The organism is Streptococcus sp. HMSC034B03, from assembly GCF_001838575.1.
Taxonomy (GTDB): Bacteria; Bacillota; Bacilli; order Lactobacillales; family Streptococcaceae; genus Streptococcus; species Streptococcus anginosus.
Genome location: NZ_KV837628.1, coordinates 1 through 57,671 on the forward strand (window position 1 = coordinate 1; position 57,671 = coordinate 57,671).

The window sequence follows — 57,671 nt, forward strand, 5'->3', positions numbered from 1 at the left end:
CTAAATGTGTCTACTTTTATAAGTATAATGCACATGGAAATACTTGGGTAGAAAAAACATTTACAAAATATAGAGATATTGATAATGATGTCTATGATGAAGCAAGAAGATTTATTAGTAATATTTTCAAAAAAAATTAATACTACCTCAAAATAAACGTTAATAGTATCTATAGATTGATAATCTGTAAGCATTTAGTTTAGATAATAATATCAAAAAGCACTCTAACAATACTGCTAGAGTGCTTTTTGAATATCCAAATTTCTAATTTTATTTCACAAAAAATGTAGTCAAAAATGTAGTCATTTAGTTGATTTTCAATGCAATATACTGAAATTCAAAAAATCAATAATCGCATAAAATCAAGGTTTTAAGCGTCAACTGACGTGTAATGACCTATTATTTAACTTCTGTAAACACAACGTGCTTGCGAAGTTTTGGTGAGTATTTTTTCAATTGAAGACGGTCTGGAGTGTTACGTTTGTTTTTAGAAGTAAGGTACAAGCGTTCACCAGATGCTTTGTGTTCAAGTGTGATATTTACGCGCATGATAGCTCCCTTCTATTATTCTGCTGCTGCAGCTTTGGCGATTTTACGTCCTTTGTAGTATCCTTTGAGGGATACACGGTGAGAACGTGAGTAATCTCCAGTAGTTTCGTCAAAATGTACAGATGGAGCTGTAATTTTGTAGTGAGTGCGGCGTTTGTTTTTCTTCGCTTTTGAAGTGCGACGTGCAGGTACTGCCATTTTCTTTATTCTCCTTTTAATATAAGTTCGATTCAATCTCTTTGATTTTCATCAACTGTAATAGTATATCAAAAAAATTTTGTAAAGTAAAGTTACTTGACAGATTTTCTTTTATTTTTTGGAAAATGGCAGAGCATGATAGCTTTTTAGAGAAAATATACCGAAACAGTCCTCAAAATCTGTTACTTGTGGTAAAATAATTATATTATATGAATGAAGAGGAAAGCTATGAAATTACAAAAACCGAAAGGGACTCAGGATATTCTTCCTCAAGAGTCTGTTAAATGGCAATATGTAGAAGAATTTGCTCGAAAAACATTTAAAAAATATCATTACGCAGAAATTCGTACCCCACTATTTGAGCATTATGAAGTGATTAGTCGTTCTGTTGGAGATACGACTGACATTGTAACCAAAGAAATGTATGATTTTTATGACAAAGGCGACCGTCATATCACATTACGCCCAGAAGGAACAGCACCAGTTGTGCGTTCTTATGTGGAAAATAAACTCTTTGCCCCAGAAGTCCAAAAGCCGGTGAAACTTTATTATATGGGTTCTATGTTTCGTTATGAGCGTCCGCAGGCAGGGCGTTTGCGTGAGTTTCATCAGATTGGTGTAGAGTGTTTTGGCTCCAATAATCCTGCGACTGATGTAGAGACGATTGCCATGGCAGCTCAATTTTTCAATGAAATTGGTATTCAAGGTGTAACGTTGCAGTTGAATAGTTTGGGGAATGCGGAGAGTCGCGCCGCTTATCGTCAAGCATTGATTGATTATTTGACGCCGTTGAAAGACAGTCTTTCTAAAGATAGTCAGCGTCGTCTGGAAGAAAATCCTCTCCGTGTGCTAGACAGTAAGGAAAAAGAAGATAAACTCGCTGTTGAAAATGCACCCTCTATCCTGGATTATCTAGATGAGGAAAGCCAAACTCATTTTCAAGCTGTGCGTTCGATGTTGGAAGCACTGGGAATTCCTTATGTTATCAATACCAATATGGTCCGCGGATTGGATTATTACAATCACACGATTTTTGAATTTACTGCAGATGTAGCCGGTAATGAACTGACTATTTGTGCAGGCGGTCGTTATGATAGCCTTGTTGCTTATTTTGGTGGACCAGAGACGGCTGGATTTGGCTTTGGGATGGGCGTAGAACGTCTGCTCCTCGTTCTGGAAAAGCAAGGTGTAGTCTTGCCGCTAGAGGATAGTTTGGACGTTTATATTGCGGTTCTGGGAGACGGTGCTAATAACAAAGCTTTGAAAATTGTACAAGCGCTTCGCAAGCAAGGCTTTACAGCTGAACGTGATTATTTAAATCGTAAGTTAAAAGCGCAATTCAAGTCAGCAGACGCTTTTTCTGCTAAAGTGTTGATAACTCTTGGCGAAAGTGAAATTGAAAGCAATCAAGTTACCATCAAAAACAATCAAACTCGTGAAGAATTGACAGTCAGTTTAAATCAGATTCAAAAAGATTTTCAAACAATTTTTGAACAACTGGGGTTTTAATTTAAAAAGGGAGAAAGCCAGTCGAATGGCTTTTTTCTCTCATAACATAGTAGAATGTTGAAGTAGAAGTGGAGAGAACAATGAAAAAAATAATCATTCCGTCTGTAATTCAGTTTCTAATTGTTTTTTTGATTATAGGAGGAATTGCCTATTTTGTAAGAGGGGATTTCTTTTTTCGGTTTTTAGCACCGATTTTTGGCTTGGCAGCAGGGCTATTGCGCTTAGCATCAAGTTATGTGGTCAAGGTTTTGCATCCTGAATTATATGACAAAGAAGGTAAGAGGTGAGTCGTCATCTTCTTTTGTAAAAATATTACGTTAAGATGTGAAGATTTTGAAAAGCATGTCTTCTTTTTCATCGCTTTTGTGGTAAAATAGTAAAAGAATTAAAAGTTTGGAGAATAAAAATGAAACGTTCAATGTATGCCGGGCGTGTTCGTAGTGAGCATGTTGGTCAAAAAATCACTTTGAAAGGTTGGGTGTCCCGTCGTCGTGACTTGGGAGGACTGATTTTCATTGATTTGCGTGACCGTGAAGGCATAATGCAGCTAGTTATCAATCCTGAAAATGTAGCCAAAGAAGTCATGGAAACCGCTGAAAGTTTGCGAAGCGAATATGTGATCGAAGTGACTGGAAAAGTAGAATCCCGTACGCAAGCGAATGATAAATTGGCAACGGGAGCTGTTGAATTACACGTGGAGCATTTGACAGTTCTCAATACGGCCAAAACGACTCCATTTGAAATCAAAGACGGTATTGAAGCGAATGATGATACCCGTCTCCGTTACCGTTATTTAGACCTTCGTCGTCCTGAAATGTTGGCAAATTTGAAATTACGAGCTAAAGTAACACATTCAATTCGTAATTACTTAGATGAGCTTGAATTTATTGATGTGGAAACGCCGTTTCTTACTAAGTCAACTCCAGAAGGGGCGCGTGATTATTTGGTACCAAGTCGAGTGAACCAAGGTCATTTCTATGCTCTGCCACAAAGTCCTCAAATTACCAAGCAACTGTTGATGAATGCTGGATTTGATCGGTATTATCAAATTGTAAAATGCTTTCGTGATGAGGATTTACGTGGAGACCGTCAACCAGAGTTTACACAGGTTGACTTAGAAACTTCTTTCCTATCTGATCAAGAAATCCAGGATATTACAGAAGGCTTGATTGCTCGAGTGATGAAAGAAACGAAGGGGATTGAGGTTACACTGCCATTCCCACGAATGAAATATGATGATGCAATGGCTCTGTATGGAAGTGATAAGCCAGATACACGTTTTGAGATGCTATTGCAAGACTTGACAGAACTTGTCAAGGGAATTGACTTTAAAGTTTTCTCAGAAGCACCAGCCGTTAAAGCTATTGTTGTGAAAAATGCAGCTGACAGCTATTCGCGAAAAGATATAGATAAGTTGACAGAGCAAGCAAAACAGTATGGAGCAAAAGGACTTGCTTGGGTGAAAGTGACATCAGGTGAATTAAATGGCCCAGTTGCTAAGTTTCTGAAAGACTTGACAAGTGACTTGACAGATGCTTTACAGCTTGAAGACAATGATTTGGTTCTTTTTGTAGCGGATACACTGGAAGTTGCCAATGCAGCCTTGGGTGCTTTGCGTATACGTTTTGCAAAAGAGTTGGGCTTGATTGATGAATCGAAATTTAATTACCTTTGGGTTGTGGATTGGCCAATGTTTGAATGGTCGGAAGAAGAAGGTCGCTATATGAGTGCGCACCATCCATTCACTCTTCCACAAGCAGACACAGCTCATGAATTAGAAGGTGATTTGAGCAAGGTTCGTGCTATTGCTTATGATATTGTCTTGAATGGTTATGAATTGGGTGGTGGAAGTCTTCGTATTAACCACAAAGATTTGCAAGAACGAATGTTTAAAGCCCTTGGTTTTTCTGAAGAAGAAGCTACTGATCAATTTGGTTTCTTGCTAGAAGCAATGGATTATGGTTTTCCACCGCATGGTGGACTGGCAATTGGGCTAGATCGTTTTGTCATGTTGCTGGCTGGTGAGGAAAATATCCGCGAAGTGATTGCTTTCCCTAAAAACAACAAAGCAAGTGATCCAATGACTCAGGCACCAAGCATAGTTGACGCTAAACAACTTGAAGAATTAAGTTTACAAGTAGAAACTCATGAAGAAAAGTAAGATTTACAAACGATTGCGTTATTATTTGCGCCGTCTAGCCTATGATTTTAAGTTGATACGAGTTCTTAAGAGTATTTCTCGTGAGAAGTACGATGAAAAGATTTCTGCTTCGCTCATTTATGGTTTTCTATCTGCGGTTGCAGTAAATCTTTTCTTTCAACCGGGGCATGTTTATTCAAGCGGTGCGACTGGATTAGCACAAATTTTAGCTGCTTTAAGTACGCGTTTTCTAGGATTTACTATTCCGGTTTCTGTGACTTTCTACCTCATCAATATCCCGCTGATGATTTTGGCTTGGTATCAAATTGGGCACAAATTTACGGTATTTACTTTTATAACCGTTTCCATGAGCTCGCTGTTTATCCAGTTTGTTCCTGAAGTGACCTTAACAAATGACCCGATTATCAATGCCTTGTTTGGTGGGGTCATCATGGGAATAGGAATCGGCTTTGCTTTGCGTTCCAATATTTCTAGTGGTGGGACGGATATTGTCAGCTTGACGATTCGGAAGAAAACCGGCAGAAATGTGGGAAATATTTCCTTTATGGTCAATGGCATGATTATGATTATTGCCGGTGTGACTTTCGGCTGGAAATATGCACTATATTCGATGATTACGATTTTTGTGTCAAGCCGTGTGACAGATGCAGTCTTTACTAAGCAAAAGAAGATGCAGGCGATGATTATTACCAGTCATCCCGAAGAAGTTATTGATAAAATTCATAACAAATTGCATCGTGGTGCAACGATTATCAATGGTGCAGAAGGTACCTATAATCATGAGAAAAAAGCAGTTTTGATTACAGTTATTACGCGTGCTGAATTTAATGAATTCAAGCATATCATGCGAAAAGTAGACCCGCATGCTTTTGTATCGGTAGCGGATAATGTTCACATTCTTGGACGTTTCGTAGAAGAATAAAACATCAGATTGGTTCGTTTAGCCAATCTGATTGTTTTTTTGTTATGAGATTTTAAATCTGTCTCGTGACTTTCGGTACGAAACAAATAAAATAGATGTTACGATTATTTAAGTACGAGAACTTGTTTTGCAGGGACAGTATAGGAATCTCTGTTAGTATTGAGAGGAACGTCAAGGCTGATCTCTGGGTAGTTGATAAAAATAGCTTGTTTATCCTGATTTGGATAGCTAAATGCTTCGTTTCCAAAGTTAATGAGGATTGTGATTTGATCTTCTTTTTCTTTAATTTTATATTCGACCACAGAATCACTTAGCCATTCGACAGAACAGTAATCTTTAATTTCTGTTCTTGTTTCCAAACTGAGGAGCAGATTTGCTTTTCTGAATTGGATCAACTGGCGAATAAAATCTACGTCTTTCTCATATTCAATTGAGCGTAGCCAATCAAGACGGTTGATGGCGTCTTGAGCATTATAAGTATTATCCATGAGGTTTTTACTACGGAAAAACTCTTGCCCGCTATGGAGGAATGGTACCCCTTGAGCTAACAAAGTAATATGCAAAGCGAGTCGTGCATCTGCTAACCGCTCATTTAGAGAGATATCTGGCTTTTTAATTGCAAAATAATCAAAAGCCGTTGCATCGTCATGGCATTCCACGTAGTTGATAGCTTGCTGGGGTGCGATAAAATGTGCTGTTTCCGTTAATCCAACATTAGCTGTCAATACATTTTCTATCGTATCTATTGGTTTGGAATCTTGGATTTGACTGCCTTCTAAAATCGTTTCTTTGATTGTATTGCGGAAGTGGTCGCTGAAAAAACCATAGCTTGGTAACTGAGCGGCGTTGAATTGATGTGCAAGTCGATTGCTATCGAGTCCCGTATTCATACGCCACCCTTCTCCATACAAATAAACATTTGGATAAAGCGACTTCAATTCCTCTGCAATCTGCTTCATGGTTTCTATATCTAGAATGCCCATGAGGTCAAAGCGGAATCCGTCAAATCCATAGATTGTCAACCACTGTTTGAGGGAATGCTTAATATAGCTACGAACCATTGCTCGTTCACTGGCTACATCGTTTCCACAAAACGTACCATTTGTCAAATTTCCGTTGTGATTGTAGCGGAAGAAATAGCCTGGGACGATTTTTTCAAAAGCATAGGTTTTGGGATTGTAGACATGATTGTAAACGACGTCCATGATAACACTGATGTCAGCTTGATGATAAGCAGCGATTGCTTCTTGCAATTCAACGATTCTTGTATAAGGATCATGTGGATTTGTTGCAAAGCTGCCGTCAGGAAGATTGTATTGCATAGGGTCGTAGCCCCAGTTATACACGAGTTCTGGATGGTTTTCATCAACACTGCCAAAATCATACACTGGCATGAGTTGGATATGAGTAATGCCCAGTTGTTTGACATAATCCATTCCCAAAGTGTGTTCTTGCAAATCAGGAGACTCTGTTAGGGACTTGAATTTCCCAGGGTAAGAAAACTCAGCTTCTTTTTGCATGGAAAAATCTCGCACACTCATCTCGTAGATAACAGCTTTTGTTATTGGAATTTGTGTTGCTGCTCGGTGAATTGGGCGAGTAATTTTCTCTGGATTGACAACATAACTAACACCAGAATTGCTTTCAGAAGATAGGGCATAAGGGTCGTGGACTTCCACCCAATGACCATTCACTTTGTGTAGATAGTAATAAGCAGCCCCATCAAAATCTCCAGAGACCTCTGTTTGCCAAACGCCCTTTTCACCAAGTGTCATCGGATAAACTTGATTTTGTAAATGGAGCAAAACTTGCTCGGAAATAGGAGCCCAGAGTTTAAAAGTCGTTACTTTAGGAGTGTAATGAGCTCCTAAGTCATCGCCATCATAAGCAAAGGTCTGGTCAAAAATCGGTTTTCTCACAATATGGCGAAATTGCAAAAAGGTTTTATTGCGATCTTGGTCGTAAATCCAATAATGACTGGTTAAATCTAACGGCTCAAGAGGAGCAAGACTGTATTGCACGAAGTCATCTTGTTCTTCCAGAGTTCTTATCTGTAAGGTTTGTGTGCTATCAACCGTTTCGATTGTAAATTGTAATTGTTCAGTATAAAATTGTTTTTCTAACTCGATCGTGATGAGACTTTGGTCATCTAAGTAGGCTTGGAATGTTCGGAAAGCCATAAACTTCCTTTCTTTATCGTTCGATAATGCGATGTGGAATCAATTGGCGATAGCAAATTTGTCGATTTTCTTTGGTATCATTGATAATTTGTAGAATAGTCTTGAACGAAACCCGCCCTAGCTCTAATGTGTTAATATCTACATAAGCTATTAAATCAAGTTTGGGTTTAATAGAGTCAAAGGCTAGAGTGGGAACAGATAATTGATTTTCATTTAAATAATTACAAACTCCCTCTGCCAGCATACTGTCTGTTGTGATAATAGCATCAATTTTTGTATCATGACTGAGAAGGCGCTTGGTAAATTGATATCCTTTATCTTCCAAAAATTCATTTGCAAAGGCTGTATTTTGAGGGTCAAGCTCTAAATGGTAATCTTCTAGCGCTTTTTGGTATCCTTTATAGCGGTCTTGCGTTACAAATAGTCTTTTGCTACCACCGATAAAAGCAATATTTCGGCAGCCTTTTTTGATGAAATATTCTGTTGCATCATATCCCGCTTGGATATTGTCATTATCCACCAAAGGAATAAAGGGAGAAAGAGATTTTCCCAAAATTAAGAAAGGAAATTGTTCTTCACTGACCATTTTCACTAGTGGATCATTTTCTTGAGAGTAAAGAAAGATGAGTCCGTCTACTCGTTTGCCAAGAACCATTTGGGAAATAGCTTCCATGCGTTCCTTTTCATTTTTTCCAGTCGCAATTTGAATAGCATAGTGATGCTCGGAAGCCACCTGAGCAATCCCGCGAAAGACTGAAGGGAAAAATGGGTTTTGATAGAAAGCATCGGAATCATCAGGTAAAACAACACCAATGACTTGTGTGTAACTGCTAACAAGACTACGTGCATTGAGATTAGGGTGATAATTCAGCTCTTTCATAGCCTTGCGGACTCTTTTTTTCGTTTCATCGCTAATGCTGGATTTGTTTTGAATCACACGGGTAACGGTGGAAGGAGAAACTCCTGCTAACTTAGCAACTTCTTTGATAGTAACTCGCATAAAAACCTCCTACTTTTTCATTTTTTCATCACGGAAATGTGTCCGATAGAAAATAATGACGAGATAAAGAACAAACAGAATGTTTTGAATGGTAATCATAGTGGTCATGGCTTGACCGAACAATAACCCTGCCGCGACAGCAATCAATGTTGGCAAACCTAAACAATTCAAAGCAAAATGATAGCATTCTTTGACGGTTTTAAAAGAAAAAAGACGAGATTTTTTCGTTAAGTAAAGGAAAAAAGTGGCACCTAGAAGGACAATAAAGAAGTTTAATGCCAATAGAAATCCTGAAATCAGAATCAAAAATAGACTGACGGTAACACGATTTTGTTGAAACCAATCTTGTGAAATGGCGGCACTGAGCGACTTTTTATTTTTTAGAGCAGCTTGATTGATATGCTGATATTGAATGTTTGCCAGTTTTTTTCCTTTTTTGCTGATAATCAGTTGTTTGGATCCAAAAGCAAGTGTTAGTTTTTCTCCTAAGGTAGACTGTTCTTTCCCCAGAAGGACAGTTCCTGCTTTGTTATTGTGAGTTGATTGCTGACCAGCATAGCTGAATTGATGATTTTCTATTTTAGCATTCTCTGTGATATCGTCCATTACTTCCTTTGTAACAGGGTCAAAAACACCATCTACAAAAGTAGTGAGTGGATAAGTCTTGAGAGACGCGTTTTGCACAGCAACTGGTATCATGGATAAGGAAATTAAAAAGATGCTTGTAAAAATCAATTGAAACCAGGTCAGTAATTTTCGGTTGGCAAAAGGTTTTTTAAAACCGTAAATACTAGAAAAATAATTAAATGGATAAGGTAGCATAAGACACTCTTTCTAAAAATTTATAATCAGGTAATGGCTAATAAAGCAAAGTTTATTAGCTATCATACAATTATAAATAAAAGAGGGTGGGACAAGATTATCCCTTGTCGCCACCACTTGTTAAACCAGATACAAAGTTCTTTTGTAGGAAGAAGAATAAGATACAGATTGGCAAAGCAATCAAGATAGCACCTGCTGAGAAGTAAGCAATCTTCAAATTCTTCACATCACTAACAAAGGTTTGTAAACCAACAGCAACTGTATAGAATTCTTTTTCACGAAGTAAGAAACTAGATAAGATGTAGTCTCCGAATGGTCCCATGAAAGCCCAGAGAGCTTGTACAGCAATCATTGGACGAACGAGTGGCAGTACAATTTGCCAGAAGCGTCTGAAGTGACCAGCACCGTCCAATTTAGCGGACTCATCAAGCGAGATAGGCACAGTATCAAAGTACCCTTTCATGAGCCAAGCGTTCATTGGGATACCACCGCCGACATAAAGGAAGATGAGGAACCAACTGTGGTTGAGCGCATTTAACATCAAAGCCATAACGAAGAAAGCGGTCAGGGCAGCCATTGTTGGCACCATTTGAATGATTAAGAAGAAGACCAGACTTTGTTTTCTAGCTAGGAAATTATAACGACTATAAGCGTAACCAGCTAGTACAACTATACTTGTTTGGATAATCATTGTCAAGATAGCAATGATTAAAGTGTTAAAGTACCAAGTCCCATAAAGAGTTTCAGTAAAAAGATTGCTAAAGTTTTCTAGGCTAAAATTAATATCTGTATCTAGCTTAAACGCAAGGACATTCCCTGTCTTGAAAGCAGACATAATCGTAATCAAGAGAGGATAGATAATGATAATAGATAAAGCCACTAGATAGAAATAAGTTAAAAAGTGGTTTAAACGGCGTTTAAATTTAATAGAATTATTCATCTTACACATCCTCCATATCAAATGCATGTAGTTTCTTGAACGCAATCATGGAGATTGAAATCACAATAAGAGAAATGATAAGTGTTACCGCAGCAGCCATTGAGTATTGAGGAGCTGCACCTGTCGTTAAACGATAAATCCATGAAATGAGGATGTCAGTCGAACCTGCACCACCACCAACTGTACCAGGACCGCCATCATTAAAGAGGTACATGATAGAGAAGTTGTTGAAGTTGAAAGTATACTGACTGATGAGTGTAGGAGCAGCAACTGCTAAAATCATTGGGAAGGTGATATTGCGGAATTTTTGCCATGCATTTGCACCATCAATGTAAGCTGCTTCGTAAAGATCGTTTGGAATGGATTGCAAGATACCAAGTGTCAATACATAAATGTAAGGGAAACCAAGCCAACCTTGCATCATAATTAGAGCAATTTTAGTCCAGGTCGGATCTGTTTTCCAAGGAATCAGATGTCCATTTAAGAATGGCAATACTTTACCAAGAAGCGGAATAACTTGGGTATTAATCGCACCGATACTATCGTTGAACATGTTACTGAAAGTTAAGATAGTGATGAATGCTGGGACAGCCCAAGGCAGTAGGAAGATAACGCCGAAAATGCGTTTTCCTTTAATAAATGGTTGGTTTGCAATAATAGCGGTAAAAATACCAATAACGATTTGGACAGTTGAGGCAGCCAGTGCCCAGATAATAGTCCAACCAAGAACGGCTCCAAAAGCAGAACGGAAAGTGCTAAGTCGCCAAATATTAGTGAAGTTTGTCACGCCAACCCAATCCAAGAGCTTGGTTGGAGGCAAATGTTGGAAATCATAATTTGTAAAGGCGATTAAAAGAGTGACCAATACAGGGAAAATGATAGCAAAAGTCATTGCAATATATGAAGGAATAATCAATAGGTAAGGAAAACCATTAGCGTAAATTCCTTTTAACATATCTTTGAAAGTCGTAGGAACTGGATAATCATTATTCCAACGTTTCGCAATAGTATAAGCATCTTTTAGATTGAGAGCATAAAAGATGAAATAAACAATGACAAGAATAAAGTGGAATGCACCACGAATCAACATGAAAAGAGAGTTATCGCGTCCAGGCACCTCACCGAGAGTAATTAAGTTTCCTAACTCAGGAGCAGCAATGGCGAAAAAGTAAATCAAAAATAAAATGGTAACTCCTAAAAAGATAGCCCCTTTTGCTTTTTGTTTATTATAAATTTGCCCAAGTCCTGGGATGAGGGAGAGCAGCAATGCTTTACGTGGCTGTTGTTGTGTAGTCATCAGAGCCTCCTTTGTCTAAAATATAGAACTCGACTGGTGCTGCCAATCGAGTTCTATCCTACCTCAATCTGTTTTATTTTTTACCAAATTTTTGATTGATAGTATCTTTAATCAATTTAACGGCATCATTTGCAGCAGTTTTAGCATCTTTTTTACCACTTACAGCATCAAAGAGCATACTTGCTGCTGGATCCCATACAGTACTCATTTCAGAGATATTTGGCATAGGTTGAGCAGATTGGAACTGTTTAACAACAGCTGAAGTCAATTCATCATTTTTACCTTCAGCATATTTACGAGCTTCTGTATTAGCAGGTACTTCGTTTGTAGCATCATAGAAAGCTTTTTGTTGATCTGTTGATGTCAAGAAGTTGACAAATTTTTGAGCTGTTTTGGCATTTTTAGATCCTGCAGGGATGACCCAAGCTTTACCACCACCAAAGGTTTGATAGTTTTTACCATTTGGAAGTGTAGGAATAGTGGCAACACCATAGTTCACTTTAGCTTCTTTAAATGATGCAGCTTTCCAAGGGCCTTCAATGATAGCAGCTGTTTTACCTGATTGGAATTGAGTTTGAATTAAGTTTGCGGCACCTTTAGTATCTTGCATTCCTTTTGGCCATTTTTCGTACCAAGATTTAGCGTATTCAATACCTTTAATAGAACCGTCATTTGCAAGACCGATGTCTTTAGGATCGGTACCGTTCTTACCAAATACGTAACCACCGTTACCAGCTAACAGACCGTAAGCATAATAGAAGTTTGTCCAGTCCGCGAGGAAAGCAGTTGTTTTGCCATTTTCGTTAGCAAAAGCATATTTGCTGTCTTTTGCCAGTTCTTCTAATTCAGCAAATGTAGTTGGAGCTTTAGAAACAAGGTCTTTATTGTAGTACATTACTAATGTTTCGATAACAGCAGGTGCGCCATAAGTCTTACCTTTTGTAGTTACGAGTGCTTTTGTTGTGTCATCAGTCATTGAACCTTTGTCAAGTTTCACTTCTGAAAGTTGGCCGTCCGAACCGAGACTACCTACGCGATCATATGGAGACATCATAACGTCTGGAGCTTTGCCAGATTGGTTGTCAAGTGAAAGATTTTCAAGACCTTTAAGTTGGTCGCCAGTTTTAATAGTAACTTTTGTTCCACTTTCTTTTTCAAAAGCAGCAGCAGCTTTCTTCATGTAGCCTTCGTATTGTTTTTCTACGTAAACAGTGAGGTTTTTACCATCACCAGAAGAAGCTGATTTATTATTTTTGTTACCGCAAGCTACTAGTAACAAACTAGCTAATCCTACAGTTCCAAGAACTGCAACACTTTTCAACATTTTATGTTTCATGATTTATTCCTCCTAAAGAATAAAATAATAAGATAACAATTTAAAATAGTTTACGCAAACGTTTTCTTAAACTATACTTAAGTATACCACAAATAGAAAACGGTTGCAACACTTTTTTAAAAAATCTTGAAAATTTTTTATTTTCCACTCCAAAAATCTTGATAAAATATAGAAGAAAATGATTCAATTGTCCGAAATATTTTAAAAATTTACAAAAAAACTAGAAAAATGGTTGCACACATGTCGGAATTAAGTTATAATCAAATCAACGCAAACGTTTTCGTTAAATGAATGCAAAATTTAACAGAAAAATTTATTGAGGTGATAAGATGAAAGAGCGTCAAAGTGGTGTTCTCATGCATATTTCTTCTCTTCCAGGGAAATACGGAATCGGCTCATTTGGAAAAAGTGCTTACGATTTTGTGGATTTTTTGGTAAGAACAAAGCAACGTTACTGGCAAATTTTGCCTTTAGGCACGACCAGTTATGGAGATTCTCCTTACCAATCATTCTCTGCATTTGCGGGAAATACACATTTTATTGATTTTGATCGACTGGTTGAAGAAGGACTGCTTGTAAAAAGTGATCTTGAAGGATTAGACTTTGGTCAAGATCCAAGAAAAGTAGATTATGCGAAAGTGTTTAACAATCGCAGGCCTGTTTTGGAAAAAGCTGTGAAACGTTTCTTAGAACGTGGAGACTTAGCAGCCTATGAAAAATTTGTAGCAGATAATGCGTCTTGGCTTGAAGTATTTGTTGAATACATGGCGATTAAAGAGCATTTCGACTTGAAAGCTTGGACTGAATGGCCAGATGCAGCGGTACGTCATCGTGAAGCGTCTAGCTTGGCAACTTATCGCGAAAAGCTAGCTGATCGATTGACCTATCATCGTGTTACGCAATATCTCTTCTTCAAACAATGGTTAGAATTGAAAAATTATGCTAACGAACATCATATTGAAATCGTTGGCGATATGCCAATCTATGTGGCAGCTGATAGCTGTGATGTTTGGGCGCAACCGCATTTCTTTAAAACAGATGAATTAGGACAGCCTACATGTGTAGCAGGATGTCCGCCAGATGAATTCTCTGCGACCGGTCAACTTTGGGGAAACCCAATTTATGACTGGAAGGCAATGGATGAAGATGGGTATAGCTGGTGGATTGAACGCTTACGTGAGAGTTTCAAAATCTACGATGTGGTTCGTATCGATCATTTTCGTGGTTTTGAATCTTATTGGGAAATCCCTGCTGGATCCGATACAGCCGCTCCTGGTAAATGGGTGAAAGGTCCTGATTATGCTTTGTTTAAAGCTGTGAAGGAAGAATTGGGTGAACTAAACATCATCGCCGAGGACTTAGGCTTTATGACCGACGAAGTGATTGCTTTGCGGGAAAAAACAGGCTTCCCTGGTATGAAAGTCACTCAATTCGCCTTTAATCCAGAGTCTGAAAGTATTGATAGTCCACATCTTGCGCCTAACAATTCTGTCATGTACACAGGTACGCATGATAATAACACGGTACTTGGTTGGTATCGCGATGAAATTGATGATGCCACACGTGAATATATGGCTCAATATACTAATCGTAAAGAATATGAAACAGTTCCTCATGCAATGTTACGAACTATCTTTGCTTCTGTCAGCTTTATGGCAATTGCAACCATGCAAGATTTATTAGAGTTAGACAGTTCAGCTCGTATGAACTATCCATCAACTATCGGTGGCAATTGGTCATGGCGTATGACAGCAGATGAATTGGACCCCGTGATTGAAGCAGAGTTATACAGCTTGACGAAAACATATCGTCGTTTAAATAAAAAATTATTAAAGAAAGAGAATGAATTGTAACGCTCTTTTCTAGGTAGGAGAAAAAATGTCAAATTTACAAGAATTTATCCAACAAACTTATCAAAAAGAAATTGCTGAATGCAGCAATGAAGAATTGTATATTGCCCTTTTAAACTATACAAAATTGGCTAGTGCACAAAAGCCAGTTAATACTGGTAAAAAGAAATTGTATTACATTTCAGCAGAATTTTTGATTGGAAAACTGTTGTCAAACAACCTCATCAACCTTGGCCTTTATGATGATGTCAAAAAAGAATTAGCAGACGCTGGTAAAGACTTGATTGAAGTGGAAGAAGTCGAATTAGAACCTTCACTTGGTAATGGTGGTTTAGGACGTCTGGCTGCTTGCTTCCTTGATTCAATTGCAACACTTGGTTTGAATGGAGACGGTGTAGGTCTGAACTACCACTTTGGTCTTTTCCAGCAAGTTTTGAAAAACAATGAGCAAACCACAGTGCCAAACTTCTGGCTAACAGAGCAAAATTGGTTGGTAAAATCAAGCCGTAGCTATCAAGTACCATTTGCTGATTTCACTTTAACATCAACACTTTACGATATTGATGTGCCTGGTTATAAAACAGCTACTAAAAACCGTCTTCGTCTGTTCGACCTTGACTCGGTTGATGCAAGTATCATTGAAGATGGGATTGACTTTGATAAGACAGATATTGCTCGTAATTTGACTCTATTCCTTTATCCAGATGATAGCAATAAGCAAGGTGAATTGCTCCGTATCTTCCAACAATACTTTATGGTGTCAAATGGTGCACAATTGATTATTGATGAAGCGATTGAAAAAGGTAGCAATCTTCATGACTTGGCTGACTATGCTGTTATCCAAATCAACGATACACACCCATCTATGGTCATTCCAGAGATGATTCGTCTTTTGACAGAACGTGGTATTTCTCTTGATGAAGCAATCAATATCGTTAAGAATATGACGGCTTATACAAACCATACCATTCTTGCTGAAGCGCTTGAAAAATGGCCGCTTGAATTCTTGGAAGAAGTTGTTCCACACTTGGTTCCAATTATCAAAGAATTGGATAAGCGCGTGAAGGCTGAATACGCAGATCCAGCTGTTCAAATTATTGATGAACATGATCGTGTACACATGGCTCACATGGACATTCACTATGGATATAGTGTCAATGGGGTTGCTGCTCTTCATACAGAAATTTTGAAAAACTCAGAACTCAAGGCCTTTTACGACATTTATCCAGAAAAATTCAACAATAAAACAAACGGAATCACCTTCCGTCGCTGGCTCATGCACGCAAATCCACGTTTGTCAAATTATATTGATAGCTTGATTGGTCGCGATTGGCACCATGATGCTTCAAAATTAGAAGACTTACTTGAATTTTCTGGTAAGGCTGATGTGAAAGCTGAACTTGAAAAAATCAAAGCTCACAACAAACGGAAATTAGCTCGTCACTTGAAAGAGCACCAAGGTGTTGAAATCAATCCTGAATCGATCTTTGATATCCAAATCAAACGCCTTCACGAGTACAAACGCCAACAAATGAATGCTCTTTATGTCATTCACAAATATTTGGATATCAAGGCTGGAAACATTCCTGCGCGTCCAATTACAGTCTTCTTTGGTGGGAAAGCTGCTCCAGCATACACGATTGCGCAAGATATTATTCATTTAATCCTTTGCTTGTCAGAAGTAATTGCTAACGACCCAGAAGTTTCTCCATACTTGCAAGTCGTCATGGTTGAAAACTACAATGTAACAGCAGCTAGCTTCTTAATTGCAGCCGGTGACATTTCTGAGCAAATCTCCCTTGCTTCTAAAGAAGCTTCAGGTACTGGTAACATGAAATTCATGCTAAATGGTGCTTTAACGCTTGGTACTTCAGACGGTGCAAATGTTGAAATTCATGAATTAGTCGGTGATGACAACATTTATATCTTCGGTGAAGATTCTGAAACAGTTATTGATTTGTATGCCAAAGAAGCTTATAAGTCAAGTGAATTCTATGCTCGTAAAGCAATCAAACCGCTGGTTGATTTCATTGTCAGTGATGCTGTTCTTGCAGTTGGTAAGAAAGAGCGCTTGGAACGACTTTACAATGAATTGATCAATAAAGACTGGTTCATGACGCTTCTTGACTTGGAAGATTATATCGAAACAAAAGAACGCATGTTTGCGGATTATGAAGACCGTGACGTCTGGCTTGAAAAAGTTCTTGTCAATATTGCAAAAGCAGGCTTCTTCTCTGCTGACCGTACGATTGCTCAATATAACGATGAAATTTGGCATTTGAACTAGTTCAATAGCGAATGGGCCCCTTGATTGATAGTTGAGGGGCTTTTGTTTGAAAAAAATAATTGACACTAGTGAAACTTTTGTTGCCATTTTTGACTGCTTACGTTATAATAAATAAAACTGAAAACTTTTTCACAACGAGGAGGATTATTGTGAAAAAACGACCAATTTATCTATATGTCTTGCTGACACTATCAGCCATTCTATCATCTTTTACATTTGTAGGTACCTTTTTTGGCAGTGAAAAAATAACGAATACAAGTTCTTATAAAGGATTGTCTGAAACGGTTGTGAAGCAAATCGTGGAAGTAACTGAAAGAAGTCTTGTCTTTCTTCATAATATTCCGCATAAAATATTAGTTATCCTTTCCATTCTACTGTTGATTACTGCCATTGTGTTTATCGTCAAGAAAAATATTCTATACGCTAATTTTGCCTATATTGCTTATGTGCTATTAGGAATTATTGGGACAATTTACAATTATATCGGTGGTATGCCACTCAACAATCTTTATAAAGATCAAACGATGCGTGCCACAGCAATCTCATCGACAAGAGTTTTGACCATTATTTATTTTGCATTTAATATTCTTTTCCTTGTTATTGTCTTTTTCAAGATGAAACGGCAGCAACAAGACTTAGCAAAAGAAGAATTACAATAGTTGACAAAACATATCTATCAGCTTAAAATTTTAAGAGAATGATAGATGTGTTTTATTTTTAGAAAGTGAGAAAATATGAAGATTTCCTTAGTTTATATTAGTTTAAGTGGCAACACAGCGAGTTTTATCAAACGTTTGTCTGCTTTTTTGCAAGAGCGACATGAAGATGCCGAGATTGAGCAGGTGGATATAAAAGATATGGTGAAAGAGGAGCGACCATTTTACGCCATGTCTCAGTTCTTTGTAGCCTTTTTACCAACCTACTTAGAAGGTGGAAATGGTTTGGATAATGGAGATGTAGAGATTCTTACCAATGATTTAGGTGACTTTATCGCTTTTGAAGAGAATTACAAGCGCTGTTTTGGCATTGTTGGTAGTGGTAATCGTAATTTTAACAACCAATATTGTTTAACAGCAAAGCAATATGCAGAGCGATTTGGCTTTCCAGTCTTGGACACATTTGAACTTCGTGGCTTGAATGAAGATGTCAAACGAATTGGTCTGAAAATTGAAGAATTATACGGAATGTAATAAAAAATCCTATCGTTGTAAATACCGATAGGATTTTTTGATAGGGTTAGAAAATTACATTTTTTCTGGAGCATCAACGCCGAGAAGACGAAGAGATTCTTTTAGAACAACAGCTGTTGCGTAGCTGAGAGCCAGACGGCTGTCACGTTCAGGGCTTTCGTCCAAGATACGAGTGTGTGCGTAGAATTTGTTAAATGCTTGTGCAAGACTGATCGCATATTTTGCAATGAGTGATGGGTCATAATTGTCAGCTGCACGTTTGACAACACGGGCAAAATCTTGTAGCAGTTTAATGATTTCCCAACTTTCAGCATCATCTAGGCTGTATGTTGCTTCAGCACTTGGCTTGAAGTCAGCCTTGCGAAGGATTGATTGGATACGTGCATAAGCGTATTGGATGTATGGACCTGTTTCTCCTTCAAAGGATACCATGGCTTCCAAATCAAAGTCGTAACCGTTGCGACGGTCTGTTTTTAAATCGTAGAATTTAACAGCTCCTACCCCGACAGCACGAGCAACAGCCTCTTTGTTTTCAAGGTCAGGATTTTTGGCTTCAATTTGTGACTGAGCACGATTGATAGCTTCTTGAAGGGTTGGCTCAAGAAGGATGATATTTCCTTTACGTGTAGACAATTTTTGGCGGTTCTTTGTGACCAATCCAAAGTCTACGTGAATCATATCATCGCTCCAGTCAAATCCCATCTTCTTCAAAACGGCTTTTAATTGTCTGAAGTGATTCGCTTGTTCTTGACCTACAGCATAAATGTTTTTAACGAAGTTGTAAGTGCGAGCACGGTACATAGCTGTCGCAATATCACGTGTAATGTAAAGTGTTGCTCCGTCAGATTTCTTAATCATAGCTGGTGGCAGATTAACATCATCAAGGTTGACAATGCTAGCTCCTTTAGACTCTTCCAACAATCCTTTTTCTTCAAGGATTTTGATACCTTCGTCCATCTTGTCATTATAGAAGGCTTCACCAGCTAGACTATCGAATTCAACGCCAAGCAATTTGTAGATACGGTTAAATTCTTTCAGACTTTCGTCGCGGAACCATTGCCACAATTCAGTAGCTTCAGGATCACCGTCTTCTAATTTTTTGAACCAGAGGCGACCTTCATCATCAAGCTCAGGATCTGTTTCGATTTCCGCATTGATACGAACGTACAGTTTCAGCAATTCATCAATTGGATTTGCTTCGACGGCTTCTTTGCTACCCCATTTTTTATAGGCCACCATTAAAAGACCGAATTGTTTTCCCCAGTCACCTAAGTGATTGATTTTAATGGTGTTGTAACCCAATTTACGGAAGATATTAGAAAGGGCATCACCGATAACAGTTGAGCGCAAATGACCAACTGAAAATGGTTTTGCAATGTTTGGACTGGAGAGGTCAATGGTGATATTTTCTCCATTTCCTTCATTTTGCTGCCCATAGTTATTTCCTTCTTTTACAATTTCTTTGATAACTTGAGCTGAAATTTTTGATTTATCAAGGAAGAAATTAACATAAGGACCAGTTGCCACTACTTTTTCAAAGTTTGTTGAGTCAATTTTTTCTGCAATATCTGCTGCAATCGCTTGAGGCGCTTTTCGTTCTACTTTCGCTAAAGAAAAGGCAGGAAAAGCGATATCACCTAAATCTGAGCTTTTGGGTTTTTCTAGTAAATTTAAAATAGCGTCTTGGTCTAAGCTGTCAATGACCTTAGCCAATTCACTTGCAATCAATTGTTTATTATCCATGGTTTCTCCTTTGGTCTTTTACTAGTATTTTAACATATTTTTTGACGAATCTTCAATTTTTTTGGTATAATTTTGAGTATAAATATACATTATTGAGGATAAAATGAAAAAGAGTGAACGTCATAAACTAATTAAGCGAATGATTAAGGAAGAAAAACTGAGTACACAAAAAGATATTCAGGATCGTTTAAAGGCACAAGGCATCATTGTAACACAGACAACCCTCTCTCGGGACTTACGTGAAATTGGATTGACGAAAGCCAAGAAAAACAATGAAGTTTATTATGTTTTAGCAGATGAAACAAATAAAATCGATTTGGTTGAGTTCTTGTCTTATCATGTAGAGGGCGTTTCTCGGGCGGAATTTTCCTTGGTTCTTCATACTCGCTTAGGGGATGCTTCTATTCTGGCTAACTTTGTGGATGCCAATAAAGGTGAGCTGATTTTAGGAACGGTAGCAGGAGCTAACACGCTCTTAGTGATCTGTCGTGATACAGCAGCTGCAAAACAAATGGAAGAGCAGCTTCTTGAGAAAATGGATTAAGAGGAGAAGATGATGGAGCTGAGATAGAAGCGCTCAGCTTCCTTTATTTATATAGTTCTAATGACAAGATGTAGTGTGAGTGGGATGACGAAATCAAGTGTCTCCGAAATATTTAATTTCTGTCCGACTCTCATTGCTATTTAATAAACGGAAAGGCTGAGAATGACAAAAGAAAAACTATCTCCGGGAATGCAACAGTATTTAGATATAAAAAAAGATTATCCAGATGCTTTTTTGCTATTTCGTATGGGAGATTTTTATGAATTATTCTATGAAGATGCGATCAATGCAGCACAGATTTTAGAAATTGCTCTGACTAGCCGTAATAAAAATTCGGAAAATCCAATCCCGATGGCAGGAGTTCCCTACCATTCGGTGCAACAGTATATTGATGTTTTAATTGAAGCAGGCTATAAAGTTGCGATTGCAGAGCAAATGGAAGATCCTAAAAAAGCGGTTGGAGTAGTCAAACGCGAAGTAGTACAGGTGATTACGCCGGGGACAGTAGTTGATTCTTCAAAACCAGACAGTCAGAATAACTTTTTAGTGGCTTTGGATAAGCTGTCAGGTATATATGGGCTGGCTTATATGGATGTGGGAACGGGTGAATTTCAGGTCACAAGTCTTAGTGACTTTAACATGGTCTGTGGAGAAATCCGAAACTTGCGAGCGCGTGAAGTGGTCTTAGGGTATGAATTGTCTGAAATGGAGCGCCAAGTATTGGAGATTCAAATGAATCTCCTTTTATCGCAAGTAGAAACTACATTTGATGATGTTCAGCTACTAGGAAAGGACTTGTCGCCGCTAGAGCGCCAAGTAGCTGGAAAGTTATTACAGTATGTTCATAAAACGCAGCTACGTGAGCTTAGTCATTTGAAACAAGTTCATCATTATGAAATCAAAGATTTCTTGCAGATGGATTACTCAACTATGGCAAGTCTGGATTTAACAGAGAATGCTCGGACAGGAAAGAAGCACGGGAGCCTTTATTGGCTGATGGATGAGACTAAGACAGCTATGGGAACACGATTGTTGAGAGCGTGGATTCAACGTCCGTTGATTGATAAAGAGCGAATCGTCAAGCGGCAGGATGTAGTGCAAGTCTTTTTAGATCATTTCTTTGAACGCAGTGACTTATCAGACACTCTCAAAGGAGTGTATGATATTGAGCGTTTAGCCAGTCGGGTTTCGTTTGGCAAGACCAATCCGAAAGATCTATTACAACTTGCTGCGACATTGAGTCATGTACCACAAATTAAGGGAATCTTAAAAGGAATTGACAGCCCAGTTTTGGAAGATTTGATTGCCAAATTGGATGAAATTCCTGAATTGGCAAACTTGATTCAGTTGGCAATTTCGCCGGATGCTCCAAATGTCATTACAGAGGGTAATATTATTAAAACAGGTTTTGATGAAACCTTGGACAAGTATCGAGTGGTCATGCGAGATGGAACGAGCTGGATTGCAGATATTGAGGCGAAAGAAAGAGAAGCTAGTGGAATTAACAACCTGAAGATTGATTACAATAAAAAAGATGGTTATTATTTCCATGTCACCAATTCTCAGCTTGAACATGTTCCCAGTCATTTTTTCCGCAAGGCAACTTTGAAAAATTCGGAGCGTTTTGGTACGGAAGAACTGGCTCGTATTGAAGGTGAGATGTTGGAAGCGCGTGAAAAATCAGCTAATTTGGAATACGAGATTTTTATGCGCATTCGTGAGGAAGCTGGTAAATATATCAAACGCCTGCAATCCTTGGCGCAAACTCTGGCAACGGTTGATGTGCTGCAAAGCTTTGCAGCTGTAGCAGAAAAGCAACATTTTGTGAGACCAGAATTTATTGAGCAGCGCTCTATCCAAATTGATAAAGGGCGGCATGCGGTCGTAGAAAAAGTTATGGGTGCACAAACCTATATTCCTAATAGCATTTCAATGGATGAGAATGTTAATGTTCAGCTAATTACAGGCCCAAATATGAGTGGGAAGTCAACTTATATGCGGCAGTTAGCGATTATTGTGATTATGGCTCAAATGGGCTCTTATGTTTCAGCCGAAAGTGCCCAATTGCCGATTTTTGATGCAATCTTTACTCGAATTGGTGCAGCTGATGACTTGGTTTCTGGACAATCAACCTTTATGGTGGAAATGATGGAAGCGAACCATGCTATTTCTCAAGCAACAGAAAATTCACTCATTCTTTTTGATGAGTTAGGAAGAGGAACAGCTACCTATGATGGCATGGCGCTTGCTCAAGCTATTATTGAGTATATTCACAATCAGACAGGAGCCAAGACACTTTTTGCGACTCACTATCACGAGTTGACAGAACTGTCAACTAGCTTGACACAACTAGAAAATGTCCATGTAGCAACCCTAGAAAAAGATGGTCAAGTAACATTTCTTCATAAGATTGAGGTTGGACCTGCTGATAAATCTTATGGGATTCATGTAGCAAAAATTGCAGGTTTGCCAAATGATTTGTTGACAAGAGCGGATCAAATATTGACACGATTAGAAAGCCAAGCAAATGAGAAGTCATCTTTTGGCATCTCTAATACATTGCCTGCGGATGCTCGTGAAAAAAATCAAGTGGCTGAGCAGATGTCTTTATTTACAGAAACAACTGAATCACCTATTTTAGACGAGTTGCGCCAGTTGGACATTTATAATATGACCCCAATGGAAGTGATGTTGGCTGTGGCAGAGATAAAGAAGAAACTTTAAAATGTTGAAGCTATAGTGGATGTGACTGGCTGACAGCTTAATTTGCTGAAATGTCATACCAGAATTGCAGCTAGGGTCTCATCTTCAAACCACAACAATTTAGTAAGCTATGATCGTTTTCTATCAATCTGCATTCTAAGTTGGGCTCAAATAACCGCCGTGAGTTTTTGCACAGCGGTTATTTCTTGCTATTTGCTTTGTTTGTTTAAGTGATGATTGATTTTTTCAATTTTCTTTTTAGTCAGATAAGACAGGATTGCCCAAAGGATGAGATAAACAACAGTAAATTCTAAAATCAGCTGTAAGATAAAAATGGGTTTGCTTGGGAACCAGCCGGCCAGAAGAGCTAGAGGAATAAATCCTAAAATCATAAGTCCATAATGGCAGATAGTTGCTTTGAGGATGCTCCAATCTTTTTTGAAAAGCTCTTTTCCTAGGCTAAAGAGCAAGCCAATAAAGCTCCAGATAACTGCGCAATAGAGCACAACTAAAGCTTCATGAATATGGTGCTGTTCCATCCAAAGACCAACTGCTGAATAAGGATTAAGTGGATGATAGACAGGAGCAAAAAAGTAAGAATAGATGGTGGATAGGAGTAGCCCGATTACAGTGCCTCCTAGAGCATCTCTGAATAATGTTTTTTTCATAGCTGTAATTTCTCCTTTATGACTTTGAGATAACGGCGAGATGAATAAGTTATCTGACCGTTTTTCATTGCAATCTGAATCAGACCACTACCAGTCAATTTCAGATGATTGATATGTTCGATGTTAATGATTTCAGATTGGGAAATCTGTAGAAAATCAGTGGGAAGCAATTCCAAAACTTGATAAAGTGGAAGCCCTAAGAGATAAGTGTCTGTCGCTGTTTCAACCCAAACTTGGCGGTTTTCAGTGTAAATTCTCTGAATTTCAGCAGTATCTAATAGGTAAATCTCCTCCTCTTTTTTGGCTCGAATGGTTTTAGTGCTACCGAGATGTTGAGCAAATGTCAGTAGTTGTTGAACGGAATCCGACAAAGCAGGCGCTTCAATAATGATCTTTTCTTCTGAAAATTTTTCATCAATATGCAATTGAACTTTCATAAACATCCCTTCTTTCTAGATTGTATCTTGCCTGCTGCTGACTTTCGTTGCAAGGAGGATTCGTTTTTCCTAAGTCTATTAAACATTATTTTAGCTAGGAAAACAAGAGCTTTTGCCTAAGTGGTTGCTTTGCCTGTTTATTTGGTCCTTTCTAGGAAACGATGTGTGTTCCTCTCACACCAGACTTCTGATAGAAAAACAGCTTTATGTTATAATAATAGCTAGAATACTTACGGAGAAAACTATGTCAAAAATTATTGAACTACCAGAAAATCTTGCTAATCAGATTGCAGCAGGTGAGGTTATTGAGCGACCTAGCAGCGTTGTCAAGGAGTTAATAGAAAATTCTATTGATGCTGGTGCCACTCAGATTATAGTTGAGATTGAAGAAGCGGGACTCAGGAGCATTCAAGTCATTGATAATGGTGAAGGAATTGAGCATGAGGAGGTTTCCTTGGCTTTACGGCGGCATGCTACTAGTAAAATCAAGAAACAAGCCGACCTTTTTCGAATTCGGACATTGGGCTTTCGGGGCGAGGCACTTCCATCCATTGCCTCTGTTTCACGTTTGACGATTGAAACTGCGACAAGTAGTGGTGCACATGGAACGCTTCTGATTGCGCAAGGTGGAGAAGTTGAGACTTTAGAGCCAAGTAGCTGTCCTAGGGGCACCAAAATCAAAGTGGAAGACCTTTTTTTCAACACGCCTGCTCGCTTGAAATATATGAAAAGTCAACAAGCGGAACTATCTCACATTGTAGATGTGATTAACCGTTTGAGCTTGGCTCATCCGGAGGTCGCTTTCACTCTTGTTAATGACGGTAAAGAGATGACACGGACAGCAGGAACAGGAAATCTGCGTCAAGCAATTGCTGGCATTTATGGACTGACAACAGCCAAAAAAATGATTGAAATTTTAGCATCTGATTTGGATTTTGAAGTATCAGGCTATATTAGTTTGCCAGAATTAACAAGGGCTAATCGGAATTACATTACTATCCTCATCAATGGTCGCTACATCAAGAATTTCCTACTCAATCGAGCTATTTTAGATGGATATGGTAGCAAGCTCATGGTGGGACGTTTTCCGATTGCTGTGATTGATATTCGGATTGACCCATATCTTGCTGATGTCAATGTTCACCCGACCAAGCAAGAAGTGCGGATTTCAAAGGAGCGAGAGCTCATGGTCTTGATATCGCAAGCTATTGCTGCAAGTTTGAAAGAGCAAGATTTGATTCCGGACGCATTAGAGAATTTAGCCAAATCAACCATTAACCGAGCAATTAAGCCTGAACAGACCAGCCTCCCTCTCAAAGAGAACCGACTTTATTACGATAAAGAAAGAAATGACTTCTTTGTGAAACCACAAGTGTCAGAAGCTCAACCTTCTTTTGAGGAATCTGCCCGATTAGACCAACAATCTGCTGATACAGATGAACTCAATTCAAAAGCTGCTTCTGTCAAATTTGCAGAAAGGCAATCTCCTTCTTACAATCAACTAGATCATCCAGAGCTGGATCAGGCGAGCTTAGAGAGAGCTTTAGATAAGCTAAATGGAGAAGAAACTTCAACGTTTCCAGAATTGGAATATTTCGGGCAAATGCACGGCACCTACCTTTTTGCTCAAGGAAACGGTGGCCTTTATATTATTGACCAACATGCAGCTCAAGAGCGAGTAAAGTACGAATATTACCGTGAAAAAATCGGAGATGTAGATGCTAGTCAGCAGCAGCTTCTGGTTCCCTATATCTTTGAATTTCCAGCTGATGATATGTTGCGTCTGAAACAACGAATGACTCTTTTAGAAGAAGTCGGTGTTTTCCTTGAAGAATACGGAACTAATCAATTTATTCTTCGTGAACATCCCATTTGGCTTAAGGAAGAGGAGATCGAATCAGGTATTTATGAGATGTGCGATATGCTGCTTCTAACCAAGGAAGTCTCTATCAAGAAATATCGCGCTGAGCTGGCTATTATGATGAGTTGCAAACGCTCTATTAAAGCCAATCACAGTTTAGATGACTATTCAGCGCGTGATTTGATTTTTCAGTTATCACAATGCGACAATCCCTACAACTGCCCTCACGGTCGTCCCGTTTTGGTCAACTTCACCAAATCTGATATGGGAAAAATGTTCCGTCGGATTCAGGAAAACCATACTAGCCTGAGAGAATTGGGCAAGTATTAAAACTATTTATAAAAGCTCTAAAACAGAGAGTGGGACGATGAAATCAGTAGTTTCGTAGAAACTTGATTTCATCGTCCCACCTCCGCACAGCTCGAAAGGTTTGGGGAACCCTTCGAGGCTGGAAATAAAGTCAAGTGAAACTTGGGTCAAAAGGACTGGAAAAGTTGAGTTATCAACGTATTAGAGTCCACTCAGCAGTGATTGATTGGCACTAAAGTGCCTAATCAATTGTGCATGGGAAACTCTACATTGACTAAAGTCACTAGAGCTTCTTCAAACCACTGCGTCTTATAATTCTGACTATATAAACAAAAGAAGCTGAGCACTTTTGTCTCAGCTTCTGTTTTTAAGATTTTATCTGTAAGTGAGTTTCAGCAGTGATTTAAGATGTTTGGCTATAGGAATGGGGTTCTTGATGTTCAGCACTTTCTACTCTAAAGTTAGTTATCTGATCCAAGTAAGTTTTCTTGATGGTCAGATACCTCTTGCAGGCTAAGGCTGCGCCGGCAGATAGAAAGAAGAGGAAAAAGATGAGGGATGGATTCCAGGGAAGATAGAGTCCTCCTGCGAAAAAGAAGAGGGTGATGGCCAGAAAAAGGATATAGAGGACGTTGACCAGACCAAAGCTTCTGACCTCCTGTTGATAGCCCTCGCTTTCCGAAGTAGTCCACTTGGGTCTGGCTTCTTTCTCATCTGCCTGATCCAGTAGCAGATAATCCGTCGTCACCTGAAAGATTTTGCTCAGTTCGATGACCTTCTCGATTTCCGGCAGGGCCTGAGCAGATTCCCACTTGGAGATGCTCTGCCGGGAGACATTGACCTTTTCCGCCAGTTGATCCTGAGACCAGCCTCTTTCCTTTCGCAGTTCAAAAATTCGTTTATTGATTTGCATTTGCTAAATCTCCTTTCATATTTCTCTACTTGTATTGTACCATGATTGAGAGAACTTGAACATATAGCCAGCTTTCCTTTTTGTCAACCGGAGGTTGCGCTTTTATTTGCAGTTTCTGCGCTCAGAATATGATATACTAAAAGGGTTGAAAAGGAGAAGTCATGTACGAATATTTTAAAGGAATTTTAAGTAAAATCACAGCCAAATATATTGTAGTGGAGGTGGGGCAAATTGGCTATATCCTGCATGTGGCAAATCCCTATGCCTATTCAGGTCAGGTCAATCAGGAGATTCAAGTTTTTGTTCATCAGGTGGTCAGAGAGGATGCCCAGCTCCTCTACGGTTTTCGCACAGAGGATGAAAAGCAGCTTTTTCTCAATTTGATTTCGGTTTCTGGTATTGGACCTGTTTCTGCTCTTGCGATAATCGCTGCCGATGATAATGCCGGTTTGGTGCAGGCTATTGAGCAGAAAAACATCACTTATCTGACAAAATTTCCTAAAATCGGCAAAAAAACAGCCCAGCAGATGGTGCTGGACTTAGAAGGCAAGGTTGTGGCAACAGGTGTTGCTCCTAAGCAAGTTGCTGTTGCAGCTACTAGTGACAATCAAGAATTGGAAGAAGCCATGGAAGCCATGCTAGCTCTGGGATACAAGGCGGCTGAACTCAAGAAAATTAAGAAATTCTTTGAAGGAACCAATGATACCGCGGAAAACTATATCAAATCTGCCCTCAAAATGCTGGTAAAATAAAGGAGAAAAGATGAAACGATGTAGCTGGGTAAAAGAGAATAACCCTTTATATGTCGCTTATCATGACCAAGAGTGGGGGATTCCTTTGCATGATGAGCAGGCTTTATTTGAGTTGCTCTGCCTAGAGACCTATCAGGCAGGACTGTCTTGGGAGACTATTCTTAATAAACGAGCAGCCTTCCGACAAGCTTTTCATGGCTATGATGTTCATCAGGCGGCAGTCATGACAGATGCGGAGTTAGAAGGCATTTTACAAAATCCTGCCGTCGTCCGAAATCGTCGAAAAATCTATGCAACACGTGCCAACGCCCGAGCTTTTCTGAAAATACAGGCAGAATTTGGCAGTTTTGATCATTATATCTGGTCTTTTGTAGACTTTACACCGATTGACAATCCTGTCAAGGACTACAAGCAGATGCCCTCCAAGACTCCATTGTCTGAAAAACTGGCTAAAGATATGAAGAGACGAGGCTTTGAATTTGTAGGACCAGTCTGTGTCTATTCTTTCCTGCAGGCGGCAGGTCTCGTCAATGACCATGAGGAGACTTGCGATTTTAATCCAGCAAGAAAAACAATCAAACGATTTTAATAGCTTTGCTATCTTTTATGTGAGCAGTCAGTGCAATATTTATTGACCGATACTGTTTTATATTTTTCGTAATATTGTTGTATTTATGATGATATGACATCACTACAAAACCATGACCAAAGTTCCAATCGTAATCAAAATGCTGCCAAACAAGGATTTCATAGTAAAATCCTCGTGGAGAAAGATAAAAGCAAGAATGAGTGTGAGGACAACACTAAGTTTATCAATAGGAAGACCTTGGATGCTTCTCCCTCCTGCAATGCTCGGTAATAACAGAGCCAGGAAGCGCCCGTCGCCAATCCATATAAAATCAAGGAAATCCAACTTTTCTTGCTGATGTTAGCAAGACCGAGTTGCCCTTTGGTCAAAAAGCCCATCCCCCCAAGCCATTAAAACAACGACCACTGTCCGAATAGCTGTCGCTAGATTAGAATTGACGCCAGAAATCCCGATTTTGGCTAAGATATAAGATAGATGTTAGTGCTGCAAATAAAGCAGAAAGAAATGCAAAAACTGCCCACATCATTAAATCTCCTTAAATGTTTTGTTTTCTTTATTTTATCACATTTGATTCTATCTAACACAGCAAACTAAAGGCACTCAGGCAGTACAAAATTGTCTGTTTTTTTATATAAACCCTAGTTTTGCTAAGCTAATCCTCATTTTTGAAGAGGCTGGGGCGAAAGTCTCCAACTTCAAAGTATATAAAGCGATAAATCAATGATGTAGTAGCTGATTGCTCAAAGCACGGCTTTGTGGTGATGCGAAGCAAGTCTCAGGGTATTAGCTTTTCAAGCTCGCAAAAACACTTTTGACGAAAACTTTATTTTCTTTATCCACCGTCTCAACAGTCTCCCAGACTGTTGAGCAAGCTTGCGGAGGTGAGATTACGAACTAAAAATTTTCAAGATGAGTTCTACCTCACTCCCATAATCGAGGTAATCATATTATTGATGTGACACAATTATAGTTATAAATTAGAAGGCTGGCAATTCCAGACTTTTTCTTTTTGAAAAATTCTTAGTCTTATCAATTTGCTTACAGATTCTTTTCTTAAAATGAAGTTTTTAAGATTTTTTGTGATAAAATAAAATCAATTGCGAATAGTAAGGTAGGAGGTTCTATGAAAGCAGAAATTATTGCTGTGGGTACTGAAATTCTGACAGGTCAGATTGTCAATACAAATGCCCGATTTTTATCGGAAAAATTAGCGAGTCTGGGTGTAGATGTGTATTTCCAAACAGCGGTTGGAGATAATGAAGCTCGTCTGTTATCCATTTTAGAAATTGCTCGAAATCGTAGTAATTTGGTCATCTTAACTGGAGGATTAGGCCCAACAGAAGATGACTTGACTAAGCAAACTTTGGCAAAATTCTTAAATCGTAGGTTGGTATTTGACCGAATGGCTACGGAGAAATTGGACCACTTTTTCGCAAGTCGACCGGATTATGCTCGAACACCAAATAATGAGCGGCAAGCTCAGATAGTGGAAGGATCGACTCCTCTCCAAAACGAAACCGGACTTGCGGTGGGAGGCGTGATTGAAGTCGGTGGTGTGACTTATGTTGTTCTCCCCGGACCGCCTAGTGAATTAAAGCCTATGGTAGATAATGAGCTGGTTCCGCTGTTAGCAACTGGTCAAAAATTGTATTCAAGAGTCTTGCGATTCTTTGGTATCGGTGAAAGTCAATTAGTAACCCTTTTAGGAGATTTAATTGATAATCAGACCGATCCGACCATTGCTCCTTATGCTAAGACGGGAGAGGTGACATTGCGATTGTCCACCAAGGCTGCTAGTCAAAATGAAGCAGATATTAAGTTTGCCCATTTAGAAAAGAAAATTTTAGCTGTACAGACTTTTGAGAAACAACATTTAGCAGATCTTTTCTATGCTTATGGAGATGATAATTCTCTGGGACAAACAGCTTTTGAACTGTTGAGAAGAGCAGGAAAGACCGTCACAGCAGCTGAAAGTTTGACTGCAGGACTCTTTCAAGCAACTTTGGCAAACTTTGCTGGAGCCTCCAATGTTTTTAGTGGTGGCTTTGTTACCTACAGTATGGAGGAAAAGAGCCGAATGCTGGGCATTCCCTTGACAGACTTAGAAAAGCATGGGGTAGTTTCAGCTTTTACAGCGGAGAAAATGGCTGAGCAGGCAAGAAAATTGACCGCTAGTGACTATGCGGTGAGCTTGACAGGTGTGGCAGGTCCAGACAGCTTAGAAGGACATCCAGCAGGGACAGTTTATATCGGTTTAGCAACCACAGGGGATGTTCAGTCTATTAAGGTTAATATTGCCGGTCGCAGTCGGACAGATGTACGTAAAATAGCCGTTCTGCATGCTTTCAATCTGCTACGAAAAACTTTATTAAAAAACGAAAATATGCTACAATAATTAGATAGGCAAAAAAATAATTTATCATTATACAGGAGAAATAAATGGCGAAAAAACAAAAAAAATTAGAAGAAATTTCAAAGAAATTTGGCGAGGAACGTCAAAAAGCGCTAGACACTGCACTTAAAAATATTGAAAAAGATTTTGGTAAGGGAGCAATTATGCGCCTAGGTGAGCGTGCTGAACAAAAAGTTCAAGTCATGAGTTCAGGTAGTTTGGCATTAGATATCGCTCTTGGTGCAGGAGGGTATCCAAAGGGGCGGATTATTGAAATCTATGGACCAGAGTCTTCTGGTAAGACGACCGTAGCTCTTCATGCGGTGGCGCAGGCTCAAAAAGAAGGCGGTATTGCAGCTTTTATTGATGCAGAACACGCTCTTGATCCAGCTTATGCGCAGGCTCTTGGGGTTAATATTGATGAACTCTTACTTTCTCAACCTGACTCAGGCGAGCAAGGCCTTGAAATTGCTGGTAAATTGATTGACTCTGGTGCGATAGATTTGGTAGTTATTGACTCCGTGGCCGCCCTCGTACCGCGTGCTGAAATTGACGGAGACATTGGAGATAGCCACGTTGGCTTGCAAGCGCGGATGATGAGTCAAGCTATGCGTAAATTGTCTGCTTCTATTAACAAAACGAAGACAATTGCGATTTTCATCAACCAATTGCGTGAAAAAGTTGGTATTATGTTTGGAAATCCAGAAACAACACCTGGTGGTCGTGCCTTGAAATTCTATGCGTCTGTTCGTTTGGATGTTCGCGGAAATACCCAAATCAAGGGAACTGGTGATGAAAAAGATACCAATGTTGGTAAGGAAACTAAGATTAAGGTTGTGAAGAATAAGGTTGCTCCGCCATTCAAGGAAGCTTTCGTAGAAATCATGTATGGTGAAGGAATTTCTAAAACAGGCGAGTTGATTAAAATTGCGACAGACCTTGATATTATCAAAAAAGCGGGTGCTTGGTATTCTTATAATGATGAAAAGATTGGTCAAGGGTCTGAAAATGCTAAGAAATACTTGGCGGATCATCCAGAAATTTTTGATGAAATTGATCATAAAGTTCGAGTGCATTACGGTTTGATTGAGGATGATGCTGAAGATGAAAAAAATGCAGAAGCAACCAAATCAACAAACAAAGTAGAGGAAGTCACACTAGATTTGGATGACGCGATTGAGATTGAGGAATAATTTTTTAAAAATAGGTCGCAAGACGGAGGGATTTTGTGGTATAATATAGTATGATAATAGTACCGTGTGGCGAAAGGAGTACTTACATGATTACAATTTATACTGTCTCAAGTTGCACTAGTTGTAAAAAAGCAAAAACATGGCTCAATGCTCACCAGTTAACTTATAAAGAACAAAATCTTGGTAAAGAAGGGATTACAAAAGAAGAGTTGTTAGATATTCTAACAAAAACTGAAAATGGAGTTGCAAGTATTGTGTCTTCAAAAAATCGTTATGCAAAAGGTTTAGGCGTAGATATCGAAGAATTGAGTGTGAGTGAAGTGATTGATTTGATTATGGAAACGCCACGTATTTTGAAAAGTCCTATTCTAGTAGATGATAAACGTCTTCAAGTAGGATACAAAGAAGATGATATTCGTGCATTCTTACCTCGCTCGGTTCGTAATGTTGAAAATACAGAAGCGCGTTTACGCGCAGCCTTGTAAAGAGTGGAATTTCCACTCTTTTTTTATTTCGATGTTTATTGATATTAAAAATATGATAAAATAAAGAATGAGGAGGAGTTAATCTATGAAAAGAAGCCTGATTCTATTAACCATTATTCTTACAGTCTTAGCAGGATGTGGTCAAAAAAAAGAAACAAAATCAAAAACAAGCAAGCAATCAATTGATAGTACGTTGCCAGTTATTGCAAACGCTGAAAAAGAAACAGTTGTGACAAAAACCTTATCATTCCCTAAAACAGCTGAAGGGATTCAACAAACACAAACAATTACTTACAAAGGCGATCAATTTTTAAGTTTAACGATTGAGCAAATCATGCCGATGAAAGAAGAAATGAAAAAAGTAGTTGCGGAAGTTGGAGTTGCTGAAGCGCAAAAATTATTGGAGAAATCTTTGGCTGAAGATGAAAAATTTACACAAGCAAAAAGTTTGGAAGGTTTTTCGACCTCTTTGGAAATTATAAATGATCAAGAATTGAAGCGAGTTCATACTTTTGATTTTCAAGTTTTGGATGTTAATAAGGCCGCTGATACTGAATATTTAAAAAATATGAAATTAAAAGAATTTTTAAAAATGAAACCAAAAGAATATGTTGAAAATCAGATTGCGAGTGGTGCAACGGAAGTCAATCAATAACTGTCAATCATTGGTTGCCTTTTTAGACAGGCCGTTTTGACAACGCTTACAAAAGATGGTATACTATTCTTATAAAGCTCTAAAATACAAGGAGGATATTTTTATGAGAAAATCGGTTGTTTTGTTAGGAGCAAGTTTGTTGCTGCTCACAGCTTGTGGTCAAAAATCCGGTCAGAATCAGTCAGGGGATAGTAAGACTGGTTCGAGTGTTGTGAAAAAGGATTCTGTTGTGACCAAGTCTTTTCAACAAAAACAGACTGTCCAAGGGATTGAACAAACACTTACGCAAACTATTTCTTATGAAGGAAAAACCTTTAAGAAGTTTGTGATAAATCTTGAACAAATACTTCCTGAAAATATGAAGAGTGTATTAGCGGGTCAAGATTTAGAAAGCACTAAGCCGCACTTGATTTCTGCTTTTGAAAAGGCCGCAGGATTGGATAAATTTAAGTCTTTGGGCGGTGTTGATGTTAAAACAGACATTACAAAAGACTATATTATTAAAGTTACAATCAATATTGATATGAGCAAAATCAACCTTGATGAAGCATCAAAACTAGATACATATGGCTCTATGTTTTCAACTATTAAAAATTTAACACCAAAACAATATATTGAGTCTGTCAAGGCAGCTGGAGCTAAAGAAGTTGCAAATCCATGATTTTATAGGTGTATAATGAAACAAAAAGAGGCTGGGACAAAAGTCCTTAACCTCGTCAGATTTTTATGAGTTTCTTGCAAGTCGCAGTGGTTGAGTGGGTTCTATTCGGTTGATAAATAAACCTTTACATCCCTACTCAACTGTGCGGGGGTGGGACGACAAAATCAAATTTCTTCGAAATTACCGATTTTTGTCCCACTCCCTTTTTCAACCTCTTTCATTTGTGAAAAGTATTGAAATGTGCTATAATATGGATATTCTAGTGAAAGAAGGTGTAATTGTGGGATTTACAGATGAGACAGTACGTTTTAATCTTGATGATTCAAACAAAAAAGAGATTAGTGAAACATTGAAAGATGTCTATGTGTCGCTGAATGAAAAGGGCTATAACCCAATCAACCAAATCGTAGGATACGTGCTTAGTGGTGATCCTGCGTATGTACCTCGCTACAATAATGCACGAAATCAAATTCGTAAATATGAACGTGATGAGATTGTAGAAGAATTAGTTCGTTATTATTTGAAAGGGCAAGGCATTGATCTCTAATGAGAATTATGGGGTTAGATGTTGGTTCAAAAACAGTTGGTGTCGCAGTTAGTGATCCACTTGGTTTTACAGCTCAAGGACTTGAAATTATTCCTATTGATGAAGAAAAAGGGGAATTTGGTTTTGATCGTTTGAGTGAGCTTGTAAAAGAATATAAGGTTAATAAGTTCGTTGTAGGACTCCCTAAAAATATGAACAATACAAGCGGACCACGTGTAGAAGCAAGTCAAGCTTATGGTGCTAAGATTGAGCAATTATTTCATTTGCCAGTTGAATACCAAGATGAGCGTCTAACAACGGTAGCTGCGGAAAGAATGCTGATTGAGCAAGCGGATGTGAGTAGAAAGAAGCGAAAAAAAGTGATTGATAAGCTCGCAGCGCAGCTCATATTGCAGAATTATTTAGATCGAAATTTTTAATAATAAAGGAGAAAACATGGCACACGATCATAACCATGACCATGAACACGAAGAGCGTGAGTTGATTACGCTAGTAGACGAGCAAGGAAATGAAACTTTGTTTGAAATTCTCTTGACCATTGACGGAAAAGAAGAATTTGGTAAAAACTATGTTCTCTTAATTCCAGCTAGCGCAGAAGAAGATGAAAATGGCGAGGTAGAAATTCAAGCTTACTCGTTTACTGAAAATGAGGACGGAACAGAAGGCGATTTGCAACCAATCCCAGAAGATTCAGATGCTGAATGGGATATGATTGAAGAAGTTTTCAATAGCTTTATGGAAGAATAAAAATTGCGTACACTAGCTTTTCGTATTCCAGACGATGAAGAGATTAAAAGGCTGTGTGAATCGTTATTTTATGGTATACGAATGAGTGGTTGGTTAATTCCCATGTGGAGCAAGAGTTCCAGCCATTCAAGTAAATTGTGGGGTGTGACATGAACCAAAGTCTGGTTCTGTTTCACTCCCTTTTTGCTGGGAGAAGAATATGAATGAAATTGAAACGTGGCTAGAGAGTCGCATTGGTTTAAATTTTCGCTCTGGTTTAGAGCGAATGAGACAGGCTATAAGTCTTTTGGATCATCCGGAAGAAAATTATCCCATTATTCATGTGACAGGAACGAACGGAAAAGGCTCAAGCATTGCTTTTATGAGTCAATTATTTGCAGAGCATAAAAAGAAGGTGGGAACCTTTACGTCACCTCATATGGTGAGCATTTATGATCGGATTTGTGTCAATCATAAACCAATCTCTGACAAGGATTTTGTTAGAATTGGGCGTCGTATTCAAGCAATGGAAAGGCAACTTTTGCGGACACAAGATTCATTATCTTATTTTGAAATTTTAACACTCATAGCTTTATTGTATTTCGAAGAAGAGCAGGTAGATGTGGCTTTAATTGAGGTGGGAATTGGTGGACTTTTAGATGCAACAAATGTAGTGATAGGAGATGTTGCGGTTGTAACGTCTGTAGGATTGGATCATCAAGAAACATTAGGAGACTCCATAGTAGCAATTGCGGAGCAGAAAGCAGGAATTTTCAAGAAAAAGGAACGAGCTGTTATCGGGCCGCTGGCTGAAGAAGCTAGAAGGGTCTGCGAATTGCGCGCAGATGAGTTGGGAGTCGTTTTGTATGAACACGGTAGGGATTTTTCATTTTCAAAAGGACAATTTTCTAATCAAGATAAAATGATAGTTGGCTTACAGCTGGGTCTCAAAGGTACTTATCAGGAAGAAAATGCAGCTGTTGCTTTGCAAAGTTTTCTTTTATTCATGAAACAGCAAAATTGGCAACCACAAGTAAAATGGATACGCAAGGCTTTGCAAGAGACCCATTGGGCAGGGAGACTGGAATATTTTGAGAGAGGAATTTATTTGGACGGGGCTCACAATTTACCCGCTTTGTCACGTTTGGTGGAGTTTATTCGCCAGCAAGGACAAAAAGAAATCTTTCTCTTATTCGGTGCTTTGAAACGCAAAAATTATCAGGGGATGCTGTCTTATCTTCAGCAGGAATTGCCTCATGTGCAGTTGTTCGTAACGACTTTTGAGGATGACGGTGCAGCAAATGAACAGGACTTTACAAATGGTCTCTACATTGCCTCTTATCAGGACTTTATCGAACAATTTATTAAAAGCGCTAATGACAATCAGCTCCTTTTTGTAACAGGTTCTCTTTATTTTATTGCGGAAGTTCGTGCTTTTCTTTTGGAGAAAGAAATTGACTGATTAGAATGGTGAATGGTATAATAGAAATGTAAGTAAAGGAGGATAAAAATGGCACAATTAAAGAAATTCAGCTACGTCGCATTTTTTCTGATAGGACTTATCATTTTGACATCGTGTACCAAGTCTAACCAAACTTCACCGTCCTCTCAATCTGTCTCAAGCAGCCAATCAACTACAGTCTCAAGTGAGAGTAGTGATTCGCCAACTATTGCAGAAAATTCGTCAGAAAAATTAGACGGTACTTATAAAGGTATGGACGAAGAAGATGAGATTACTTTGGTTATCAAAGGAAATAGTGGTACGTGGACAGAAAAAGAGCCAAACGGTAAAGAGAAAGTAAAACAGGTGAGCATTGATCCGACAAATCAGCGAATGACGATTGGTGATGACATTGAGCGTTATATGATTGATGGCAAACGGTTAACGATTGAGGATATTGAGCAAGAAAATGGAGAAAATGATACAGTCGTTTTAACGAAGCAATAGCCTGTCTGGGACTGGAGCAAATTTTAGCCACTCTCCAGATTGTTGAAGCATGCGGGAGTGAAAAGGGAACAGGCAATATGTCAGTTAGCACTTAGAATAAGGGAGTGAGGAAAAGTTGATGGTTACGAACCACAACTTTTCTTTTACTCTTTTTTGCTCTAATGAAAAAATACTTTGAATATCGAATAATGAGTGATTCTGGCTTGATTTATTAGGAAATCCCCGTTATACTAGTACTAAGTAAAAACAGGGAGAGAAAATGAATCTTAGGAAATTTCAGCTATTGATGTCAAAATATGGTTTCAGTATTATTATCATGGTACTAGAACTTGCACTCATTTTTTGGTTTTTCTTTTGGCTTGGTCGCTGGACACCTACTTTATGGATTGTCTTTGTGATTTTATTCAGTCTGGCAACGATTTTAGCGATTGTCAATCGCTCAATGACACCAGAAAGCAAAGTAACTTGGCTCTTGGTAGCGTTTGTTCCAGTCATTGGTCCCTTGCTTTATTTGATGTTTGGTGAGCGCCGATTGTCCAGAAGTGAGCTGAAACAGTTGAAAAATATGGATCAGATGAAATTTCGTGAGGACAATAGCTATGAGTTGCGGTTAGACTTGAAAAAGACAGATAAATCAGCTTACGGGATTATTAAGTCGCTTCTCAGCATGGATCATAATGCGGATGTTTACGACGGCACGGAATCGCAATTTTTCCCTTTGGGAGAAGAGATGTTCCAGAAAATGCTGGAAGATTTACGCAAAGCAGAAAAATTTATTTTTTTAGAATATTACATTGTGGAAGAAGGTATCATGTGGAATAGTATTTTGGATATTCTGCGTGAAAAGGCAGCCCAAGGTGTGGAAGTGAAAATGCTCTATGATGACATTGGCTGTATGGCAACTCTTCCGGGAGATTATACTAGCCGATTGCAGGCTATGGGGATTGACGCTCATAAGTTTAACAAAGTGATTCCGCGGATGACGGTGGCTTATAATAATCGAGATCATCGTAAAATTCTCGTCGTTGACGGGCAGATTGGCTATACTGGTGGCATCAATCTGGCAGATGAATATATCAATCACATCGAGCGATTTGGTCACTGGAAAGACGGTGGGATTCGTCTGAACGGGCGCGCTGTAAAAGCCTTGACACGGCTGTTTCTGATGAACTGGTATATCAACCGTGGGAAAATCAGTGATTTCGATCGCTATCATTTGGACAACAAAGCTGTAGATGCGTCAGGGCTCTATATTCCGTATGGAAGCGGCCCGAAGCCCATGTATAAAGCTCAAGTGGGTAAAAATGTCTATCAAAATATAATCAGCCAGGCGACAGATTATGTGTATATTGCCACGCCGTATTTAATCATTGATTATGATTTGACGGAAGACATCAAAAATGCTGCTATGCGGGGGGTAGATGTCCGCATTGTGACACCTTATATTCCGGATAAAAAAATCATTCAGCTTATTACGCGAGGAGCTTATCCTGATTTAATGGCGGCTGGGGTTCGGATTTATGAGTATACACCGGGCTTTATTCACAGTAAGCATGTAGTGGCTGATGATGATTTTGGTGTTGTCGGAACAATCAATTTTGATTACCGCAGCTTAGTTCATCACTATGAAAATGCTGTTTTGATGTATAAAACGCCTTCTATGTTTGACTTGAAGCGAGATTTTGAGGAATTGTTTGAAACCTCACAAGAAATACATGAAGATACCATTAAAAATACCTGGTATCAACGCTTGATTAAAGAAATTGTCGAATTATTTGCACCGATGCTATAAAATTCTTCTTGCAATAAGAGGAATTTTTCTTTTTTACGAATAATCTAGTAAAAGGAGGCAGAATGGTTATCGATTTAACAAGTGAAGAAAAGGAATTTTTGAAAGAGTATGCGGCTGTAAGTTATCATCGTTTTCGAGAATTGGAATACTACACTTTACTTTTGCAAAAGATGCAGAACCTGTCAGAATCAAGCTGACAGATAGGGAAGATTTTGATATACTAGATAAGACTGATATCAAGGAGAATCTTTATGTACGATACAATGCCTGAACAAGAGATGAAAGAGACAGTAGTAGAGACGCTTCACGAAGAGAACGAAAAAAAATCGGTTTTTATAGAGCCAATGTCGACTCCTTTTGTCGTTTTATTTTTGTGGAGCTTATTATTGAGCGTTTTAAGTGTTGCCAATCCATTTTTGACCAACCTTGCTACTAATCTGCAATCTCAAAATTTATATGCAGGTTGGGCAATGGCGCAAGGGCAGGTTATTTATGGAAATATTTATGGAACGAGTGGTCTGCTTTATTATCTAGCTAATTGGGCGGGTAGTCTCTTCATGGGCAATATTTTCTTTGCGGCAATGCAATGCTTGGCTTTGTTTGTTGCAGGAATTTATCTGTTTAAAATCGTATATCAATTAACAGCTGTAAAAAACACTTCTATCAAAATCCTTTCTTTATTCTATTGTTTGACGCTCGCTTTAGGCTGGGGCGGCTTATACTCTAGTATTTTTGCTTTCCCATTTGTCTTTGGGTCGCTGTACTTTCTGATGCGTTATGTGACAGGAGAAGCAAGCGACAGAGGTTTTATTGGCTTTGGAGCACTTGGTGCGCTGATGTTTATGATTGATCCGGTGACGAGCCTTGTATTTTATTTGGTGACTTTCCTTGCTCTGCTAGTTTATAATATTTGGGCAAAGAAAAAAGCGCACGGTCTGTATCAATTATTTGCCATTTTGGTAGGATTCTCGCTTGTATTTTATCCGCTAGGTTATTATACGGTTTTGAATGGCAGTTTTGGGCTCGCCGTTAGTCAGATTCTTTATCCTTGGGATAGCTTGCATTTTTCAGGACAGCATTTATTGTACAATGGTTTGCTTTATGGTGGGCTCATTATTGGGCTTGGCGTAGTTGTGACTTGGGTGAGAAGTTTTTCATTGCCAACGAATTCTTTAGAACAATTTCTACAACTCTTTAGTTTTTTAGCCTCTCTCTTTCTTGTTGTGTTTGTTTTCTTTTTGCCAGATCGGGGAGCTTATCAACTGTTGCCGATTTTGCCATTTTTTATGGTTCTAGTCAGTATATGGCTTGGGAAACAGTCATTCCATAGAGGTGGAAGGCACAGTAGAGTTCAAAAATCTTCGTCTGCTTTCGGAACTTATATCACAAAGAATGCTTTTTTACCGCTTCTAGCCATGATTTACTTAATTGGTTCTCCGTTTGTCAATCAGTATGTTTTATCGACAGGCGAAACAAGTGAGCGTATTTCTGCGGCAAATTATATCAAGAGCAAATCAAAGAATACTGATAAAATCTATGCTTGGGACACAACGGCAGCTCTCTACCAAGCGAGTGGGCGCCTATCTGCGGTACCGATTTTAACCCCTAGCTTGTACCAAGGAACAGATGAAAATCAAATGTCCCTAGTGAATAGCTTGAAAGAAACGATACCAACTTATATTTTGGTCAACAATCAAGTACCTCTTCTGCAAGATATCAAAAAACAATTAAAAGAAAATTATCAGCAGACAGACCTAAAACTCAATCATTTCAAGCTCTATAAGTTGAAATAACAAATCAATATCTTGTGTTTAAAATAAAATTTAAAGTTTTTCACCACAAGATATTGAATTTTTTTATTGGAGTGATATAATATGTTTTATACGAATGGAGGAGCTCATGATTGCATTAAAAGAAGAAACAGTACAAGGATTTGCTGATATTTATGTAGAAAAGCGTGACGGTCGTCGTGTGGCGTTTGACGCAGACAAGATCTACAAAGCTCTTGTCAAGGCTAGCCAAGAAGTAACGACGATGACTCCGTTGTTAGAAGCAAAACTTGAAGGTATTACCAATAAAATCGTAGCAGAAGTGATTTCACGTTTTCCTGCGGGCGTTAAAATCTATGAAATTCAAAATATCGTGGAACACGAATTACTGAATGCCAATGAATACGCCATTGCAGAAAGTTATATTACTTACCGCACACAACGTGATTTTGCGCGCTCAAAAGCAACAGATATTAACTTTACAATCGGAAAATTGCTTAACAAAGACCAAGCAGTTGTCAATGAAAACGCCAATAAAGATAGCGATGTTTTCAACACCCAGCGTGATTTGACGGCGGGAATTGTTGGGAAATCGATTGGTTTGCAAATGCTGCCACCACATGTGGCAAATGCACATCAAAAAGGAGACATCCACTATCACGATTTGGATTACAGTCCTTATACACCGATGACGAATTGCTGTTTGATTGATTTTAAGGGCATGTTGGCAAATGGCTTTAAGATTGGAAATGCTGAAGTCGAAAGTCCAAAGTCGATTCAAACTGCGACTGCGCAAATCTCTCAAATCATTGCCAATGTTGCATCTAGCCAATATGGTGGTTGCTCTGCTGACCGAATTGATGAAGTTTTGGCGCCTTATGCTGAAAAAAATTATGAAAAACATTTGAAGGATGCGCGTGAATGGGTGCTTCCTGAAAAGCAAGAAGAGTTTGCCTGGACAAAGACTAAAAAAGACATTTATGATGCCATGCAATCTTTGGAGTATGAAATCAATACCTTGTTTACATCAAATGGACAAACGCCATTTACCTCACTTGGCTTTGGGCTTGGAACCAATCGTTTTGAGCGTGAAATTCAAAAAGCTATTCTTCAAATCCGCATCAAAGGTCTTGGCTCTGAGCACCGTACAGCCATCTTCCCTAAATTGATTTTCACGCTGAAGCGTGGATTGAATTTAGAACCCGGTAGTCCAAACTACGACATTAAGCAGTTGGCCTTGGAATGCGCTACGAAGCGGATGTATCCGGATGTCTTGTCTTACGACAAGATTGTGGAATTAACGGGTTCTTTCAAAGTTCCAATGGGTTGCCGTTCTTTCTTACAAGGTTGGAAAGATGAAAATGGTCAAGAAGTCAATTCTGGTCGTATGAATCTTGGGGTTGTAACTGTCAACCTTCCAAGAATTGCCCTCGAATCTGAAGGTAATATGGATAAATTCTGGGAAATCTTCAATGAACGGATGAACATTGCTGAAGATGCCCTTGTCTATCGTGTGGAACGTACAAAAGAAGCGACGCCAGCTAATGCTCCTATCCTTTATCAATATGGCGCTTTTGGGCAACGTCTTGGTAAATATGACAAGGTAGATCAACTCTTTAAACATCGCAGAGCAACGGTTTCTCTTGGCTATATCGGTCTGTATGAAGTAGCGACTGTCTTTTATGGTGGTGAATGGGAACACAATCCAGAAGCTAAGAAATTTACAGTAGACATTGTTCGTGAAATGAAACGCCGTGTCGAAGAGTGGTCTGACCAATATGATTATCACTTCTCAGTTTACTCCACACCGTCTGAAAGTCTGACCGATCGCTTCTGTCGTCTGGATACAGAAAAATTTGGTCTGGTAAAAGATATTACAGATAAGGAATACTATACGAATAGTTTCCACTATGATGTCCGTAAAAATCCGACACCGTTTGAAAAATTAGATTTTGAAAAAGATTATCCAGCGGCGGGTGCGTCAGGCGGCTTTATCCACTACTGTGAATATCCTGTTCTACAACAGAATCCAAAGGCGCTTGAATCAGTCTGGGACTATGCTTACGATCGTGTGGGCTATCTGGGAACCAATACTCCGATTGACCATTGCTACAAGTGCGATTTTGAAGGGGATTTCACACCAACAGAGCGCGGATTTACTTGTCCAAACTGTGGCAATAGCGATCCAAAGACAGTTGATGTTGTCAAGCGGACTTGTGGTTATCTTGGTAACCCTCAAGCTCGTCCAATGGTGAATGGGCGCCACAAGGAAATTTCAGCTCGTGTTAAACATATGAATGGCTCAACGATTAAATTTGAAGGACATCATGTAGAAAAGTAGGAACTTTCATGGGAAAATATCAATTAGACGATAAAGGAAAAGCACAAGTGACACGCTATCATGAAAAGCATTCCAAAGGCGGAGTCAATAAAAAAGATCTTGTTGCAAATTTGCGAGAACAATTCTTACAAAAAACAAAGAAAAAATAGGAGAAAGAGTGAGGTTTGCATGAAGCTAGTCTCACTCTCTTTCTATCAAGGTGAGAAAAATGGAATTAAGACGACCAGGATTAGAAGATAAAGAGGCGGTGATAGACCTCATACTAGAATTTGAAAGGTCGAATGCTGCACACGATGGCGGTTTTTGGGACAAGGAAAATTTCGTTTATGAAGATTGGATTGCTGGAAACCAAGATGCGGAAATGGGTCTCAATATTCCTAATACATGGGTGCCGGCTATACAGTTTGTTGCCTTTGATAAAGGACAGGCTGTTGGCTTTCTAAATTTACGCTTGCGTCTGAATGAACATTTACGCGGACATGGCGGTCATATTGGTTATAGCGTTCGTCCAACTATGCAGGGGAAGGGCTATGCGACCGCTATGTTGAAAGAAGGGCTTCTTGTCGCTGCTTCAAAGAATATCCACCGAGTGCTAGTTACTTGTGCGGAGGACAATTCTGCTAGTAGGGCAGTTATTTTAAAAAACGGGGGCATATTAGAAGACATCCGACAGGGCACCGAACGCTATTGGATAGATTTGAATTAGGAGTAATTTATGGAATTACGAAGACCAGAATTGGCAGATAAAGAAGCGATACTTGAAATGATTGCAGAATACAAAGAGCAGGGGCTTCTCATGAATGGCGGTGTAGAAAGCACTTGGGCATGTGCAGAAAATTACGAAGATTGGTTGCAAATCAATCGTGATCAAGAGGCAGGACTGAATTTGAAAGAAGGGCGTGTTCCAGCTATTTTGTTTGCTTCCTTTGCAGATGATCGTGCATTAGGTTTTTTAGGGCTTCGTATGACACTAAATGATTTTTACTTAGAGTTGGGCGGGCATATTGGCTATGGCATTCGGCCTAGTGAGCGGGGGAAAGGGTATGGTAAACAACAATTAGCCTTGGCTTTACTTGAAGCCAAAAAATTAGCGCTCTCTCCCGTTCTGATTACTTGCGATATGGATAATGCTGCTAGTCGAGCAGTGATTTTGGCCAATGGTGGAGTGTTGGAAGATGTACGAGCTGGGAAAGAGCGTTATTGGATAGAGTTGGGGTAGAAAAATGACATGGAATACACCGAAACCAGGTGAGTGGAAAAGTGAAGAGTTAAGCAAGGGGCGCATTATTGATTACAAAGCTTTTAATTTTGTAGATGGCGAAGGAGTGCGTAATTCCCTCTATGTCAGCGGCTGCATGTTTCATTGTGAGGGCTGTTACAATGTAGCAACTTGGTCTTTCAATGCAGGGATTCCTTATACGCATGAGCTGGAAGAGCAAATTATGAAAGATCTAGCAGAGCCCTATGTTCAAGGGTTGACTTTGCTTGGCGGAGAGCCTTTTCTCAATACAGGTATTCTCATTCCCTTGGTTAAGCGGATTCGTAAGGAATTGCCAAATAAAGATATTTGGTCTTGGACGGGCTACACATGGGAAGAAATGATGTTGGAAACACCCGATAAGCTGGAACTGCTGAGTCTTATTGACATCCTGGTCGATGGACGGTTTGACAAAGCCAAGAAAAATCTCATGTTGCAATTTCGCGGTTCTTCTAACCAACGAATCATTGATGTGCAAAAGTCTCTCAAAGCTGGGAAAGTGATCATTTGGGATAGACTGAATGATGGCACAGAAAGTTTTGAACAAGTTAATCGAGATAAAACAGAATAAATTTGAACCAAGGCAGGACTGAATGTTCCTGCTTTTTTGTTGTTTAAAATGTAATGGCGAAAGATTGCATTGAAAACGTATTTATAGATGAAAGTTTTAAGAATTTTTAAAGAACGTTTAACATTTAGTTATTTTATGCTATAATAGGGATAATAAAATGAATATTTTTGCATAGGAGTTTCAAATGGTCCAAAAAAGATCGCGCTCTTCTAAGAAGAAAAGCAATCGGATCTTAAATGTTGCTTTGCTAGTCATCTTTGTATTGTTAGCAGCATTGTTGATTTTTTCAATGTTTCGGTATAACATTCTAGCATTTCGGTACTTGAATGTTTTACTATCAATCTTGCTAGTAGCCGTAGCACTAGTGACTGGCTTTTTAATTTTTAAAAATAAAGGGCGTGTCACAACGACTATTATTCTCATTTTGGCTATTTTAGTTAGTTCAGGTGCGATGTATGCCATTAAAGAAGTACTGGATTTGTCTAATGGTCTAAATGCAACATCCAACTATTCTGAATATGAAATGAGTGTGGTGGTACCGGCAAATAGCGACATTAAAGATATTAGCCAAGTGAAAAATGTTCTAGCACCAACGGCAAATGATGCAAATAATATCAAGGCATTGACAAATAACCTAGCGCAAACTAAAAAAGTGAACCTGACGGTTGACCAGTCATCTTCTTATCTGGCAGCCTATAAGTCTTTGATGAGCGGTGAAGCGAAGGCTATGGTGCTAAATAGCGTCTTTGAAAGTGTTATCGAAAACGAATATCCAGACTACGCTTCAAAAATTAAGAAAATCTATACTTACAAGATTAGTAAAAAGATTGGAAACGCTCAGTCACCAGCTACTAATAACGATGTCTTTAACATCTATGTCAGTGGTATTGATACTTATGGCCCCGTTTCGTCTGTTTCTCGCTCTGATGTGAATATTATCATGACGGTGAATCGCAAGACGAAGAAAGTGTTGTTGACAACAACACCGCGTGATGCCTATGTGCCGATTGCTGATGGTGGTAACAATCAAAATGATAAATTAACGCATGCTGGTATTTATGGCGTGGAGGCGTCCATTCACACGTTGGAAAATCTCTACGGCATCAAAACGAATTATTATGTTCGTCTCAATTTCACTTCTTTCCTTAAACTCGTGGATTTGCTAGGTGGTATTGACGTTTATAATGATCAAGAGTTTACAAGCTTACACGGTAATTATCATTTTGGTGTAGGAGATGTTCATCTAAATTCTGAGCAGGCTCTAGGCTTTGTGCGAGAACGCTATTCATTGAGTGGTGGCGATAATGACCGTGGTAAAAACCAAGAAAAGGTCATTGCGGCTATTATTAAAAAATTGACTTCAACAAGTGCTTTGAAGAATTACAATGCTATTATTTCAGGACTACAAGATTCAGTTCAAACCAATATGAGTCTTGAAACCATGATGAGTCTAATCAACACGCAACTGGAATCTGGTGGTAGTTATACCGTGACTTCTCAGGCAGTTACAGGAGAAGGTCGGACGGACCTTCCGTCTTATGCCATGCCGGATGCCAATCTTTACATGATGGAGTTAAATCAAGATAGCTTGAATGCAGCCAAAGCGGCAATTCAGAAAGTGATGGAAGGGAAATAAGATTGATCGATATTCATTCGCATATTGTGTTTGATGTGGATGACGGTCCCAAGACACGTCAGGACACACGAGAGCTTTTGACAGAGAGTTATCGTCAAGGAGTTCGAACGATTGTTTCAACGTCTCATCGTAGAAAAGGGATGTTTGAAACACCTGAAGAAAAAATCGCAGCAAACTTTCATGAAGTTCAGCAAATCGCTAAAGAAGTAGCAGATGATCTCACTATTTTGTATGGGGCTGAAATTTATTATACCAGCGATATTTTAGAAAAACTCGATAAGAAAATCATCCCAACTTTAGGCGGAACGAGTTATGCTTTAATTGAATTTAGTATGACGACACCATATAGGGAAATCCACAGCGCTTTAAACAATGTGCTCCGTTTAGGAATTACACCAGTTGTAGCTCATATTGAGCGTTATCATTGCTTGGAGAATGAAACGAAAAAAGTGCAGGATTTGATTAACATGGGTTGTTATATGCAAATCAACAGCTCTAGCGTCCTCAAGCCAAAGTTATTTGGTGAAAAGTATAAATTCATGAAGAAGCGGGCACAATTCTTTATGGAGCAGGATTTAGTGCACTTTGTGGCGAGTGATATGCACAATTTAGGTCCACGTCCTCCTTATATGCAGGAAGCCTACCAAATCATCTCTAAAAAGTACGGCAAAGCATATGCTAATGCACTATTTCGCGAAAATCAAGAAATATTATTAAAAGACGAATTAATTTAGGAGAAGAAATGAAAAATCAAGATAATCAGACGGTGGAAATTGATGTTCTATCATTAGTTAAGACCCTCTGGAGACGAAAATTTCTCATCATTGTGACTGCTTTTGCAATGGCTATTGTTGCTTTAGGCTATAGTACCTTTATTATAAAGCCGAATTATACTAGTGCAACTCGTATTTACGTTGTAAATCGACAAGCCAATGAAAATTCCACTCTTACCAATCAAGACCTTCAAGCTGGGACATACTTGGTAAAAGACTACAAAGAAATTATTTTATCTCAAGATGTGTTAGCAAAAGTGATTGATGACTTGAAGTTAAATGTACAACCAAGCGCATTAGCTAAAAAAATCAATGTCACTGTCCCAACGGATACGCGTATTGTGTCTATTGCTGTTTCAGATGGGGATGCCAAAGAAGCTGCGCGTATTGCTAATAGTTTGCGTCAAATTGCAGCTGAAAAAATTATTGCTGTTACCAAAGTATCCGATGTAACAACGTTAGAAGAAGCAGAAGTACCAAATTCCCCTTCTTCACCAAATATTAGACGCAATACCTTGATTGGTTTTCTTGCAGGAGGGGTTTTAATCTCAGTTGTGATTCTTGTCGTTGAAGTGTTAGATGACCGAGTGAAAAAGCCAGAAGATGTGGAAGAAGCGCTGGGAATTACTCTTCTTGGAGTTGTGCCAAATATGAATAAACTATAAGAGGGGAAAATAATGCCGAGTTTAGAATTAGCTAAAAATAAAGAAAAAACGATAAAGAAAACAGAAGAATACTACAATGCCTTAAGAACTAATATTCAGCTTAGTGGGGATAATATTAAGGTCATTGCTGTCACTTCTGTACAGTCCGGAGAAGGGAAGTCAACGACTTCTACAAATCTAGCCATTGCTTTTGCACGTTCAGGATATAATACTTTACTAATTGACGCAGATATTCGTAACTCTGTCATGTCAGGGATTTTTAAAACGCGTGATAAAATCACAGGTCTGACAGATTATCTAGCTGGTGCGACAGATTTGTCAAACGGTTTATGCGAAACAAATATTGACAATCTATTTGTGATTGAAGCTGGACAAGTCTCACCCAATCCAACAGCTTTATTGCAAAGTAAAAACTTTGGTATCATGATTGATATTCTCAGAAACCATTATGATTATATCGTTGTTGATACACCACCGATTGGACTGGTCATTGATGCGGCTATCATTACTCAAAAATGTGATGCTAGCGTTTTAATCGTTGAGTCAGGAAATGTAAAACGGAAAACATTGCAAAAGGCAAAAGAACAATTAGAACAAACCGGAACGCCATTTTTGGGAGTTATTCTAAATAAATATGATATACAGTTAGAAAAATATGGCTCCTACGGAAATTATGGCAATTACGGAAATTACGGAAAGAAAAAGTAGAGATTAGCATTTAGGAGTAGGGATGTTTGAAAATAGAAATGAGTTGCAAAAAACAGGAATTGCTTTTATTCAACTAATTACAGTTTTTGTTGTGATTATGATCATAAATTTAATTTCAAACTTTAGTCTAACTAATAAAGATATTGTGATGTTAATGTTGCTACATATTGTTGCTTTTTATATTAGCAATTATAACTATCATTTTTTTCAACGTGGCTATTTAATTGAATTTACCGAGACACTGAAATACAGTGCTTTTTATGCAGTCATTATCACATTTTCTTCTTTTATGTTGGGAGGCAACTTTTCATTATCCCGTAGCAATCTCATCTTTTTTATCTTGTTGAATGCTTTGGGTGTTTATTGCATTAATCTATTAATCAAGCAATATTATGCACGAGTACATCCAAGATTAAAAAGCAGTAAAAAAGTACTCATCCTTACGGTTTCCAATCGTCTAGACAGAATTTTAAAGCAATTGACCGAAGCGCACACATTTAATGAATGTATAGTAGCTATTTCGGTATTTGATAACTCGCGTTACCAACATCCGACAATCCAAACGATACCAAAAGAATGTCTCATCGAATTTGCAACTCGCTCTGTTGTAGATGAAGTTTTTATTAGCTTGCCGAGTGATGACTATTCTATTGAAGATTTGGTTGTTCAGTTTGAGAATATGGGAATCACCGTTAATGTGAATATTAACGCCTTGGATTTTCAAATTGGTGAGAAGAAGCTTCAAGAAATTGCTGGCTTTAGCGTGGTCACTTTTTCAACAAATTTCTACAATTATAGTCACATCATTGCTAAAAGAGTTTTGGATGTCATTGGTTCTCTCTTTGGACTTCTTATATGTGGAATTGCAGCGCTTTTCCTAGTTCCAATGATTCGTAAAGATGGCGGACCAGCAATTTTTGTTCAAGAACGTGTTGGAAAAAACGGTCGGATTTTTAAATTTTACAAATTTCGCTCTATGTACGTAGATGCCGAGGAACGCAAAAAAGAGCTGATGGCACATAATACCATGAGTGGTGGGATGTTCAAAATGGATGATGACCCACGGATTACACCTATTGGAAAATTCATTCGGAAAACCAGTCTAGATGAGCTTCCACAATTTTGGAATGTTCTTAAAGGTGATATGAGCTTAGTTGGTACGCGTCCGCCAACTGTGGATGAGTATGAAAAATACACACCTGAACAGAAAAAACGTTTGAGTTTCAAACCAGGCATCACAGGCCTCTGGCAAGTCAGCGGCCGCAGTGAAATCACGAATTTTGATGATGTTGTAAAGCTAGATGTGTCCTATATTGATGATTGGACTATCTGGTCAGATATTAAAATTTTACTAAAGGCTGTCAAAGTTGTATTAATGAAAGATGGAGCGAAGTAGGTGAGACTTCGCTTCCTTGATAGGAGAAAGATGAAGAAGTCAGTTTATATCATAGGCTCAAAAGGAATCCCTGCCAAGTATGGTGGCTTTGAAACCTTTGTTGAGAAATTAACAGAATATCAGCAAGATAGTAGTATACAGTACTATGTAGCCTGTATGCGTGAAAATTCAGCTAAGTCTGGAATCACAGATGACCAGTTTAAGCATAACGGGGCAATTTGTTTCAATATTGACGTGCCTAATATTGGGCCAGCTAGAGCCATTGCCTATGATATTGCTGCTGTAAATAGAGCGATTGAAATCGCTAAAGCAAATAGGGATGAGGCTCCTATTTTCTATATTTTAGCTTGTCGTATTGGGCCTTTTATCGCTGGGCTCAAGAAAAAAATTAAAGCTATCGGAGGCAGTTTATTTGTCAATCCTGATGGACATGAGTGGCTCCGATCAAAATGGAGTTTCCCCGTCCGTAAGTATTGGAAATACTCAGAGCAACTCATGGTCAAGCATGCGGACTTATTGGTTTGCGATAGTAAAAATATCGAAACATATATCCGAGAAGACTATAAACAGTATCGGCCCAAGACGACTTACATCGCCTACGGGACAGATACAAGTAAGTCTGTTTTAAAACCTGAGGACGAAAAAGTTCGTAGTTGGTATCAGGAAAAGGGTGTTGCTGAAAACGGATATTATCTAGTTGTGGGACGATTCGTTCCCGAAAACAACTATGAGACCATGATTCGTGAATTTATGAAGTCTAATTCTAAAAAAGACTTTGTTCTCATTACAAATGTGGAACAAAATAAGTTTTACGATCAGTTGCTCAAGGATACAGGCTTCGACAAAGATCCGAGAGTCAAATTTGTTGGGACTGTCTATGACCAAGAATTGCTCAAGTACATTCGTGAAAATGCTTTTGCCTATTTCCATGGGCATGAGGTTGGAGGGACCAATCCTTCTCTACTGGAAGCTCTAGCATCTACAAAACTGAATTTGTTGCTAGATGTTGGCTTTAACCGTGAGGTTGGTGAAGACGGGGCTATTTATTGGAAAAAAGACGAGTTGGCACGCGTCATTGAGGAAGTAGAGGGATTTGATCAGGCAGCAATAACTGACTTGGATTTCAAGTCAAGCCGAAGAATTCTCTCAGCTTTCACATGGGAAAAGATTGTTACAGACTACGAAAAAGTATTTAAAGGATAGAAATGCAGAAAATTTTATATCTCCATGCTGGTGCCGAAATGTATGGCGCCGACAAGGTTTTGTTGGAGCTTATTAAAGGTTTGAATAAAGACGAATTTGAAACGCACGTTATTTTACCCAATGCTGGTGTCTTGGTGGGTGCTCTGGAGAATGTTGGTGCTAAAGTTAAAGTTATCGATTATCCAATCTTGCGCCGTAAATATTTTAATCCTAAGGGGATTCTTGAGTATTTTGGCTCATATAACCGTTATTCAAAGCAAATCGCTGAATATGCTAAGGAAAATGGAATTACTCTCATTCACAACAATACTACTGCAGTACTTGAGGGAATTTATCTCAAACGTAAGTTGAACCTTCCTTTGATTTGGCATGTTCATGAAATTATTGTCAAACCAAAAGCAATTTCAGATTTTATCAACTTTTTGATGGGACGTTATGCTGATACGATTGTGACGGTTTCAAATGCTGTAGCCAACCACGTCAAGCAGTCTCGCTTTGTAAAAAATGACCAAGTTCAAGTCATCTATAATGGTGTTGACAATGCCGTCTATCACGAAATGGATGCCACCGCCGTCCGTGATCAGTTTGGTATCGTACAAGATGCGCTTGTCATCGGTATGATCGGACGAGTTAATGCCTGGAAAGGTCAAGGCGACTTTTTAGAAGCTGTGACTCCAATCTTGAAGGCTAATCCAAAAGCAGTTGCCTTTTTGGCAGGTAGTGCATTTGAGGGTGAAGAGTGGCGTGTGGATGAGCTGGAAAAAACCATTTCAGACTCACCAGTAGCTAGACAAATCAAGCGAATTGACTATTATAGCAAGACGACAGAACTCTATAATATGTTTGATATCTTTGTCTTGCCAAGTACCAATCCAGATCCATTACCAACAGTCGTCCTCGAATCTATGGCTTGTGGCAAACCTGTAGTGGGATATCGTCATGGAGGTGTCTGTGAGATGGTCAAGGAAGGGGAAAATGGTCTTCTTGCTACACCGAATCAGCCTGCAGAATTGTCTAAAGCTATTCAAGAATTGGCTGACAATACCGAGAAGAGAGAGCAATTTGGTAAGGCCTCTGTCCAACGCCAAAAAGAACTCTTCTCCTTACAAAGTTATATTCGGAATTTTTCGGAGTTGTATAGGAAATACTAAGATGAATACTGAAAAAATTAAGAATAAATTAAAACCAATTATTTATCCAATTATTAACTTTATTCCTAGACGAAGACTAAAGAATAAAAATTTTACGATTATTTGTGATAATTGTTGGGCTGGAAAGGTTTATCAAGAATTGGGCTTGCCTTACCCAACTCCATTTGTAGGGATGTTTGTCTTTTCTCCTGATTACATCAAGATGCTCAAGAATTTAAAACATTATTTGAGCGGGAACATCCCCTTGAAATTTGTTAAAGAATCAAAATATATCAAAGACTTTGATAATGCCTATCCTTTAGCACTACTTGATGATATTGAACTTCATTTCCTGCATTATGCAGATGAGGAAGAAGCAACTCAAAAATGGCAACGCCGTTTGGAAAGAATTTATTGAGATAATTTGTATTTTAAGTTCAATGATAATGATATTTGTACTTATGAATTGATGAAAGAGTTCGAAGAATTATAGTGATTTACCTTCCTTGATTCATTTTAAATCAGCCGAGAAGCAAGGGCATGTTGGTATCGATTTGAAGACTTACCACCGATATTTTAATGCTGTTACTTGGTTGAATAAGGGTGGGGAAGATTTAACATAAAATAAAAATTTAGGTGAAGAATCCATGAAACCACTTTTAACTGTTGTCATTCCAGTTTATAATGTTGAAAAGTATTTAAAACGTTGTGTAGAAAGCGTTCTTGTCCAAGAGTGGCATAATTATGATATTTTACTTGTAGATGATGGAAGTACTGATAGTTCTTCTCAAATCTGTGATGATTATGTTAAGGCGTATGACTTTATCTCAGTTATTCATAAAGAAAATGGAGGGCTTTCTGAAGCTCGCAATACTGGTATTTCACATGCTAAGGGTGACTATGTTTATTTCCCTGATTCTGATGACTGGCTGGAACCACAAACTTTTAAAGAATTAGCAGAGGTGCTGGAATCTCGAGAATTTGACATTATTTCTTTTAATCGTGAGTTTGTCAAAGGTGAAGAAGATGTTATAGTTTCGGATTCAGTAGTGACTCAAGTCTTTGAAGGTAAAGACGCTTTTGTCCAAATGCTCAAGCATAGTTATATCACAGGTTTTGCCAACGACAAAATATATAAAAAGTCTTTATTTGTTGATAATAATATTTCTTTTCCGAAAGGAAAATATTATGAAGACTTGGGAACGAATTACAAGCTCTTCCTCTCAGCTAAGAATGTCTTTGCTACCAATCAAAAGTATTATCACTATTTAATTGATAATCCTGATTCCATCACACAGTCTTGGAATGAGCAGAAGTTTAGAGATATGTTTGGGTTCTACAAAGAAGTTTTTTATTCTGATTTTGTTTGTTCACAATTAAATCAAGAAGAATTACAAATTTCACAGCTATATTATGTGAATGGCTTGACTCATATCTTGGCAAGTTTATATAAATCTAAATTAGATAAAAAATATATAGACATTACTAATGAAGTGAAACAAGAATTACTTAAGAATAGTGTTTCTCTTTCTCAAATGAAAGACCAACCAAATAAGTTAAAATATATACTGTTTAGACTTAAAGTATTAAAACTAGCCTTCAGTATTCAAAACATTTTCTGATATGATATGGGAGTTTAATTTGAAATACTCTGTTATTATTCCAGTCTATAACGTTGAGAAATACATTGATCGTTGTTTAAAAAGTGTTATTTCTCAGAATTATGATGACTTGGAGATTATAGTGATAGATAATGGTTCTACAGATCGTAGTGGTCATATCTGTGAAACTTATGCTAGCCAATATGATAATATTTCAGTCTATCATATTGAAAACCACGGTGTTGGTTCTGCCCGTAATTTTGGCTTATCCAAAGCTAAGGGAGAGTTCATCTACTTCGCTGATAGCGATGATTATCTTGTAGGAAATCTCTTTTCGGACTTTGCTGATAAGTTGGTATCAGACTTAGATTTAGTGGTATTTAGTTATTACAATTCTTTTGAGCAAGAGTTAACTGAGAAGTATCGTACGAAAAAGTGTCTTCCTCATAGTGGATTATACGATAAAAATGATTTTATCACGATATTTACAGATTTATTTTTATCAGATATGCTTTATACTGTGTGGAATAAAATTTATCGTAGAGAGTTTCTTCTTGAAAATAATATTTCTTTTGAGAAGTATGAGTTGGGTGAAGATGTGCGCTTCAATCTGAATGTTTATCGTAATGTGAACAGGGTTTATCTTTCTCAAGAGTCCTACTATGTTTATGTCATCGGCAGGAAGGGTTCTGCTATGTCGGGCTATAACCCTAAGCGTCTTCAGTATCAGCTTCAAGAGTTGAAGTTGGTTGATAACTTATTAAAGGATTGGCATATAGATAGTTCAAATCTTGATAATACTGTAAAGGCAAGAATATTGATGAGCAATATTCACAATATTTCTAAGCAAAAATTACCAGTTACAAAAAAAGTTAAGCTCGTTAAAGAAATTTGTAAAAGCAAAGATATGGCAGATTTTATTAGGAATGATTCTTCACTATTAAATCCCCTCATAAAAATGCTGTTAAAATGTCGAATTTATATTATTTTGATTTACCTCAAGAAAATGCAGATGATATTACAGCATTAATAAGAATAATTGAAAGGTATGGAAAGTACTTGTGAATAGCAGTCGCTTTATTTCAGAGAAAATCTATTTATTTACACTCTTTGTTTGGGTATTATTTGCATCTCTGGTAACTACAACTTATTTCGTTAGACTAGACGGTTTCTTGGCACTTTATCGTATATTACTTTATTTTACGTTAGTAATGATTGCGATAAAAGAACTCATCAACCTTCCTAACACAATTAATTATTTCAGATTTCACTTGAAGGAATTATTAGTTTTCTTATTATTTACCCTGACAATGTTAATTGTGTCAAAAAATCGTGATGGTCTTCCTGATATAAACGTCTTACTGTTAGTATTTTCAGCTAGGGATATAGAGTTCAAGAAATTATTAGGTACCTTCTCCTTAGCGACATTCTCAGTTCTCATTGTCACTATTTTGGCTAGTAAGATGGGAATTATTTCAAATATGTTGATGAGTGCAGATGGTGGTTATCGTTATAGTCTTGGATTTAACTATGTTTCCTTTGCTTCTCAACGTATGTTCTTTGCATTATGTAGTTATCTTATGTTTAGAGGGAAGAAGATTTCCTACCTTGAGTTGTTAGCTCTGTTGATGTCTACCATTTATATGTATCAACAGACTTCGACATCTAGTCCATTTTACTTAAGCATTTTGATACTAACCTATGCTTTGTTGAGTATTAAAATCTTTAAAAAAGAGTTTATCATTGGAAACTTCTGGACAAAGACACTTGTGCAGTACGGTTTTATTTTAGCTTTAGTGATTGTCTTGTATTTTTGTTTTTATTCATCTGGGAATTTATTTCACTTAGTCGATCAATTTACGCATAATCGCTTGCGTCTCAGTGTCAATGGTTTTCAAAATTTTGGGGTATCTTGGTTAGGGCAACCAATTTCCTTTACAACTCTTGATATGTTTGGAAATTTCACTAGTAATTACAATTTTATTGATAGCTCTTTTGTTCAATTATTGGTTATTGATGGCTTGATTGTCAGTGCATTTATGTTGTTTGCATTGACAAAAGTGATGCGTTATTTTGTGTCTATTCAAAAAGATATCGTACTGGCTTGCTTAGGAATTATGATTATCCATGGTATGTTTGATCCTCAGATGTTAGTTCTTCGTTATTCTCCATTAATCTTATTTATCAGTCGCCTATTTATTGTGAATGAGGATACAAAAATTGAATAAAGAAGAGTATTCGTCAAATTCAAAGGAAGGCTAAAACAAGTTATTGTACTTATGAAAGTTTTAAAAAATTACGCCTACAATCTCTCCTACCAGCTGCTGGTGATTATTTTACCGATTATCACCACCCCGTATGTCACTCGGGTATTTAGCTCTGAAGATTTAGGAACTTACGGCTATTTCAACTCCATTGTTACCTACTTTATCCTTTTAGCGACTTTAGGAGTGGCCAATTACGGTACTAAGGAAATTTCAGGACAACGGAAAGACATCCGAAAAAATTTTTGGGGGATCTATACCCTCCAGTTAGTCGCAACATTTGTATCTCTCCTCCTTTATGCTTTGTTTTGCTTGATGCTTCCATCCATGCAAAATCCTGTAGCCTATATTTTGGGACTCAGTTTGGTTTCAAAAGGGCTCGATATCTCCTGGCTTTTTCAGGGCTTAGAGGACTTCCGCAAGATTACGGTGCGAAATATTACGGTTAAGCTAGTCGGAGTCATCTCCATCTTCTTGTTCGTTAAATCTGCCAATAATCTTTATCTCTATGTATTCTTACTAACCATCTTTGAGCTGTTAGGTCAGCTGAGCATGTGGTTACCTGCCCGCGAATTTATTGGGAAAGCCTATTTCGATATGGCCTATGCACGGGTGCATTTAAAACCGGTCATTCTGCTCTTTTTACCGCAGATTGCCATTTCCCTCTATGTTACTCTTGACCGGACCATGCTGGGGGCTCTCGCCTCTACAAAGGATGTCGGGATTTACGACCAGGCTTTAAAACTCGTCAATATTTTGTTGACCTTGGTGACGTCTCTGGGAAGTGTCATGTTGCCTCGGGTATCAAGCCTCTTGTCCTCAGGAGATCACAAGGCTGTCAACAAGATGCACCAGATGTCTTTTTTGATTTATAATTTGGTCATTTTCCCGATTATTGCTGGCATGCTGATTGTCAATGATGACTTTGTTCAATTCTTCCTAGGGAAGGATTTCCAGGATGCGCGTTATGCCATTGCCATCATGATTTTTAGAATGTTCTTTATCGGATGGACCAATATCATGGGGATTCAAATTCTCATCCCGCATGATAAAAACAAAGAATTTATGCTATCCACCACCATTCCTGCTATTGTCAGTGTGGGGTTGAATTTGCTCTTCTTGCCTCATTTTGGTTTTATCGGCGCGGCTATTGTATCAGTTCTAACGGAGTCACTGGTATGGTTCATTCAATTGTAC

At 38.4% G+C, this 57,671-nt stretch carries 54 protein-coding genes and 2 pseudogenes (1 of these 56 running past the window's edge); 43 read left to right on the plus strand and 13 right to left on the minus strand.

What is annotated here, in order from left to right; genetic code table 11:
- Window positions 1-399: 399 nt before the first annotated feature.
- Entirely contained in the window at window positions 400-549 is a 150-nt protein-coding gene (gene rpmG / locus HMPREF2634_RS03660) for a 50S ribosomal protein L33 (RefSeq protein WP_003026692.1), read from the minus strand.
- Window positions 550-564: 15 nt separating this feature from the next.
- A complete protein-coding gene (rpmF, locus tag HMPREF2634_RS03665; RefSeq protein ID WP_003026691.1) occupies window positions 565-747 on the minus strand; it encodes a 50S ribosomal protein L32 in 183 nt (60 codons plus the stop codon).
- Between the two features lie 228 nt (window positions 748-975).
- Here rpmF and hisS point away from each other — a divergent pair, with 228 nt between their 5' ends.
- The 4 genes from hisS (at window position 976) to HMPREF2634_RS03685 (ending at window position 5,339) form a co-directional block, all read left to right on the plus strand.
- A complete protein-coding gene (gene hisS / locus HMPREF2634_RS03670; RefSeq protein WP_021002211.1) occupies window positions 976-2,256 on the plus strand; it encodes a histidine--tRNA ligase in 1,281 nt (426 codons plus the stop codon).
- A gap of 80 nt (window positions 2,257-2,336) precedes the next feature.
- On the plus strand, window positions 2,337-2,543 hold the full coding sequence (locus tag HMPREF2634_RS03675; RefSeq protein ID WP_003026688.1) for a hypothetical protein: 207 nt from the start codon (window positions 2,337-2,339) through the stop codon (window positions 2,541-2,543).
- Window positions 2,544-2,662: 119 nt separating this feature from the next.
- On the plus strand, window positions 2,663-4,417 hold the full coding sequence (gene aspS, locus HMPREF2634_RS03680; protein WP_003026685.1) for an aspartate--tRNA ligase: 1,755 nt from the start codon (window positions 2,663-2,665) through the stop codon (window positions 4,415-4,417).
- Window positions 4,404-5,339, plus strand: a complete 936-nt coding sequence (locus HMPREF2634_RS03685; RefSeq protein ID WP_003026683.1) for a YitT family protein — start codon at window positions 4,404-4,406, stop codon at window positions 5,337-5,339. Before aspS ends, HMPREF2634_RS03685 begins: the two co-directional genes overlap by 14 nt.
- Window positions 5,340-5,443: 104 nt before the next feature.
- On the opposite strand, the gene pulA is transcribed toward HMPREF2634_RS03685, so the two are convergent.
- From pulA to HMPREF2634_RS03715, 6 genes are all read right to left on the minus strand, one after another.
- Window positions 5,444-7,519: a type I pullulanase gene (gene pulA, locus HMPREF2634_RS03690; RefSeq protein WP_003026681.1), complete on the minus strand. Its 2,076-nt coding sequence runs from the start codon at window positions 7,517-7,519 to the stop codon at window positions 5,444-5,446.
- A 13-nt stretch (window positions 7,520-7,532) separates the two neighbouring features.
- Window positions 7,533-8,519 (minus strand): LacI family DNA-binding transcriptional regulator, encoded by a 987-nt coding sequence (locus HMPREF2634_RS03695; protein WP_003032332.1) that lies wholly within the window; start codon window positions 8,517-8,519, stop codon window positions 7,533-7,535.
- A 9-nt stretch (window positions 8,520-8,528) separates the two neighbouring features.
- Complete coding sequence (locus HMPREF2634_RS03700; protein ID WP_021002210.1) at window positions 8,529-9,341, minus strand: maltodextrose utilization protein; 813 nt, start codon at window positions 9,339-9,341, stop codon at window positions 8,529-8,531.
- A 97-nt stretch (window positions 9,342-9,438) separates the two neighbouring features.
- Window positions 9,439-10,281, minus strand: a complete 843-nt coding sequence (locus HMPREF2634_RS03705; RefSeq protein ID WP_021002209.1) for a sugar ABC transporter permease — start codon at window positions 10,279-10,281, stop codon at window positions 9,439-9,441.
- 1 nt (window position 10,282) lies between these two features.
- Complete coding sequence (locus HMPREF2634_RS03710) at window positions 10,283-11,578, minus strand: sugar ABC transporter permease (RefSeq protein ID WP_003026675.1); 1,296 nt, start codon at window positions 11,576-11,578, stop codon at window positions 10,283-10,285.
- A 73-nt stretch (window positions 11,579-11,651) separates the two neighbouring features.
- Window positions 11,652-12,914 carry an extracellular solute-binding protein gene (locus HMPREF2634_RS03715; protein ID WP_003026670.1) on the minus strand — a complete coding sequence of 421 codons (1,263 nt, stop codon included), beginning with the start codon at window positions 12,912-12,914 and terminating at the stop codon, window positions 11,652-11,654.
- A 329-nt stretch (window positions 12,915-13,243) separates the two neighbouring features.
- On the opposite strand from HMPREF2634_RS03715, the gene malQ reads away from it, so the two are divergent.
- From malQ to nrdI, 4 genes are all read left to right on the plus strand, one after another.
- Window positions 13,244-14,767 (plus strand): 4-alpha-glucanotransferase, encoded by a 1,524-nt coding sequence (gene malQ / locus HMPREF2634_RS03720; RefSeq protein ID WP_003026668.1) that lies wholly within the window; start codon window positions 13,244-13,246, stop codon window positions 14,765-14,767.
- 25 nt (window positions 14,768-14,792) lie between these two features.
- Window positions 14,793-17,051, plus strand: a complete 2,259-nt coding sequence (gene glgP / locus HMPREF2634_RS03725; protein WP_049508821.1) for a glycogen/starch/alpha-glucan family phosphorylase — start codon at window positions 14,793-14,795, stop codon at window positions 17,049-17,051.
- A 149-nt stretch (window positions 17,052-17,200) separates the two neighbouring features.
- Window positions 17,201-17,710, plus strand: coding sequence for an ABC transporter permease (locus tag HMPREF2634_RS03730; protein WP_003026664.1), 510 nt, complete (start codon window positions 17,201-17,203; stop codon window positions 17,708-17,710).
- 75 nt (window positions 17,711-17,785) lie between these two features.
- Window positions 17,786-18,241 carry a class Ib ribonucleoside-diphosphate reductase assembly flavoprotein NrdI gene (nrdI, locus tag HMPREF2634_RS03735; protein ID WP_021002207.1) on the plus strand — a complete coding sequence of 152 codons (456 nt, stop codon included), beginning with the start codon at window positions 17,786-17,788 and terminating at the stop codon, window positions 18,239-18,241.
- A 54-nt stretch (window positions 18,242-18,295) separates the two neighbouring features.
- Here the strand turns inward: nrdI and argS are convergent, their stop codons facing one another.
- Complete coding sequence (gene argS, locus HMPREF2634_RS03740; RefSeq protein ID WP_021002206.1) at window positions 18,296-19,984, minus strand: arginine--tRNA ligase; 1,689 nt, start codon at window positions 19,982-19,984, stop codon at window positions 18,296-18,298.
- Window positions 19,985-20,087: 103 nt separating this feature from the next.
- Between argS and argR the strand changes: the two genes are divergently transcribed.
- Together argR and mutS are read left to right on the plus strand one after the other, a co-directional pair.
- Window positions 20,088-20,528: an arginine repressor gene (gene argR, locus HMPREF2634_RS03745; RefSeq protein WP_003027809.1), complete on the plus strand. Its 441-nt coding sequence runs from the start codon at window positions 20,088-20,090 to the stop codon at window positions 20,526-20,528.
- A gap of 162 nt (window positions 20,529-20,690) precedes the next feature.
- On the plus strand, window positions 20,691-23,252 hold the full coding sequence (gene mutS / locus HMPREF2634_RS03750; RefSeq protein ID WP_057489838.1) for a DNA mismatch repair protein MutS: 2,562 nt from the start codon (window positions 20,691-20,693) through the stop codon (window positions 23,250-23,252).
- Window positions 23,253-23,440: 188 nt separating this feature from the next.
- Here the strand turns inward: mutS and HMPREF2634_RS03755 are convergent, their stop codons facing one another.
- Both HMPREF2634_RS03755 and HMPREF2634_RS03760 read right to left on the minus strand, forming a co-directional pair.
- Window positions 23,441-23,899 (minus strand): DUF3021 domain-containing protein, encoded by a 459-nt coding sequence (locus HMPREF2634_RS03755; RefSeq protein WP_021002204.1) that lies wholly within the window; start codon window positions 23,897-23,899, stop codon window positions 23,441-23,443.
- On the minus strand, window positions 23,896-24,336 hold the full coding sequence (locus tag HMPREF2634_RS03760) for a LytTR family DNA-binding domain-containing protein (protein WP_041784066.1): 441 nt from the start codon (window positions 24,334-24,336) through the stop codon (window positions 23,896-23,898). Before HMPREF2634_RS03760 ends, HMPREF2634_RS03755 begins: the two co-directional genes overlap by 4 nt.
- A 244-nt stretch (window positions 24,337-24,580) precedes the next feature.
- Between HMPREF2634_RS03760 and mutL the strand changes: the two genes are divergently transcribed.
- On the plus strand, window positions 24,581-26,527 hold the full coding sequence (gene mutL / locus HMPREF2634_RS03765; protein WP_003026650.1) for a DNA mismatch repair endonuclease MutL: 1,947 nt from the start codon (window positions 24,581-24,583) through the stop codon (window positions 26,525-26,527).
- Between the two features lie 382 nt (window positions 26,528-26,909).
- Here mutL and HMPREF2634_RS03770 read toward each other — a convergent pair whose 3' ends face one another.
- Window positions 26,910-27,419 carry a helix-turn-helix domain-containing protein gene (locus HMPREF2634_RS03770; protein ID WP_003026648.1) on the minus strand — a complete coding sequence of 170 codons (510 nt, stop codon included), beginning with the start codon at window positions 27,417-27,419 and terminating at the stop codon, window positions 26,910-26,912.
- 161 nt (window positions 27,420-27,580) lie between these two features.
- Here HMPREF2634_RS03770 and ruvA point away from each other — a divergent pair, with 161 nt between their 5' ends.
- The gene (gene ruvA, locus HMPREF2634_RS03775) at window positions 27,581-28,171 is read left to right on the plus strand and encodes a Holliday junction branch migration protein RuvA (RefSeq protein ID WP_021002202.1); all 591 of its coding nucleotides are present in this window, start codon (window positions 27,581-27,583) and stop codon (window positions 28,169-28,171) included.
- A 10-nt stretch (window positions 28,172-28,181) separates the two neighbouring features.
- Window positions 28,182-28,760 (plus strand): DNA-3-methyladenine glycosylase I, encoded by a 579-nt coding sequence (locus HMPREF2634_RS03780; RefSeq protein ID WP_021002201.1) that lies wholly within the window; start codon window positions 28,182-28,184, stop codon window positions 28,758-28,760.
- Window positions 28,761-28,862: 102 nt separating this feature from the next.
- Here HMPREF2634_RS03780 and HMPREF2634_RS03785 read toward each other — a convergent pair.
- Window positions 28,863-29,283 (minus strand): annotated as a pseudogene (locus tag HMPREF2634_RS03785) (EamA family transporter).
- 600 nt (window positions 29,284-29,883) lie between these two features.
- On the opposite strand from HMPREF2634_RS03785, the gene HMPREF2634_RS03790 reads away from it, so the two are divergent.
- From HMPREF2634_RS03790 to HMPREF2634_RS03925, 30 genes and pseudogenes are all read left to right on the plus strand, one after another.
- Complete coding sequence (locus tag HMPREF2634_RS03790) at window positions 29,884-31,155, plus strand: competence/damage-inducible protein A (protein WP_021002200.1); 1,272 nt, start codon at window positions 29,884-29,886, stop codon at window positions 31,153-31,155.
- Between the two features lie 44 nt (window positions 31,156-31,199).
- Complete coding sequence (gene recA / locus HMPREF2634_RS03795; RefSeq protein ID WP_021002199.1) at window positions 31,200-32,345, plus strand: recombinase RecA; 1,146 nt, start codon at window positions 31,200-31,202, stop codon at window positions 32,343-32,345.
- A gap of 86 nt (window positions 32,346-32,431) precedes the next feature.
- Window positions 32,432-32,830 carry a transcriptional regulator Spx gene (spx, locus tag HMPREF2634_RS03800; protein ID WP_003026638.1) on the plus strand — a complete coding sequence of 133 codons (399 nt, stop codon included), beginning with the start codon at window positions 32,432-32,434 and terminating at the stop codon, window positions 32,828-32,830.
- 85 nt (window positions 32,831-32,915) lie between these two features.
- Window positions 32,916-33,485, plus strand: a complete 570-nt coding sequence (locus HMPREF2634_RS03805) for an SP0191 family lipoprotein (protein WP_003026634.1) — start codon at window positions 32,916-32,918, stop codon at window positions 33,483-33,485.
- Between the two features lie 103 nt (window positions 33,486-33,588).
- Window positions 33,589-34,146, plus strand: a complete 558-nt coding sequence (locus HMPREF2634_RS03810) for an SP0191 family lipoprotein (protein WP_003026633.1) — start codon at window positions 33,589-33,591, stop codon at window positions 34,144-34,146.
- 280 nt (window positions 34,147-34,426) lie between these two features.
- Window positions 34,427-34,693: an IreB family regulatory phosphoprotein gene (locus tag HMPREF2634_RS03815; protein WP_009569646.1), complete on the plus strand. Its 267-nt coding sequence runs from the start codon at window positions 34,427-34,429 to the stop codon at window positions 34,691-34,693.
- Entirely contained in the window at window positions 34,693-35,112 is a 420-nt protein-coding gene (gene ruvX / locus HMPREF2634_RS03820; protein ID WP_003026628.1) for a Holliday junction resolvase RuvX, read from the plus strand. The genes HMPREF2634_RS03815 and ruvX overlap by 1 nt, the downstream gene beginning before the upstream one ends.
- Window positions 35,113-35,128: 16 nt before the next feature.
- Window positions 35,129-35,440: a DUF1292 domain-containing protein gene (locus HMPREF2634_RS03825; RefSeq protein ID WP_003027765.1), complete on the plus strand. Its 312-nt coding sequence runs from the start codon at window positions 35,129-35,131 to the stop codon at window positions 35,438-35,440.
- A gap of 199 nt (window positions 35,441-35,639) precedes the next feature.
- On the plus strand, window positions 35,640-36,881 hold the full coding sequence (locus HMPREF2634_RS03830) for a bifunctional folylpolyglutamate synthase/dihydrofolate synthase (RefSeq protein ID WP_021002196.1): 1,242 nt from the start codon (window positions 35,640-35,642) through the stop codon (window positions 36,879-36,881).
- Between the two features lie 48 nt (window positions 36,882-36,929).
- Complete coding sequence (locus HMPREF2634_RS03835) at window positions 36,930-37,367, plus strand: SP_0198 family lipoprotein (protein ID WP_057489837.1); 438 nt, start codon at window positions 36,930-36,932, stop codon at window positions 37,365-37,367.
- A gap of 259 nt (window positions 37,368-37,626) precedes the next feature.
- Window positions 37,627-39,159 (plus strand): cardiolipin synthase, encoded by a 1,533-nt coding sequence (gene cls, locus HMPREF2634_RS03840; RefSeq protein ID WP_003026621.1) that lies wholly within the window; start codon window positions 37,627-37,629, stop codon window positions 39,157-39,159.
- 62 nt (window positions 39,160-39,221) lie between these two features.
- Window positions 39,222-39,356 (plus strand): hypothetical protein, encoded by a 135-nt coding sequence (locus HMPREF2634_RS10160; protein ID WP_021002194.1) that lies wholly within the window; start codon window positions 39,222-39,224, stop codon window positions 39,354-39,356.
- 54 nt (window positions 39,357-39,410) lie between these two features.
- Window positions 39,411-40,952 carry a hypothetical protein gene (locus tag HMPREF2634_RS03845; RefSeq protein ID WP_057489836.1) on the plus strand — a complete coding sequence of 514 codons (1,542 nt, stop codon included), beginning with the start codon at window positions 39,411-39,413 and terminating at the stop codon, window positions 40,950-40,952.
- Between the two features lie 106 nt (window positions 40,953-41,058).
- Window positions 41,059-43,269 carry an anaerobic ribonucleoside-triphosphate reductase gene (gene nrdD, locus HMPREF2634_RS03850; RefSeq protein ID WP_003026617.1) on the plus strand — a complete coding sequence of 737 codons (2,211 nt, stop codon included), beginning with the start codon at window positions 41,059-41,061 and terminating at the stop codon, window positions 43,267-43,269.
- Between the two features lie 8 nt (window positions 43,270-43,277).
- A complete protein-coding gene (locus tag HMPREF2634_RS09895; RefSeq protein ID WP_021002192.1) occupies window positions 43,278-43,418 on the plus strand; it encodes a hypothetical protein in 141 nt (46 codons plus the stop codon).
- 59 nt (window positions 43,419-43,477) lie between these two features.
- Window positions 43,478-43,975: a GNAT family N-acetyltransferase gene (locus HMPREF2634_RS03855; RefSeq protein ID WP_003026614.1), complete on the plus strand. Its 498-nt coding sequence runs from the start codon at window positions 43,478-43,480 to the stop codon at window positions 43,973-43,975.
- 9 nt (window positions 43,976-43,984) lie between these two features.
- Complete coding sequence (locus HMPREF2634_RS03860; RefSeq protein WP_057489835.1) at window positions 43,985-44,488, plus strand: GNAT family N-acetyltransferase; 504 nt, start codon at window positions 43,985-43,987, stop codon at window positions 44,486-44,488.
- A gap of 4 nt (window positions 44,489-44,492) precedes the next feature.
- Window positions 44,493-45,098, plus strand: coding sequence for an anaerobic ribonucleoside-triphosphate reductase activating protein (nrdG, locus tag HMPREF2634_RS03865; protein WP_003026610.1), 606 nt, complete (start codon window positions 44,493-44,495; stop codon window positions 45,096-45,098).
- Between the two features lie 184 nt (window positions 45,099-45,282).
- On the plus strand, window positions 45,283-46,734 hold the full coding sequence (locus HMPREF2634_RS03870; RefSeq protein WP_003026608.1) for an LCP family glycopolymer transferase CpsA: 1,452 nt from the start codon (window positions 45,283-45,285) through the stop codon (window positions 46,732-46,734).
- 2 nt (window positions 46,735-46,736) lie between these two features.
- Window positions 46,737-47,468: a capsular polysaccharide biosynthesis protein Cps4B gene (cps4B, locus tag HMPREF2634_RS03875; RefSeq protein WP_003026606.1), complete on the plus strand. Its 732-nt coding sequence runs from the start codon at window positions 46,737-46,739 to the stop codon at window positions 47,466-47,468.
- An 8-nt stretch (window positions 47,469-47,476) separates the two neighbouring features.
- Entirely contained in the window at window positions 47,477-48,172 is a 696-nt protein-coding gene (locus tag HMPREF2634_RS03880; protein ID WP_021002190.1) for a CspC family polysaccharide chain length determinant protein, read from the plus strand.
- A 12-nt stretch (window positions 48,173-48,184) separates the two neighbouring features.
- Window positions 48,185-48,880 (plus strand): tyrosine-protein kinase, encoded by a 696-nt coding sequence (locus HMPREF2634_RS03885; RefSeq protein WP_021002189.1) that lies wholly within the window; start codon window positions 48,185-48,187, stop codon window positions 48,878-48,880.
- Window positions 48,881-48,902: 22 nt separating this feature from the next.
- Entirely contained in the window at window positions 48,903-50,276 is a 1,374-nt protein-coding gene (locus HMPREF2634_RS03890; protein ID WP_070836328.1) for a sugar transferase, read from the plus strand.
- Between the two features lie 30 nt (window positions 50,277-50,306).
- Window positions 50,307-51,479 carry a beta 1-4 rhamnosyltransferase Cps2T gene (gene cps2T / locus HMPREF2634_RS03895; RefSeq protein ID WP_070836330.1) on the plus strand — a complete coding sequence of 391 codons (1,173 nt, stop codon included), beginning with the start codon at window positions 50,307-50,309 and terminating at the stop codon, window positions 51,477-51,479.
- Window positions 51,480-51,481: 2 nt separating this feature from the next.
- Window positions 51,482-52,630 carry a glycosyltransferase family 4 protein gene (locus HMPREF2634_RS03900; protein WP_003026601.1) on the plus strand — a complete coding sequence of 383 codons (1,149 nt, stop codon included), beginning with the start codon at window positions 51,482-51,484 and terminating at the stop codon, window positions 52,628-52,630.
- Window position 52,631: 1 nt separating this feature from the next.
- Window positions 52,632-53,232 (plus strand): annotated as a pseudogene (locus HMPREF2634_RS03905) (DUF1919 domain-containing protein).
- A 24-nt stretch (window positions 53,233-53,256) separates the two neighbouring features.
- Window positions 53,257-54,231, plus strand: coding sequence for a glycosyltransferase (locus HMPREF2634_RS03910; protein ID WP_003026599.1), 975 nt, complete (start codon window positions 53,257-53,259; stop codon window positions 54,229-54,231).
- A gap of 19 nt (window positions 54,232-54,250) precedes the next feature.
- Window positions 54,251-55,240 carry a glycosyltransferase family 2 protein gene (locus tag HMPREF2634_RS03915; protein WP_003026598.1) on the plus strand — a complete coding sequence of 330 codons (990 nt, stop codon included), beginning with the start codon at window positions 54,251-54,253 and terminating at the stop codon, window positions 55,238-55,240.
- A 31-nt stretch (window positions 55,241-55,271) separates the two neighbouring features.
- Entirely contained in the window at window positions 55,272-56,438 is a 1,167-nt protein-coding gene (locus HMPREF2634_RS03920; RefSeq protein ID WP_021002185.1) for a hypothetical protein, read from the plus strand.
- 51 nt (window positions 56,439-56,489) lie between these two features.
- Window positions 56,490-57,671 carry the 5' portion of a flippase gene (locus tag HMPREF2634_RS03925; RefSeq protein WP_021002184.1) on the plus strand. 234 nt of this gene lie beyond the right edge of the window, so the window shows 1,182 of its 1,416 coding nt (coding positions 1-1,182); its start codon is at window positions 56,490-56,492; its stop codon lies beyond the right edge, outside the window.

Excerpts from the sequence above, each read along its gene's own strand:
- rpmG (WP_003026692.1), bottom strand. The coding sequence starts at position 549 with ATGCGCGTAAATATCACACTTGAACACAAAGCATCTGGTGAACGCTTG.
- rpmF (WP_003026691.1), bottom strand. The coding sequence starts at position 747 with ATGGCAGTACCTGCACGTCGCACTTCAAAAGCGAAGAAAAACAAACGC.
- hisS (WP_021002211.1), top strand. The coding sequence starts at position 976 with ATGAAATTACAAAAACCGAAAGGGACTCAGGATATTCTTCCTCAAGAG.
- HMPREF2634_RS03675 (WP_003026688.1), top strand. The coding sequence starts at position 2,337 with ATGAAAAAAATAATCATTCCGTCTGTAATTCAGTTTCTAATTGTTTTT.
- aspS (WP_003026685.1), top strand. The coding sequence starts at position 2,663 with ATGAAACGTTCAATGTATGCCGGGCGTGTTCGTAGTGAGCATGTTGGT.
- HMPREF2634_RS03685 (WP_003026683.1), top strand. The coding sequence starts at position 4,404 with ATGAAGAAAAGTAAGATTTACAAACGATTGCGTTATTATTTGCGCCGT.
- pulA (WP_003026681.1), bottom strand. The coding sequence starts at position 7,519 with ATGGCTTTCCGAACATTCCAAGCCTACTTAGATGACCAAAGTCTCATC.
- HMPREF2634_RS03695 (WP_003032332.1), bottom strand. The coding sequence starts at position 8,519 with ATGCGAGTTACTATCAAAGAAGTTGCTAAGTTAGCAGGAGTTTCTCCT.
- HMPREF2634_RS03700 (WP_021002210.1), bottom strand. The coding sequence starts at position 9,341 with ATGCTACCTTATCCATTTAATTATTTTTCTAGTATTTACGGTTTTAAA.
- HMPREF2634_RS03705 (WP_021002209.1), bottom strand. The coding sequence starts at position 10,281 with ATGAATAATTCTATTAAATTTAAACGCCGTTTAAACCACTTTTTAACT.
- HMPREF2634_RS03710 (WP_003026675.1), bottom strand. The coding sequence starts at position 11,578 with ATGACTACACAACAACAGCCACGTAAAGCATTGCTGCTCTCCCTCATC.
- HMPREF2634_RS03715 (WP_003026670.1), bottom strand. The coding sequence starts at position 12,914 with ATGAAACATAAAATGTTGAAAAGTGTTGCAGTTCTTGGAACTGTAGGA.
- malQ (WP_003026668.1), top strand. The coding sequence starts at position 13,244 with ATGAAAGAGCGTCAAAGTGGTGTTCTCATGCATATTTCTTCTCTTCCA.
- glgP (WP_049508821.1), top strand. The coding sequence starts at position 14,793 with ATGTCAAATTTACAAGAATTTATCCAACAAACTTATCAAAAAGAAATT.
- nrdI (WP_021002207.1), top strand. The coding sequence starts at position 17,786 with ATGAAGATTTCCTTAGTTTATATTAGTTTAAGTGGCAACACAGCGAGT.
- argS (WP_021002206.1), bottom strand. The coding sequence starts at position 19,984 with ATGGATAATAAACAATTGATTGCAAGTGAATTGGCTAAGGTCATTGAC.
- argR (WP_003027809.1), top strand. The coding sequence starts at position 20,088 with ATGAAAAAGAGTGAACGTCATAAACTAATTAAGCGAATGATTAAGGAA.
- mutS (WP_057489838.1), top strand. The coding sequence starts at position 20,691 with ATGACAAAAGAAAAACTATCTCCGGGAATGCAACAGTATTTAGATATA.
- HMPREF2634_RS03755 (WP_021002204.1), bottom strand. The coding sequence starts at position 23,899 with ATGAAAAAAACATTATTCAGAGATGCTCTAGGAGGCACTGTAATCGGG.
- HMPREF2634_RS03760 (WP_041784066.1), bottom strand. The coding sequence starts at position 24,336 with ATGAAAGTTCAATTGCATATTGATGAAAAATTTTCAGAAGAAAAGATC.
- mutL (WP_003026650.1), top strand. The coding sequence starts at position 24,581 with ATGTCAAAAATTATTGAACTACCAGAAAATCTTGCTAATCAGATTGCA.
- HMPREF2634_RS03770 (WP_003026648.1), bottom strand. The coding sequence starts at position 27,419 with ATGCAAATCAATAAACGAATTTTTGAACTGCGAAAGGAAAGAGGCTGG.
- ruvA (WP_021002202.1), top strand. The coding sequence starts at position 27,581 with ATGTACGAATATTTTAAAGGAATTTTAAGTAAAATCACAGCCAAATAT.
- HMPREF2634_RS03780 (WP_021002201.1), top strand. The coding sequence starts at position 28,182 with ATGAAACGATGTAGCTGGGTAAAAGAGAATAACCCTTTATATGTCGCT.
- HMPREF2634_RS03790 (WP_021002200.1), top strand. The coding sequence starts at position 29,884 with ATGAAAGCAGAAATTATTGCTGTGGGTACTGAAATTCTGACAGGTCAG.
- recA (WP_021002199.1), top strand. The coding sequence starts at position 31,200 with ATGGCGAAAAAACAAAAAAAATTAGAAGAAATTTCAAAGAAATTTGGC.
- spx (WP_003026638.1), top strand. The coding sequence starts at position 32,432 with ATGATTACAATTTATACTGTCTCAAGTTGCACTAGTTGTAAAAAAGCA.
- HMPREF2634_RS03805 (WP_003026634.1), top strand. The coding sequence starts at position 32,916 with ATGAAAAGAAGCCTGATTCTATTAACCATTATTCTTACAGTCTTAGCA.
- HMPREF2634_RS03810 (WP_003026633.1), top strand. The coding sequence starts at position 33,589 with ATGAGAAAATCGGTTGTTTTGTTAGGAGCAAGTTTGTTGCTGCTCACA.
- ruvX (WP_003026628.1), top strand. The coding sequence starts at position 34,693 with ATGAGAATTATGGGGTTAGATGTTGGTTCAAAAACAGTTGGTGTCGCA.
- HMPREF2634_RS03825 (WP_003027765.1), top strand. The coding sequence starts at position 35,129 with ATGGCACACGATCATAACCATGACCATGAACACGAAGAGCGTGAGTTG.
- HMPREF2634_RS03830 (WP_021002196.1), top strand. The coding sequence starts at position 35,640 with ATGAATGAAATTGAAACGTGGCTAGAGAGTCGCATTGGTTTAAATTTT.
- HMPREF2634_RS03835 (WP_057489837.1), top strand. The coding sequence starts at position 36,930 with ATGGCACAATTAAAGAAATTCAGCTACGTCGCATTTTTTCTGATAGGA.
- cls (WP_003026621.1), top strand. The coding sequence starts at position 37,627 with ATGAATCTTAGGAAATTTCAGCTATTGATGTCAAAATATGGTTTCAGT.
- HMPREF2634_RS10160 (WP_021002194.1), top strand. The coding sequence starts at position 39,222 with ATGGTTATCGATTTAACAAGTGAAGAAAAGGAATTTTTGAAAGAGTAT.
- HMPREF2634_RS03845 (WP_057489836.1), top strand. The coding sequence starts at position 39,411 with ATGTACGATACAATGCCTGAACAAGAGATGAAAGAGACAGTAGTAGAG.
- nrdD (WP_003026617.1), top strand. The coding sequence starts at position 41,059 with ATGATTGCATTAAAAGAAGAAACAGTACAAGGATTTGCTGATATTTAT.
- HMPREF2634_RS09895 (WP_021002192.1), top strand. The coding sequence starts at position 43,278 with ATGGGAAAATATCAATTAGACGATAAAGGAAAAGCACAAGTGACACGC.
- HMPREF2634_RS03855 (WP_003026614.1), top strand. The coding sequence starts at position 43,478 with ATGGAATTAAGACGACCAGGATTAGAAGATAAAGAGGCGGTGATAGAC.
- HMPREF2634_RS03860 (WP_057489835.1), top strand. The coding sequence starts at position 43,985 with ATGGAATTACGAAGACCAGAATTGGCAGATAAAGAAGCGATACTTGAA.
- nrdG (WP_003026610.1), top strand. The coding sequence starts at position 44,493 with ATGACATGGAATACACCGAAACCAGGTGAGTGGAAAAGTGAAGAGTTA.
- HMPREF2634_RS03870 (WP_003026608.1), top strand. The coding sequence starts at position 45,283 with ATGGTCCAAAAAAGATCGCGCTCTTCTAAGAAGAAAAGCAATCGGATC.
- HMPREF2634_RS03880 (WP_021002190.1), top strand. The coding sequence starts at position 47,477 with ATGAAAAATCAAGATAATCAGACGGTGGAAATTGATGTTCTATCATTA.
- HMPREF2634_RS03885 (WP_021002189.1), top strand. The coding sequence starts at position 48,185 with ATGCCGAGTTTAGAATTAGCTAAAAATAAAGAAAAAACGATAAAGAAA.
- HMPREF2634_RS03890 (WP_070836328.1), top strand. The coding sequence starts at position 48,903 with ATGTTTGAAAATAGAAATGAGTTGCAAAAAACAGGAATTGCTTTTATT.
- cps2T (WP_070836330.1), top strand. The coding sequence starts at position 50,307 with ATGAAGAAGTCAGTTTATATCATAGGCTCAAAAGGAATCCCTGCCAAG.
- HMPREF2634_RS03900 (WP_003026601.1), top strand. The coding sequence starts at position 51,482 with ATGCAGAAAATTTTATATCTCCATGCTGGTGCCGAAATGTATGGCGCC.
- HMPREF2634_RS03910 (WP_003026599.1), top strand. The coding sequence starts at position 53,257 with ATGAAACCACTTTTAACTGTTGTCATTCCAGTTTATAATGTTGAAAAG.